The following is a 42,616-nucleotide window of genomic DNA, read 5'->3' as shown; positions in this document are numbered from 1 at the left end:
GTTTCGACGATCAGGGTTTCGTAGGCCACGCGCGCGCTCCTTGAGGATGTGGCGCTTTTATAGAGGCCCGCGCGGGGAAGGGGAGGGGGCTGGGTGGATTGCTGCCGCCCACCTTTGTCATCCCGGAAGCCTCGCAGAGGCTATCCGGGACCCAGGGGCCGTCGCAGCGCCTTTGCCTCTGGGTCCCGGCGCTCCCGCCCTCGCGGGCGTCCGGCCGGGATGACAAGGGTTTGTACGCGTGGGGGCAAGCCCCGCCCCCTTCGCGCCGAAGGGGGCCACCCTTAAATCTCACGGCGAGACGATCGCCGGCGTGGACAGGTCTCTCAAGGACGACGCTCCGCGTCGCCGCGACGCGGCCGCCGAAGGCGGTCCTTGACAGACCTTTCCACTCCGGCACGCTGCAGCCTCCAAGAGATTTAAGGGCGAGCGCGACGCGGGGCGTCGGCTTGTGGGGCCTTGGGCGAACTGGTTCTGAAGCCGTTGCGGACTTCCCGAACCCATGGGATCAGGACTGATGCACGTCGTTATCGCCTTTACGCCGGACTACGGGGCAACTGACGACCTCGAACTTGGCGATGCCTTCTGGCTCGTCGACTCACCGGCCAATCGGGCTGCCGCTGAAGTGCAACGCCGCGAACGCGGTACAGACCCGAACAGTGCGATTTTCAGATCAACAGGCGCTCCGGTCACACCCGACGATGTGCTGGCGATGTTGGGCAATGTCGATCTGCATCACCCTGACTGGACGTCAATTACGGTGGTTGGAGTGCCACCAACGAGCGACCTCTTGGGCCATCTTCATAGCCAAAGGCTGGCTACGGAGGCCAAGGCTCCCGGGTTTGTGCTCCGTCGCAACATCGACTAGCCCCTCTAAACCTGACACACCGGACAAAAGAACGTCGACCGCCCCGCCTGGACCTCGCGGGCGATCACCCCCTTGCAGCCCCGGGTCGGACAAGGCTCGCCCTCGCGGTCGTAGACCCGGAAGCGGTGCTGGAAATAGCCCAGGGCCCCGTCGGCGGCGGCGAAGTCCTTCAGGGTCGAGCCGCCCACCGCGACGGCTTCGGCCAGGACCTCCTTGATGATCGTGGTCAGGGGCCCCAGCCGCTTGCCGGCGATCATCCCGGACGGCTTGAACGGCGAGATGCCGGCCCGGTGCAGGGCCTCGCAGACATAGATATTGCCCAGGCCCGCTACGGTGCGCTGGTCCAGCAGCAGGGTTTTGGGGCCCTGCTTGCGGCCGGCGAAGGCCTTGACCAGGGTCTGGGGCGTGAAGGCCTCGCCGAGGGGCTCGGGGCCCATGGTGGCAAACCACGGGTGCTGTTCGACCTGGTCGGTGGCGATCAGGTCCATGAAGCCAAAGCGCCGGGGGTCATGATAGGTGACCAACGCCCCGTCCTCGGTCTCAAACACGACGTGGGCGTGCTTGTCGTCGGGCTTGACCTCGCGGGCGAAGTCGCCGGGCCTGATCGAACCCACCGGCGACGCAATCTCAAAACGCCCGGTCATGCCCAGATGCATCACCAGGGTGTCGCCGCGATCCAGCGGGGCCAGCAGGTACTTGGCCCGGCGCTCCAGCCGCAGGATGGTGGCGCCGGTCAGGCGCTGGACGAAGCCGTCGGGCAGGGGAAAGCGCAGGTCGGGCCGGTTGGCGCGCACGCGGCTGAGGCGCGCGCCGCTGAGGGTGGGCTCCAGGCCGCGCCGGACGGTCTCGACTTCGGGCAATTCGGGCAACGGACGACCTCAAGAGGATGACGCGACGCAGTCAGCGGTCTAATAGCGGACGACCCTATATAGAGCCTCGCCGAAAGACGTCATGAGCAAGCCCGCAGCCACATTCGGTTTCAAGGACGTCGATCCGTCGGTGAAGGCCGGCCTGGTGCGGGGCGTGTTCGACCGCGTGGCCAAGAACTACGACCTGATGAACGACCTGATGAGCGGCGGCGTCCACCGTCTGTGGAAGGACGCGGTGGCCGCGCGCCTCAACCCGCAGCCGGGCGAGGTGATCATCGACTGCGCCGGCGGCACGGGCGACATGGCCCGGCGGTTTGCGAAAATGGCCCGCAAGGCCCAGGAGCGTCGCGGCGGTCCGGACGCCCGGGTCAATATCATCGACTACAATGCCGAGATGATCGCCGCCGGCATCGAGAAGGGCGGCGAGCCGGAGATCACCTGGACCGTCGGTGACGCCCAGCGCCTGCCGCTGCCCGACGCCTATGCCGACGCCTATGTGATCTCGTTCGGCATCCGCAATGTCACCGACATCGATGCCGCCCTGCGCGAGGCCCGCCGGGTGCTGAAACCCGGTGGCCGCTTCATCTGCCTGGAGTTTTCGCGGCCGGTGACCGAGGCGCTGGCGAAAGCCTATGACGCCTACAGCTTCAGCGTCATCCCGCAGGTCGGCGAATGGGTGGCCAAGGATCGCGAGGCCTATCAGTACCTGGTCGAGAGCATCCGCCGCTTCCCCGACCAGAAGACCTTCGCCGGGATGATGGAGAAGGCCGGCTTCAGCCGGGTGACCATCACCAACTTCACCGGCGGCGTGGCGGCCATGCACCAGGGCTGGGCGATCTAGCCCATGAGCCGCCTCTCCGCGTTCCGGCGCCTGATCGGCGCGGGCTGGGTGCTGGTCCGGGCCGATGCGCTGATCCCGCGTGAACTGGACCCTGTCCTGCCGGCATCGATCCGGCTGGTGGCGCGGCTCCTGCGCCTGCTGGCCGGACCTCGCGCCCGGCTGGGCCGGCCGGGCCAGCGTCTGGCCGGCGCCCTCGAGGGCCTCGGCCCTGCGGCGATCAAGATGGGCCAGTTCCTGTCGACCCGGGCCGACATCTTCGGCACGCCGTTCGCCGAGGATCTGTCGCGCCTGAAGGACCGGCTGCCGCCGTTCCCGCTCGCAGAGGCCCGGGCCGAGATCGAGCGCAATCTGGGCCGGCCGGTCGAGACCCTGTTTTCCGAGCTGGGCGAGCCCGTCGCCGCCGCCTCCCTGGCCCAGGCCCATCCGGCCCGGCTGCTGGACGGCACCCGCGTCGCGGTCAAGGTGCTGCGCCCCGGGATCGAGCAGCAGGTGGCTCAGGACAGCGCCGTCCTGCGCCTGGCCGCTGCCCTGGCCGACCGGCTGGTGCCCGAAGCCCGCCGGCTGAAGCCGCGCGACCTCGTCGAGGTGGTGATCCGCTCCCTCGATCTGGAAATGGACCTGCGCTTCGAGGCCGCCGGCTGCGCCGAACTGGGCGAGGCCATGGCGCTGGACCCCTATATGTCGGCCCCGGCGGTGATCTGGGACGGGGTGGGCAAGCGGGTTCTGACCCTGGCCTGGGCCGAGGGCGAGCCGCTGTCTAACTCCGACGCGCTGGAGTTGCCGGGTCTGGACCGCAAGGCCCTGGCCGAGAACATCACCCGCGGCTTCCTGGCCCAGGCCCTCGACCACGGCCTGTTCCACGCCGACCTGCACGAGGGCAACCTGTTCGTCGCCGCCCCGGCCCGGGTGGTTGCCGTGGACTACGGCATCATCGGCCGCCTGGGTCCGGGCGAGCGCAAGTACCTGGCCGAGATCCTCTACGGCTTCCTCAATCGTGACTATCCGCGCGTCGCGAAGATCCACTTCGACGCCGGCTATGTGCCGGCCCACCAGGACGTCGACGCCTTCGCCCAGGCCCTGCGGGCGGTGGGGGAGCCGGTCTTCGGCCGCGACGCCCGCGACATCTCGATGGGCAGGCTGCTGGCCCAGCTGTTCGAGATCACCGCCCTGTTCGAGATGGCCCTGCGGCCGGAACTGGTGCTGCTGCAGAAGACCATGGTCACGGTCGAAGGCGTGGCCCGCCGCATCGACCCGGCCCACGACATCTGGGCCGCCGCCGATCCGGTCGTGCGCCGCTGGATCACCCGCGAACTGTCGCCCGCCGCCAAGGTGCGCGACTTCGCCGACGAGGCCCTGAAAGCCCTGCGGGCCATGGTCCGTCTGGCCGAAGCGCCCCTGGCCGAGGCCGCCCCGCCGCCTGTGCCGACGTCGCGGGCCCTGTGGTGGTTCGTGGCCGGGGCCCTGCTGTCAGCCCTGACCTTCACCGCCGGAGCCCTGGTGTTCCGCGGCGGCCTCTGACCACGCTCTCCACGCCTCAGGTGTCTGAAGTCAGGCTCCGCTGGTCGCCGCCTCACGCTCGCGGGCGGCCGTCGTCCGCCGGGCCTCGCGGGCCTTCTGCACGTCCCAATAGGCCAGGCCGTCATCGGGCTTGAACAGGGCCCGGGGCGCGCCGGCCTTCGAGACCACGGCAAAAACATTGGCTGCCGGGTCATAGATCAGGGTGTCGCCATTGGCGCGCTGCAGGGTTTCGGCCCCCTTCGGCGGGTTGTTGACGAAGCGATGGGCGGTGGCGACATAAGCGTCGAGACTGGCGGCCCCGAAGGCCTCGCCATTGCGTTCAAAGGCCCGCTGGGCGTTCTCCTCCGCCGTGCGCGTGCGGTTGGCGGCCCAGAAGGGCTTGCCCGCCACCAGCCGCACCGGGGCCTCGCGGGGGTCGTCGCGGCGGCTCTCCGACACAGGAGCCGGTGAGGCGGCCTCAACGGTGGCCGTCCGCCCGTCGGCCTTCGGCGCGCGAACCGCCGAAGCGCCCCCGTCACAGGCGGCCAGGGCGGTCGCCGTCAGAAGGACAAATGACGCCGTCGTGGCGTGAAACGTTTTCAACCCCATGATCATCTCGCCTCAATCGATCAACCTTTGCGATTAATGAACGAAAACGGAACATGAGTCGAGTCCCCGCCTGCAGGTTCGCTTTGGCGGATCGCTGCGGATGGGTCATAAGGGCTTCAGGCAAGGGGAGGCCACCCAGGTGAGCGACAAGCGGGTTCTTCTGATCGTCGGCGGCGGGATCGCGGCCTACAAGGCGCTGGAACTGACGCGCCTGCTGCGCAAGGCCGGGGTCGCCGTCCGGCCGGTCCTGACCCGGGCCGGGGCCGAGTTCGTCACCCCGCTGTCGCTGGGCGGCCTGGCCGGCGACAAGGTCTATCAGGACCTTTTCGACCTGACCGACGAGGCCGAGATGGGTCACATCCAGCTGTCACGGTCAGCCGACCTCGTGGCGGTGGTGCCGGCGACCGCCGACCTGATCGCCAAGGCGGCCAACGGCCTGGCCGGCGACCTGGCCTCGACGATCCTGCTGGCCACCGACAAACCCGTGCTGATGGCCCCGGCCATGAACGTGCGGATGTGGCAGCATCCCGCCGTGCAGCGCAATGTCGCGCAGCTGAAGGCAGACGGTCTGCAGATGGTCGGTCCCGATGAGGGGTCCATGGCCTGCGGCGAGTTCGGGCCGGGCCGGCTGGCCGAGCCCGAGGTCATCTTTGCCGCGATCATGACCGCCCTGGCCGGCCCTGCCGCACGCCCCCTGGCCGGCAAGCGGGCCCTGGTCACCGCCGGGCCGACCTTTGAGCCCATCGATCCCGTCCGGGGCATCACCAACCGCTCCAGCGGCCGTCAGGGCTTCGCCATCGCCGAGGCGCTGGCCGGGCTCGGGGCCGAGGTCACCCTGGTGGCCGGGCCGGTGTTCCTGCCGACGCCGCCGGGCGTGACCCGCATCGACGTCGAGACGGCCCGCCAGATGCTGGCCGCCAGCCAGGCGGCCCTGCCGGCCGATGTCGGCGTGTTTGTCGCCGCCGTCGCCGACTGGCGCGTCGATGAAGCCTTCGGAACCAAGCTGAAGAAGGAAAAGGGCGGCCCGCCGGCCCTGACCTTCGTCGAGAACCCCGACATCCTGGCGGCGGTCTCGGCGACCGGCCCGGCCCGGCCCCGGCTCGTGGTCGGCTTTGCGGCTGAAACCAATGATGTCGAGGCCCATGCGCGGGCCAAGCTGTCCCGCAAGGGCTGTGACTGGATCATTGCCAATGATGTCACCGAACCCGGCGTGATGGGCGGCGATGAAAATTCGGTCCTGCTGGTGACCCGTCAGGGCACCGAACGCTGGGACCGCGCACCGAAGGACGAGGTCGCCCGGGCCATCGCCCTGCGGATCGCCGAGGCCCTGGCCTGAGTCTGGCTGCCGCTTCCGCCGAGCCTTCGAACAGGTTAAACGGCCCGCCAGTCGCTCGACCAGGACCCTGATCCATGACCTCCGCCGCCGAAGCCCGCGTGATCCTGTTCAAGCGCTGGGAGGGTAATGCCGACCTGCCGGTTCCCGGCTATGCCACGGCCGGCGCGGCCGGCTTTGACCTGCGGGCCCATGTTCCGGAGGATCAGCCGATGGTGCTGGCCCCGGGCGGGCGCGGCATGGTTCCAACCGGCTTTTCCGTCGCCATTCCGGACGGCTACGAGATGCAGGTCCGGCCGCGCTCGGGTCTGGCGGCCAAGAACGGGGTCACCGTCACCAATGCGCCCGGGACCGTGGACAGCGATTATCGCGGCCAGGTCTGCGTGCTGCTGGTCAATCTGGGCGATGAGGACTTCACGATCCGCCGGGGCGACCGCATCGCCCAGGGCGTCATCGCGGCTGCCCCGCAATGGACCCTCGTCGAGACCGATGACCTGTCGTCGACGGCCCGGGGCACGGGCGGCTTCGGCTCGACCGGGGTTTAGTCCAGAGCCGTGTGCAGGCCGAGCAGCAGGTAGCCGCCGAAGCCCAGGGCGAAGGCCACGGCAGCCAGCCACAGGACGGGCCGGAACATGGCGAGCGGGGACTGGCCGAGCGGGTGCTGGTGGGACATGAGCAGGGTCTCCAGGCCGGCGTGACAGGCGCGATGGACGCTCGCGTTCAGGGATATTCACCATCCCAGAGTTTGGCGGATGATGGGCGGTGGCTTTTAGTCGCAATCCCCCCCGACACAAACAAAATTCGTTAACCCTGTTTCGGGGTGCTCGGGCGGGCATGGTTCCGGTACCTCAGCCGACGGGCTCTTTCGATCGCGCGGAACGATCCGGGTCGCCGGATCGCTTTGAGTCCCGGGTTCAGGCGTGACCGTCCGGCCGAAGGGCCTGGTTGCGGCCCGTTGCGTGTTTACCTTACGGCGTTGATTTTTGGACGAGTGCGTCCATTTAACACTTGCGGCGTCGCCCGGAGCCTTCTATCGGGCGCGTCGATACCGTTCGTTCAGTCAGGGTTGGGTCATGGCCGCGCCAGAAAACAAGAAGCTTGTTCCGATGATCGTCGGCGGCGTCGCCACGGTGGCCATCCTCGTCGGCGGGACCCTGTGGTTCATCGACAAGCAGCGCTACGAGAGCACCGACAACGCCTTCGTCCAGGCCGACACGGTGCAGATCAGCCCGCAGGTATCGGGCAGCATCATCGAGGTTCTGGTCGCCGACAACCAGCGGGTCGAGCCCGGTCAGGTGCTGGCCCGTATCGATCCGGCCACCTTTCAGGCGCGGCTGGACCAGGCCGTGGCCAATGCCCAGGGGCTGGATGCCGCCATCCGGGCCGTAGACGACAAGGTCAGTCTGGAAGAGGCCCTGATCGCCCAGAAGGCGGCCGGCGTATCCAGCGCCCAGGCGGATGCAGGTCGGGCCCGGGCCGATCTCGAACGCTATGATAGTCTGGCCCATCAGGGCTGGGTTTCGCAGCAGAAGGTGCAGACCACCCGGGCCGGCGCGACGCAGTCGGCCGCTGCCGTAGAGAGCGCCCAGGCCGCTCTCGAGGCCGAGCGCCGCGCCGCCCAGTCCCTGGGTTCTGCCAAGGCCCAGACCATCGCCCAGGCCGCGGCCGCCCGCGCGGCGGTCGCCCAGGCCCGGCTTGATCTCGACCGTACCGTCATCCGCGCTCCGGTGGGCGGCGTCGTCGGGGCCCGCGCCGTGCGGCCGGGTCAGCTGGTTCAGCCCGGTGTCTCGCTGATGTCGGTCGTGCCGCTGGGCCAGAGCTATGTGATCGCCAATTTCAAGGAAACCCAGGTGGCCCGTCTGCGCGTGGGCCAGCCGGTCGAGATCAAGGCCGATGCCTTCGGCAAGAAGGCCATTGTCGGCAAGATCGACAGCTTTGCGCCGGCCACCGGTCAGGAGTTCGCCCTGATCCCGGTCGAGAACGCCGTGGGCAACTTCACCAAGATCACCCAGCGCCTCCCGGTGAAGATCGCCGTTGAACGCTCTCCGCTCGGGTCCGCCCTGCGGCCGGGCCTGTCGGTCGAGGTCAAGGTTGATGTCCGCGACCGCTCGGGCCCCTCGTTTGCCGAGGCCGGCCAGGCCGAGCCGCAGGTCGCCCGCCAGGGCGCGGCCCGCTAGGGGGCGCGCCGACCATGGCCGCCGACACCGCTTCCGCCACCGGGCCTGCCGCGCCTCCGCCGGCCAGGGTGATGACCCAATCTGACTGGACCAAGCTCTTCCTGGGCTTCGGGGCCATGGTCATCGGCCAGTTCATGGCCATTCTCGACATCCAGATCGTCGCGGCGTCCCTGCCCCAGATCCAGGCCGGGGTCGGGGCCAGCGCCGACCAGGTCAGCTGGATCCAGACGGCCTATCTGATCCCTGAAGTCGTGATGATCCCGCTGTCGGGCTATCTGTCGCGCCTGTGGGGCACCCAGAGACTCTACCTCGCCTCCTGTACCGGCTTCATCGTCATGAGCGTGCTGACGGGCCTGTCCTCGTCGATCGACATGATGATCCTGACCCGCGCCCTGCAGGGCTTTATCGGCGGGGCGATGATCCCGACCGTGTTTGCGGTGGCCTTCACCGCCTTCCCGCCCGAGCGGCGCGTGACCGCCAGCGTGATCATGGGCCTGATCGTCACCCTGGCCCCGACCGTCGGGCCGACCCTGGGGGGGCACCTGACCGAGTGGCTGTCCTGGCGCTGGCTGTTCTTTATCAATGTGCCCACCGGCCTGATCGTCCTGTTCGGCGTGGCCCGCTGGGGCCAGTTCGACAAGGGTGACCCCAGCCTGGCCAAGGGCTTTGACTGGTTCGGCCTGGCCGTCATGGCGACCTTCCTGATGAGCCTGCAGTTCGTGCTGGAGGAGGGGGCCAAGAACAGCTGGTTCGAGGATGACGTCATCCTGGGTCTGGCGGTGCTGGCGGCGGTCACCGGCGTCGTCTTCGTGTGGCGGTCCCTGAGCTACAGCAATCCGATCGTCGAGCTGCGGGCCTTCACCAACCGCAATTTCTCGATCGGGGTGCTGATGACGGCGGTGTCCGGGGCCAGCCTGTTCGGCGGGACCTTCCTGCTGCCCCAGTTCCTGGGTCGCGTGCGCCACTATTCGGCCTCGGAAGTCGGGACGACCATGGTCATTTCCGGCCTGTCGATGTTCGCCACGGGGCCGATCGCCGGACGCCTGGTGCGCAAGACCGATCCGCGCCTGCCGATGTTCATCGGCTTCCTTCTGGCCGGCTGGGGCATGTACATGGCCCACGGCGTGACCAAGGACTGGGGTTTCTGGGAATTTGCCGGCGTCCAGGCTTGCCGCGGCGTCGGGGTCATGATCGCGATGATCGCCACCCAGCAGATCACGATGAGCACCCTGCCTCCGCACATGGTCAAGAACGCTTCCGGCCTGGTGAACCTTTCACGCAATACCGGCGGTGCCATGGGCCTGGCCCTGCTGGCGACCAGCATCAGCCAGCAGACCGCGCTCTACTACAACGACCTGTCCTCGCGCATCGCCAGCAGCGATGTGGCGGCCCAGGGCATGATGGCCGGCCTGTCCCAGCGCATGACCATGCTGGGCCTGTCCGATCCGGAAGGGGCGAGCCTCAAGGCCTTCTCCGGCATGCTGCAGCAGCAGGCGACGGTGCTGGCGTTCGGCGACAGCTTCACCGTCCTCGCTTTCGGCTGCTTCGCGGCGGCCGGCATCTCGCTGCTGGCCAAGCCCATGAAGAACGCACCGCCCCCCCCGTCGGACGCTCACTGATGCCCAGGGTCCCCGGACAGATCGACGTCGCCAAGACCGAGGCCATCCTCGACGCCGCCATCGAGGTGATCGGCGAGCGGGGCCTGGCCGCGCCGATGGAGGCCATCGCCCGCCGGGCCGGCGTCTCCAAGCAGACGGTCTATAATCACTATGGCTCGAAGGCCGAGCTGGTCAGCGCCCTGATCGAGCGCCGGGTCGACCGCATCACCGCGCCGCTGCGCGATCCCGGGGCCGCCGATAATCCGCAGGAAACCCTTGAGGCATTCGCCCGCTCGATGCTGGAGACGGTCCTCTCGTCGAACGGCTATTCGATCATGCGCGTGATCATTCAGGGGGCCGGCGAGATGCCCGACGTCGCCCATGAGGTCTTTGAGGCCGGCCCGCGCCAGACCCGCGCCCAGCTGGCGGCCTTTCTCGAGACGGAAACCCGGCTCGGGCGGGTCAGGGTCGAAGACTTCGACCAGGCGGCCGAGATCTTTTCCGGCATGGTCATGGGCCAGAGCCAGCTGCGGGCCCTGCTGCGCCTGCCGTCGGACAAGACCCAGGCCCAGTTCGACGCGATGGCTCGCGAGATCGCCTGCCGCTTCCTGCGCGCCTACGCGCCCTGAAGCCAGGGCGCGTAGGCGCGCAGGGTCGTTTTCGCAAACTAGGCCTCGGCCTCGTCGGGCATGCCCATCATGTGGAAGCCGGCGTCGACATGGACGACCTCGCCGGTCGTCGAGCGGCCGAGGTCGGAGACCAGCCACAGGGCGCAGCCGGCCACGCCTTCCATCGAGGTGTCTTCCTTCATGGCGCTGAACGCGCGGCCCTGGGCGATCATGCCCCGGCCACCGGCGATGCCGGCCAGGGCCAGGGTGCGCATGGCTCCGGCCGAGATTGCGTTGCAGCGGATGCCCTTGGGGCCCAGGTCGCGGGCGATATAGCGGGTCGAGGCTTCCAGGGCGGCCTTGGCCACACCCATGGTGTTGTAGTTCGGGATGGTCCGCTCAGAGCCCAGATAGGTCATGGTGACCAGCGAACCGCCGTTGGGCATGAGCTTCGCGGCGCGCTTGGCCACGTCGACGAAGCTGAAGGCCGAGATGTTCATGGCCGTCAGGAAACCCTCGCGGGTCGTGTTGTCGACAAACGAGCCTTTCAGCTCTTCCTTGTTGGCGAAGGCCACCGAGTGGATGACGAAGTCCAGGGTGCCGAACTTGGCCTCGATCGCGGCGAAGGCGGCGTCCATCGAGGCGTCGTCGGTGACGTCGGCGGGGATCAGGGTGTCGACCCCGATGCTCTCGGCCAGCGGCCGCACGCGGCGCTCAAGGGCCTCGCCCTGATAGGTGAAGATCATCTCGGCGCCCTGGGCGGCCAGCTGGCTGGCGATGCCCCAGGCGATGGAGTTGTGATTGGCCACGCCCATGACGAGGCCCTTCTTGCCCCGCATCAGCTCGCCCTTGGGGAATGCGTAATCGTCAGCCATGGGTCGGCGCTCCTGAATCTGTCGGCGCTGGTTAGCAGGCGAGGCGCTTTTGCGAAACCCTCCGGCCACGCCCGTGCTGCTCAGTAGGTCGGGGTATGACGGCTGAGGCGATAGTAGAGGGCCGCCGCAAGCTGCTTGAGGGGCACGGCCACGCGTCGCCCCGCCCGGCGTGGCCAGGTCCAGCCGCCGGTGGCGATATTGGCCGGCAGGCGTCGGGCCTGGCGGTCCGGACGCGACAGCATCGGGGTGAAATAGACGCAGTCGTCGAAATAGTAGTGCAGCACCAGCGAGCGCCGGGTCGACTCCGGATCCAGGATCGGCGAGCCGCCGTGGGCCAGATTGGCGGCCCAGACGGCCACCTGGCCCTTGCGCAGCGTGGCGTGGACCGGGGTGAGGCCTGCTGCGTCCAGCTGGCGCAGGACCGCCGGGCCATAGAGGGTGTTGTAGTTGCCGGGGGTCGTGGTTCCCGGTGCCGCGCCAGCGGCCGCCATGGTCATTTCGGGCAGACGATGGCTGCCGGGATAGTAGGCCAGGGGCCCGGACCCGGGGGTCACGTCTTCAAGGGCCAGCCAGACGCCGCACATGAAGCCCGCCGGCTCGGCGTGAAAATGCAGGGTGTCGGAATGGATGTCCTGCTGGCTGCCGCGCAGGAAGTTCAGGCTCTGAAAGGGGAACGGCTTGCGCCCATAGGCCAGCTCAAGGCGGGACAGGATCTCCGGATGGGTGGCGATCATGCGGATCGCATCGGATCGCCGCCAGGCATCGTGCACCCGGGTCACGCCGTTGCGGAAATAGTGCTCGGTCTGCCGGCTGATTTCGTCGCACAGCTCTGTCAGCGTACTGCCGAGATCCATGATGGCCAGGCCATCGCGGGCCAGATCGCGCGCAAAGGTCTTGTGGGCCTCGTCCGCAGAACTGGCGGCCAGGCGTTCCTCGAGAGCTTCCGACTCGATCCACGGCCTGTCCGGCTGTGCGGAGAAGGCCGGGTCGGCCGACGAAACGCTCACGGGCATAAAATCTTTCGAATTCCGTCTGGACGACGGCGGGATCATTCGAGGATCGGCCAAAGCCAGTCAAGCGCGCGCCACCGCGCCGCAGGCAAATCCAGGTGGTGGTCGCGACCGGCAGCCGGGCCCAACCAGGCGGGATCCAGCAGGCCGTCCCCGCCGAGCCAGGGGCTGAAGTCGTCGCCCCAGCGAAAGCCCTCCACCTCGACTGCGGCCTGCAGTCTTTCATTGAAGGCGGCATGGAGTGCCGTGCGCTGCGCCAGGTTGGGAATGTCGAGACGTCCAAGGCGCGCGGTCAGGTCGCCGGTGTCAGGCGGCCCGTGGACGGCCACCATGTGGGCGTTCAGATAGCCTTCGCGCCACGAGTCATCAGACAGGGCCGGCGGGAACAGCGACAGCACCCGCACCCGCGACCGCTGCGCTGCCGGGACGACCCCGGCCAGGAAGGCGACATAGAGCGCGATGGTTTCGTCGGCGAAGGCGTCGAAAGCCTCCGGCGAGAAACGGTCCTCACCGGCGGCCAATCGTTTGAAAACCTGAACGAATTCGATGTCGACCTGGCCGAATTTCATCAGGATCGGCAGGTCGTCGATGGCGAGGAGTCGCTCAAGTGCGGCGGCGACCTTCGGTCCGGTGCCGGATCGGCCGTCAGCGCGTCCCAGGCCCCGCGCCGAGGCGCTGCTGGCGAGGTGTGCGAGCGGTGCCAGCCAGGTTCCGTGCCGCTGACCACGGCGAATCAGGTGCCGGCCGTGGCTGTCGCCCAATATGCCGTAGGGGCGCGCGCCGAGGCGGCGAAGCCCGGGCAGCCGCCGCTCGAGGGCCGAGTCCGGCTCAAGCCCGGCACGGGCGACGAAGGTCCAGAAGCCGTCCAGGGGCCGGTAGCCCGCCGACAGGGGCGCGCCACCGAGTCCCGCCAGCATCGCCAGTCCGGCTGCGTTCGGGGTTCGCTCCGCCCACGGAAGGCGCGCGCAGGCCTCTGCCAGGGCGAGGCTTCGAGCCGACGGAGGCCGGGGCAGCCTAGTCCGCCTTGCTGAAGATCAGTGTGCCATTGGTGCCGCCGAAGCCGAAGCTGTTCGACATCACCGTGGTCAGGGGCTTGTCCGAGCGCTGCAGCAGGATCGGCAGGTCGGCGAACTCCGGATCGAGGTTCTCGATATTGGCGCTCTGGGCGGCAAAGCCGTTGTCGAGCATCAGGATCGAATAGATGGCCTCCTGGGCACCGGCCGCGCCCAGGCTATGACCGGTAAGCGACTTGGTCGACGAGATCAGCGGAGCCTTGTCGCCGAACACCTCGCGCACCGCGCCCATTTCCTTGCTGTCGCCGACCGGCGTCGAGGTGCCGTGCGGGTTCAGATAGTCGATGGTGCGGTCGCCGGCCTGGGCCATGGCCAGGCGCATGCAGCGGGCCGCGCCCTCGCCTGACGGGGCCACCATGTCGAAGCCGTCGGAATTGGCGGCGTAGCCGACCAGCTCGCCGTAGATCTTCGCGCCGCGGGCCTTGGCGTGTTCGTATTCTTCCAGCACCACGATGCCGGCCCCGCCGGCGATCACGAAGCCGTCGCGATCCTTGTCATAGGCGCGGCTGGCCACGGTGGGGCGGTCGTTGAAGTTGCTGCTCATGGCCCCCATGGCGTCGAACAGGTTTGACAGGGTCCAGTCCAGTTCCTCGCAGCCGCCGGCGAAGACGATGTCCTGCTTGCCCATCTGGATCTGTTCGGCGCCCGCGCCGATGCAGTGGGCGCTGGTCGCGCAGGCCGAGCTGATCGAATAGTTGACGCCGCGGATCTTGAACCAGGTCGACAGCACCGCCGAGGGGCCCGAGCTCATCGCCTTGGGCACCGCGAACGGACCGATACGCTTGGGGCCCTTTTCGCGGGTCGTGGCGGCGGCCTCGACGATCACCCGGGTTGAGGGGCCACCCGACCCGACGATCAAGCCGGTGCGTTCGTTGGAAATCTCAGCCTCGGCCAGACCGGAGTCGGCGATCGCCTGTTCCATGGCGATGTGGGCATAGGCCGTGCCGGGGGCGAGGAAGCGGGCCGCGCGGCGGTCGACCAGGGCCTCCCAGGAGTCAAGCTTGACCGTGGCATGGACCTGGCACCGGAAACCGAGCTCGGCATAGTCCGGCGCGGCCACCACGCCCGACCGGGCGTTCTGCAGCGAATCCAGCACTTCGCTGGCGGTGTTGCCGATGGACGAGACAATGCCCAGTCCGGTTACGACGACGCGACGCATGAAACTTCCTCTTCTCTCCCCCGGATCCGGCGGGATCGACTCTGACCGGTCGATCCTACAGCCGGATCACGACGCCATCTGCTCGGCGGTAAACAGGCCGACCTTGAGATCCTTGGCCTCGTAGATGACCTTGCCGTCGGCCTCCAGCACGCCGTCGGCGATGCCCATGACCAGCTTGCGCATGATCACGCGCTTCAGGTCGATCTTGTAAACGACCTTCTTGACGTCCTGGGTGACCTGGCCGGTGAACTTGACCTCGCCAACGCCCAGGGCGCGGCCGCGACCGGGGGCCCCCGACCAGCCGAGGAAGAAGCCGACCAGCTGCCACATGGCGTCGAGGCCCAGGCAGCCGGGCATGACCGGGTCGCCGATGAAGTGGCAGCCGAAGAACCAGAGGTCGGGATTGATGTCGAATTCGGCCTCGACATAGCCCTTGCCGTACTTGCCGCCTTCGGCCTCGATCCGGACGATGCGATCAAACATCAGCATCGGCGGAACGGGCAGCTGGGCGTTGCCGGGACCGAACATCTCGCCCCGCCCGCAGGCCAGGAGCTCATCGAAGGTGTAGGAGCTTTGTTGCATGCGCACGCCCTAGCACGACGGAGGGGCGGGCCTCAATGTTACTTTCGGTAACAGTTGTGACCGGCGACCCGTTCCGTCCCGGTCGTCCGCCGTCTCACGACTTGCATTGCAGGGCCGGTGCGGCCCCCCAGATCTCGCTTTCCCGGGCCCAGCCCCGGGATCCTTCGGCCTTCAGGCGGCACCAGCCCTTTTCACACTTGTCGAGATTGGCCGTCGAGCGGCCCCGCAGCCAGGCGCTGATCCGGGCTCCGTCGCGCGGGCTGGCCAGCAGGGCGAGCGGGGCGGGCTGTATGCGCATGACGGTGCGCCGCCCGTCGGTGACGCGCTTGTGCACCCAGGACAGACCGCCCTCCGGATCACAGATCCGCCGCCATTCGCGGGTTTCGGCGACGACCTGCACGGGCAGGCCCTTGGCGCGATACACCCAGAGCAGGCGGTGGGCCTCGTCCGGACCGTTTCGGGCATTGATCCTGTCGTACTTCAGCGAGACATAGCGCGGCACCTCGAGGCCCGACGGCGTGACACGCGGCGCATCCGCCGCCCGGGCCGTCGTCGGCAGGGCCACTGTGGCAAGAGTGCCGACCGTCAGCGCGATCACGAGTTCAAGCGAACGATGTTTGCAATTCGACGGCATCTTGCTTGGCCCCAACGGGCCCCTTTGCTACAGCTTTTCAAACGCCCGTCAGAGAGAGCTTTTCAAACCGCCCATGGCAGCCCGCAAGCTCAAAGTCGTCGTCACCCGCAAACTCCCCGATCCGGTGGAGACGCGAATGTGCGAACTGTTCGATACCGAACTCAACCTCACCGACAAACCGTTGACGGCGGATGAACTGGTGGACGCCATGAGCCGGGCCGATGTGCTCGTGCCGACGATCACCGACCGGATCGACTCGCGTCTTCTGTCGCGATCCGGCGACCGGCTCAAGCTCATCGCCAATTTCGGGGCCGGCGTCGACAATATCGACGTGGCGACGGCCAATGCCCGGGGCATTATCGTCACCAATACGCCGGGCGTGCTCACCGAGGACACCGCCGACCTGACCATGACCCTGATCATGGCCACCTCGCGCCGCGTGGTCGAAGGCGCAGAAGTGGTCAAGTCCGGCGGCTTCCACGGCTGGTCGCCGACCTGGATGCTGGGTCGCCGTCTGTGGGGCAAGCGGCTGGGCATCATCGGCATGGGCCGCATCGGCCAGGCCGTGGCCCGCCGCGCCAAGGCCTTCGGCATGCAGGTGCACTATCACAACCGCAAGCCGGTCAGCCCGCGCATCGCCGAGGAACTGGGCTGCACCTACTGGGAAAGCCTCGACCAGATGCTGGCCCGGATGGACTTTGTCTCGGTCAACTGCCCGCACACCCCGGCCACCTATCACCTGCTGTCGGCCCGCCGGCTGAAGCTGCTGCGGCCGCAGTCGATCATCGTCAACACCGCCCGCGGCGAGGTGATCGACGAGGGGGCCCTGGCCAACATGCTGGCCCGTGGCGACCTGGCCGGCGCCGGCCTGGACGTTTACGAGCACGAACCGGCGATCAATCCCAAGCTCCTGAAGCTGCCCAATGTCGTGCTGCTGCCCCATATGGGCTCGGCCACGGTCGAGGGCCGCATCGACATGGGCGAGAAGGTCATCGTCAATGTGAAGACCTTCATGGACGGCCACCGACCGCCGGACCGCGTCATCCCTTCAATGCTCTAAACCCCGACCTTGACCGACGCGCGGCGAGACGATCTTGTCGCGTGAGTTGTGTTTCGGGGGCTGCTCATGATTTCGCGTCGTCAGGCCATCGCGGGGGCGGTGGTCGCCCCTGCCATGTTCGGGGGCATCGCGGTCGCTCAGCCGGTTCCTCAGGGCCCCGTTCCGCCGACCATTGAGGAATTCCTCAAGCCTGAAATGGATCGTGACGCGGCCCTGTCGCCCGACGGCAAGCGGATAGCGATTCTCACCTCGAAGACGGTTGGCGAGAAAACCACGGCCACCGTGACCCTGCTGAATGCAGATGCTCCCGACACCGGGCGGTTGACCCTGCCGCTCGGCGAGATGGAGGTGCTCGGCGTCTACTGGGCCAATGAGACGCGACTTCTGATCAAGTTTCGGATGTACGCACAGGTAGAGCAGGCCCAGACCGGGGCCAGGGTGAAGCGGCAAAGCCTGGCACAAAAGGGTCTGCCGGTTCATCGTCTTGTGGCTATTGATGCCGACGGCCAGAACAGCAAGATCCTGTTTGACGATGGCACCGCCAAGCTTCGCGAACTGTTCGACCTGGCCAATGTGGTCGATATGCTGAGGGACGATCCTCGCAGCATTCTTATGCAGGCCTGGAATGCCGATTTTGGAGCCTGGTGGCTTTACAAGGTCGATGTCTATTCGGGCAAACCGCAGGTCGTAGAGCGCGGAGAACTCAAAACCTGGACGTGGCAGACCCAGAATGGCGTTCCCGTCCTGCGCTATGACGGGAACGAACGCGGCACGGTGATGTCGATTTTTGTCCGCCCTCCGGGAGCCAAGAACTGGACCTTTTATCGGACGGTGCGACGGGGCGACTGGGCCAAGCTGGACTTCAATGTGGTGGGCCCGACCAAGGAGCCAGGCGTGATGCTGGCCGCCTCGCGCGCCGACGAAAAGGACACCCTCGTCCTGCGCAAATTCGACCTGGCCACCATGGCCCTGGGGGAGATTGTCTCTGCGCCCGCCGGAAAGGATGTCGATGTCGCGTTGTTTACGCCGGGTGGCGATCTTCTAGCCGCAGGCTATGTCGATGACCGGCGAGCCTACCAGTTCATCGACCCGGCTTTTGGGGCCCACTTCAGGGCGCTCAACAAGTATCTTGGAAATGAAAACAACATCTTCTTCTTTGATGTCAGCGGGGACGGGACCCGGTTCCTGGCAAGGGTAACGGGCCCTCGGGAACCTGGTTCTCACTACTTCTATGACCGCACGGCCAAGCGCTTCGACGCCCTCGGGCAGAGCAAACCCTGGTTGACCCAGGAGCGTCTGGCCAGGATCGAGACCCTGCCTGTGAAAACCCGCGACGGCGCGGCAATCACCGCCTACCTCACCGTGCCCCTTGCGACGGGGCCCCGCCCTCTGGTCGTCATGCCGCATGGCGGGCCTGAGGTCCGCGACAGCGTCGACTACGACGCCTTCGCCCAGGTCCTTGCCGCCCAGGGCTGGTTGGTGTTGCAGCCCAATTTCCGGGGCTCTGGCGGATACGGGAAGGCGTTTGCCGACGCCGGTCGCAAGCATTGGGGGGATCGCATGCAGGAGGACGTCGAGGACGCTGTCGCCCAGGTCGTTGCGACGGGTCGTGTCGAGTCCGGCAAGATTGCCATCTGCGGCTACAGTTACGGTGCCTATGCAGCCCTGATGGGCGCTGTGCGCAAACCCGATCTCTACAAGGCTGTCGTCGCCATCGCCGGCGACAGCGACCTGCACGAGACTATAGCGTTCGCCAAGGCGGAGGAAGGGGTCGATTCCCCGGCCTATCTGTACTGGCTGGACACTATCGGCGACCCGGCGACGGACGGTGAAATGATGCGCGCCGCTTCGCCCGCCCTGCATGCTGACAGAGTCAAAGCCCCGGTTCTACTCATGCACGGGACTGACGACCAGATCGTCTCGCCCAAGCAGTCGCGCATCATGGCCCAGGCCCTGAAAGCCGCAGGCAAACCCGTCGAACACATTGAAATCAAGGGCCGTGGACACCGTGATCTGGAAGAAGACGACTGGAAGCTCGTCTACACCAAGACCGTCGCCCACATCGCCAGGGCCTTCAGCGCATAGCCGCGGCGGGCGCGGCCGTCGCCGTCGTCGCCGGGAGCGGATAGACCTTGCTGTCCAGCCAGGCCTTGAGGTCTGCGGCCGAGCGCTGGGGGATCTGCTCCATCGGGGCGTGGCCGACCTTCGGATAGAGGATCAGGGTCGCGCCCGGAATGGCGGCGGCGAACTTCTTGCCGTCGCCGGCCGGGATCACGCGGTCTTCCTCACCGAACATCACCAGGGTCGGGATGCGGATCGCTGCCAGGCGTGCGGCGGAGGCGGGGTCTCCGGGGCCGGTCTGCAGGCCCAGCAGGATGTCGCGATGGCCTGGAGCCCGGGCCAGTTCGGTATAGCGGTCGATCAGGGCCGGAGTGACCAGGGCCGGATCCAGATAGCCGTCCTCGAGGCCCTGTTTGACCAGCGGCCGGGTCTCGATGTTCTTCAGCAGGGCCCGGCCGACGGGGTTCTTCAGGATCCTGAAGATCAGCAGCCCGCCCTTGCCGGTCCGGGGCCAGCCGGCGGCATCGACCAGGACAAGCCCGTCGAGACGGTCGGGATGTTTCAGGGCGTAGCGCCAGGCCACGCCGCCGCCCATCGAATTACCGCCCAGCGTAAAGCGCGTAACGCCCAGCCGGCGGGTGACGGTATCGACCACGGTCTCGAAGCCGCCGGGTGCCACGAGGTAGCCGGGCGGTGCGCGGGTCAGGCCGTGGCCAGGCAGGTCGAGGGTAATGATCCGGTAGTGGGGCTCCAGGGCCTTCACCCAGGGCTCCCAGGCGTGGAGCGAGGCCGAGAAGCCGTGGACCAGCACGAGGGTCGGTCCGCTGCGCAGGCCCTGGTCGCGATAGTGCACCCGCACGCCGTCGGGCAGGTCCATGTACTTCGAAGCCGGGCTGGCATAGCGCGGCTGGAGTTCCTCGTAGGGAATGTCGGGCCGCTGCAGCAGGATCCAGACGATCCCCAGGATGGCCGCGACTACGGCCAGACCCGTCAACGGGTGGCTCTTCCTGCGCCGCATGTACGCTCCCTCACCGGTATGTCTTGTTGACGGTGAGATGACGGGTCCGGACCCCCGAGGTCAAGCCACTGCAAGGCTTTGCGACCGTCATTCCGGGTCCTGTCAGGCCCGCATGTCGCCGGTGTCCATGAAGCGCTGGTGCCAGGACAGGGCCTCGCCGGGCAGGCTGGGGGCGTGCTGGCCATAGGCCCCCTCCCGGGCCCGCCGGTAATAGTCGCGCAGGGCCGGGCGATAGTCCGGGTGCGAACAGTTTTCGATGATCAGGGCGGCCCGCTGCTTGGGCGACAGGCCGCGCAGGTCGGCCAGGCCCTGTTCGGTGACCAGTACCTGCACGTCCTGGCTGATGTGATCCACATGCGAGACCTGCGGCACGATCGTCGAGATCCTGCCGCTCCGGGCCGTCGACGGACACATGAACACCGAGATGTAGGCATTGCGGGCAAAGTCGCCGGAGCCGCCGATGCCGTTCTGGATCCGCGAGCCCATCACATGGGTCGAGTTGACGGCGCCATAGATGTCGGCCTCGATCAGGCCGTTCATGGCGATGCAGCCCAGCCGCCGGATCAGTTCGGGGTGATTGCTGATCTCCTGTGGCCGCAGGATCATCCGTCGGCGATAGCGCGCCATGTCGGCTTCGAGACGCGCCGCCCCTTCGGGGCTCAGGGAGAAGGCCGTGGCCGAGGCCATGCGCATCTTGCCGGACTCCAGCAGGTCCAGCATGCCGTCCTGGATGACCTCGGTGAAGCCGGTCAGGTTCTCGAACGGGCTGTCCAGCAGCCCGCCCAGCACCGCATTGGCGATATTGCCGACTCCGGACTGCAGGGGCAGCAGTTCAGGGGTCAGGCGGCCCTTGCGGACCTCATGGCCCAGGAAGTCGATCAGGTGCCCGGCGATGGCGCGGTGCACATCGGCGGGCGGGTCGAACGGCAGGTTGCGGTCCGGGGCGGTGGTCTCGACCACGGCCACCACCTTGGCCGGATCGCAGCGGAAACTGTCCTGGCCGATGCGGTCGTCGGGCCGGAGCAGAGGGATCGGCACCCGGTGCGGCGGCAGGGCGGTGCCGTAATAGATGTCGTGCATGCCCTCCAGCAGCGGATTCTGGGCGCTGTTGACCTCGAGGATCACCTGGCTGGCCCGGTCCAGCCAGGTCTTGTTGTTGCCGACCGATGAGGACGGGATAAGGCTGCCGTCGGCCCGGATGCCCGAGACCTCGATCACGGCCGTATCGAGCGGGCCCAGAAAGCCTTCCCAGACCATCGGGGCCACCTGGCTCAGATGCAGGTCGGCATAGTCCATCTTGCCGCGGTTGATGCGGTCGCGGGCCTCGGGATCGGAATTGTAGGGCAGGCGCATCTCCACCCCGTCACTGCGGGCCAGGGCCCCGTCCAGTTCCGGCCCGGTCGAGGCCCCGGTCCAGACCCGCAGCCGGAAGGGGTTGCCGGCGGCGTGCTCGGCCTCGATCCGCGCGGCCAGGGCCAGCGGCACCGCCTTGGGATAGCCCGAGCCGGTAAAGCCGCTCATGCCCACCGTCGTGCCGGCATGGATCAGAGCCGCTGCGGCGTCGGCGCTCATGAGCTTGCGGCGCAGGGTCTCGCAGGCGATCCGCGTGGTCATGGCTGTCTCCGGGTGTGTGCGCCAGCCATAGCCCGGACCGACCCGGAATTCGCCTCCGTAGTCGCCGCAATCAGGACGTCCGTTGACAGGCCGGGCACGCGGGATCGGACCCGATCCGCACCGTGCGGGTCTCGGCCGCGAGGGCGTCATAGATCAGCAGCCGGCCGCTCAGGGCCTGTCCGGCCCCGGTCAGGAGCTTGACCGCCTCCAGGGCCATCATCGACCCGATGGTCCCGGCCAGGGCCCCGACCACCCCGACCAGGGCGCAGGTCTCGGCGTCCGGCGGCACCTCGGGCACCAGGCAGCGATAACAGGGCCGGCCCTGGAACACCCCGACCTGCCCGGTCCAGCGGCCGAGGGCCCCGCTGACCAGGGTTTTGCCGTGCCGGACGCAGGCGTCGCTGACGGCAAAGCGGGTGGCAAAGTCGTCGGTGCCGTCGAGGATCAGGTCATACTGGCCGACCAGGGCGTCGGCATTGTCGCCGTTCAGCCAGACCGGATGGGGCTCCACCGCGACGTGGGGATTGAGGGCCGTCAGCCGCTCGGCGGCGACCTCGACCTTCAGACGTCCGACATCGCCGGTCTGGTACAGGACCTGGCGCTGCAGGTTGGACAGCGAGACGGTGTCGGCATCGGCCAGGCCCAGGGTTCCGATCCCGGCGGCGGCCAGATAGAGGGCGGCCGGCGCGCCCAGGCCGCCCATGCCGACCAGCAGCACGCGGGCCGCCTTCAGCCTCTGCTGGCCCGGTCCGCCGACCTCGCGCAGCACCAGATGGCGGGCATAGCGTTCAACCTCGCCGTCTGAAAAACTCATCGCGCTTGATCTCCGGGCCCGGCCTCGCCACATGCGAGGTCATGCAAAACTCCAATTCCTTCCCCGACTGGCACGGCACGACCATTCTGGCGGTGCGCAAGAACGGACAGACCGTGATCGCCGGTGACGGACAGGTCTCCATGGGCCCAACCGTCGTCAAGGGCAACGCCCGCAAGGTGCGCCGGCTGGCCGGCGGCAAGGTGGTGGCCGGCTTCGCCGGGGCCACGGCCGACGCCTTCACCCTGATCGAGCGGCTCGAGGCCAAGCTGGAACAGTATCCAGACCAGTTGGCGAGGGCCTGCGTGGACCTGGCCAAGGACTGGCGTACCGACCGCTATCTGCGCCGGCTGGAGGCCATGCTGCTCGTGGCCGATGCCACGGCCGTCTACACGGTCACCGGCGTGGGCGATGTGCTGGAGCCCGGCGAAAGCGCCGGCGGCGGCTCGGTCGCCGCCATCGGATCGGGCGGCAACTATGCGCTCGCCGCCGCCAAGGCCCTGATCGACCTTGATCTCTCGGCCGAGGAGATCGCTCGCAAGGCCATGGCCATCGCCGCCGAGATCTGCGTCTACACCAACGGCAACCTGACGGTTGAAAGCCTGTAAATGACCGAGTTTTCCCCCCGCGAGATCGTTTCCGAGCTCGACCGCTTCATCGTCGGTCACAACGAGGCCAAGAAGGCCGTCGCCGTGGCCCTGCGCAACCGATGGCGCCGGCGCCGCGCGCCGGCCGACCTGCAGGACGAGCTGACGCCGAAGAACATCCTGCTGATCGGCCCGACCGGGGTCGGCAAGACCGAGATCGCCCGCCGCCTTGCCCGCCTGGCCCAGGCCCCGTTCCTGAAGGTCGAGGCCACCAAGTTCACCGAGGTCGGCTATGTCGGCCGCGACGTCGACCAGATCGTCCGGGATCTGATGGAAAACGCCCTAGCCATGGTCCGTGACCGGCGCCGGGCCGGCGTCAAGGCGCGGGCCGAGGGCGCGGCCGAGGAGCGGATCCTCGACGCCCTGACCGGACCCGGCTCGACCGCCGCCCGCGAGAGCTTCCGCAAGAAGCTGCGGGCCGGCGAGCTGGACGACAAGGAGGTCGAGCTGCAGCTGGCCGAGACGGGTGGCGGCGGCATGTTCGAGATCCCCGGCCAGCCGGGGGCCTCCGTCCTCAACCTGTCGGAGATGATGAAGTCGTTCGGCGGCGGTCGCACCAAGACCCACAAGACCACTGTGGCCGGGGCCTGGGCCCCGCTGATCGCCGAAGAGAGCGACAAGCTGCTCGACCAGGAGGCCCTGACCCAGGAGGCCCTGGAACTGGCCGAGAACCACGGCATCGTCTTCCTGGACGAGATCGACAAGGTCGCCTCGTCCAGCCAGCGCAGCGGCGCCGACGTTTCGCGCGAGGGCGTCCAGCGCGACCTGCTGCCGCTGATCGAGGGCACGACCGTCTCGACCAAGTACGGCCCGGTCAAGACCGACCACATCCTGTTCATCGCCTCGGGAGCCTTCCACGTCGCCAAGCCCTCGGACCTGTTGCCCGAACTGCAGGGGCGGCTGCCGATCCGGGTCGAGCTGAAAGGCCTGACCCGCGACGACCTGCGGCGGATCCTCACCGAGCCGGAGGCCAACCTGATCCGCCAGCATCAGGCGCTGCTGGCCACCGAGGGCCTGACGGTGATCTTCACGGAAGACGCCGTCGACGCCCTTGCTGACGCGGCCGTGGCCGTGAACGCCTCAGTCGAGAACATCGGGGCCCGCCGGCTGCAGACCATCCTGGAAAAGGTGGTCGAGGAGATCAGCTTCACGGCCGCCGACCGCTCCGGCGAGACGGTGACGATCGACGCCGCCTATGTCGCCGACAAGGTCGGGGCCCTGGCGGCCAATGCCGATCTGAGCCGGTTTATTCTGTAGAGTCTGACACTTGCCCCCTACGGGCTGCTGCGCAGCCGTCTTCCCCCGGAGGGGGAAGAGGAGGTTCGCGCGCCTGTCTTCCCCCTTCGGGGGAAGACGATCGCGAAGCGATCAGTAGGGGGCAAGTTCCCTTATCCCGCCGCCGCAACCGCCTCTATGCCCAGCATGGCCGCCTTGCGGGCCAGGCCCCAGTGATAGCCGGTCAGCCGGCCGTCCTTGGCGATGGCCCGGTGGCAGGGGATGAGCAGCGAGATCGGATTGGCCCCGATCGCGCCGCCGGTGGCCTGGTAGGCGCGGGGCTTGCCCGCCCAGGCGGCGATCTGGCCGTAGGTCGAGGTCGCTCCGGCGGGGATGCGCAGCAGGGCCTTCCAGACCTGGATGTGAAACGGCGAGCCGATCAGGACCAGCGGCATGGGCCCATGGCCGCCGGCAAAGGCCTGGACGGCGGCGGCCGCTGCGACGGCGTCGTCGCGGACCCAGTCGGCCGCGGGAAAGCGCCGGTGCATGTCGGCATGGGTGGCCTCATCATCGCCGTCCGAAAAGGCCAGACCGGCCAGGCCGCGCTCGGCCATCACGAACAGGCCCCGGCCGAACGGGGTGGGGGCCCAGCCATGGCGGAGGGTCATGCCCTCGCCGCGACGGCGGACCTCGCCCGGGGTGACCGCTTCCTGGGCGATGAACAGGTCATGCAGGCGCGAGGGGCCCGACAGGCCGGCGTCATAGGCCGCGTCGAGCACGCTGGCCCCGGCCTCCAGCGAGCGCCGCGCCTCGGCATGGGCGATGGCCGAGACAAAGGTCTTGGGGCTGACCCCGGCCCAGCGGGTGAAGATCCGCTGGAAATGGAACGGCGACAGGCCGACCGCCTCGGCGGCCTCGTCCAGCGAGGGCCGCTCCTGCCAGCGCTCCGCCAGCCAGTCGAGGGCCACCGCCATGCGGTGATAGTCGGCCGAGCGTTCGGTCAGCCGGGCGAAGTCCTGGGAGGGGTGAAGGTCGAGGGCCATGCGCAAACCCTAGCGCCGGGGCTGAAGGCTGTCCGCCCGGTTCTTGCTCAGGCGCTGACGCCGGCGTGCGGATAGCGCTCGGACCGGGCATCGCGGATCGCCTGGCGCAGGGCATCTCCGAATTCGACCCGCTCGGGCGGGCTGAGCGCTCGGCCCAGGGTCAGGCGGCGGCGATAGATGCGGATCCGCACCCGCGCTTCGTGCTCGCCGGGCTGGTCGACATCGACGCCTGTAAAGGCGGTGGGCGAGGTCCAGATCACCCGCGCGCCCCGCTCGTCCTCGCGACTGACCGTCACGGCCTCGGCGGTGACCCGCACCCGCTCCCGGCGCTCGGCGGCGCGGAAGCTGGTCCGCAGGGCCCACCAGATGGCCAGGACGTCGAGACCCAGGAACGGCAGGACCGGCGGCGCGCCCAGCACCAGCAGGAAGACGGCGATCAGCAGGTTGAAGGCGATCACCACGCCCAGAACGATGCGCAGGCCCTGCCGGCTCAGCGAGCGGTTGGGGGTGATCACGGCATCCATGTAAAGGGGCGCGGCCATGGCGATCATTTAGGCACGCCTGCACGGCTTGGCGAGGGGGGCGCATCACGCCATGGTCGCGGCCCATGGCTCCGCTGAAGAAACCCGTCCGCAAACGCCCTGCCGTCAAACGGATCTCGCCCGCCGAACGCACGCGCGTGGCCGTGCTGTTTGACCGCTTCGAGAGCCTCGACCTGCATCCCAAGACCGAGCTGCACTATTCCAACCCCTATACCCTGGTGACCGCCGTGGCCCTGTCGGCCCAGGCCACCGACGTGCAGGTCAACAAGGCCACCGGGCCGCTGTTCGCCGTGGCTGACAGTGCGGAGAAGATGCTCGAGCTGGGCGAGGCGGAACTGACCCGCTACATCGCCTCGATCGGCCTGTTCCGCAGCAAGGCCAGGAACGTGATGGCGGCGGCCAGGATCCTGGTCGAGCAGCATGGCGGCGAGGTGCCGCTGAACCGCGCCGATCTGGAAAACCTGCCGGGGGTGGGCCGCAAGACTGCCAGCGTGGTGCTCAATGAGCTGGACATCGAACCGGCGATCGCCGTCGACACCCATGTGTTCCGGGTCGCCCACCGCCTGAAACTGTCAGCCGGCAAGGTGCCCGATCGGGTCGAGGAGGACCTGATGCGGATCGTCCCTGGCCCCTACCAGACCCGGGCCCATCACTGGATGATCCTGCACGGCCGTTATGTCTGCCTGGCCCGCCGGCCCAAATGCGAGATCTGCAAGATCGCCGATCTCTGCCCCTCGCGGGAGCTGTTTGTCGGGGGCTAGGCGACCTGCTCGGCGAGCACCCGCGACCCGTCATGGCCGGTGACGCGGAAGGCGACGATCTGGCCCTGCGGGGCCTCGCCCGCAAAGGCGATCTCGGTGAAGTCCTCGCCCCGGGCGATGCCGTCGCGCTCGACCAGGCCTGACAGCACGCGGCCGACCTGGCGCTGCAGGTGACGTTCAAGACCGGCCTGACCGGCTTCGCGCAGACGGCGGGCGCGGTCCTTGATCACCGGGCCCTTGACCGGCGGCATCCGCGCGGCCGGCGTGCCGGGGCGGGCGCTGTAGGGGAAGACGTGCAGGAAGGCGAGCCCCGCCTCCTCGACCAGCTTCAGGGTGTTTTCGAACGCCTCTTCGGTCTCGGTCGGGAAGCCGGCGATCAGGTCGGCGCCGAAGGCGGTGTCGGGGCGCACCCGGCGCACCTCGGCCACCAGCTTCAGGGCGTCCTCGCGGCTGTGGCGGCGCTTCATCCGCTTGAGGATCATGTTGTCGCCGGCCTGCAGCGACAGGTGCAGATAGGGCATCAGCCGCGGCTCGGTCTCGAGCAGCCTGAACAGGTCGGGATCGATCTCGGCCGCGTCGATCGACGACAGGCGCAGGCGCGGCAGGTCGGGGACCAGCTTGAGGATCCGGCCGACCAGCTGGCCAAGGGTCGGCTGGCCCGGCAGGTCGGTGCCCCACGAGGTGACATCGACCCCGGTCAGCACCACCTCGTTATAGCCCTCGGTCGCCAGCCGGCGGATCTGTTCGACCACCTCACCGGCCGGAGCCGAGCGGGAATTGCCGCGTCCGAACGGGATGATGCAGAAGGTGCAGCGGTGGTCGCAGCCGTTCTGGACCTCGACATAGGCCCGGGCGCGGTCCTTGAGGCCGGCGATCAGGTGACCGGCGGTCTCCCTGATCGACATGATGTCATTGACCCGTACGCGGGTGGAGGTGTCGAGCAACGCGCCGGGCGCGGCCTTCTCGGCATTGCCCAAAACGAGGTCGACTTCGGGCATGGCGGCGAAGGCAGCCGGATCGATCTGGGCGGCGCAGCCGGTGACGATCAGCCGGGCGTCGGGCCGCTCGCGACGGGCCTTGCGGATCGCCTGCCGGGCCTGACGCACGGCCTCGTTGGTGACGGCGCAGGTGTTGAAGACCACCGCGTCCGACAGGCCATCGGCCGAGGCGCGGGCGCGGATGGCCTCGGACTCATAGGCGTTCAGCCGGCAGCCGAAGGTGACGACGTCAACGCCGTCGGGGCCGGACATCGTGGTCGCCGGTCCACCTTCCTCACCGACGGCGGGAGCCTTGGGCCTGGAGGCGATGACGGTATAGGTCGTCACGGCCTGTCCACGAACGCCGCGAAGGCGTCCTTCCAGTCGGGGTGCCAGCGCGACAGGGCCGGGCGGTTTTCGATGATGTCGCCCATGGCCCAGGCCATGCGCTTCTCGTCGACGGCGCGGGTAACGTCGTTGTCGGGGCACAGGATGTAGAAGTCGCCGGCCTCGATGCGGGCCAGCATGAAGTGCACGACCTGCTCGGGCGTCCAGGCCGCGTCGGGCTTGCCGCCCGGACCGCGCTTGGTCATGCCGGTGAAGGTGTAGCCCGGGATCAGCAGGTGGGCGGTGACCTGGCAGTCTTCGGTCTGGCGCAGGGTGTGGGCCAGGCCTTCGGTCAGGGCCTTCACCGCCGACTTTGACACGTTGTAGGCCGTGTCGCCGGGCGGCTGGGTGATGCCCTGCTTGGAGCCGGTATTGATGATCAGGCCGGGACGACCCGACAGGGCCATCTCTTCGCCGAACACCTGCACGCCGTTGATCACGCCCCACAGATTGACGTCGAGGATGCGGCTCCAGGCGTCGTCGCCGGCAAAGGCGTCGCCGCCACCGCCGACCCCGGCATTGTTCATCAGCACGTCGACCGCGCCGAACTTTTCGATCGCGACAGCCTTCAGGGCCTCGACGGCCGCACGGTCGGCGACGTCGGTGGGCACGGCGAGGGCGCCGATGGCCTCGGCCTCCTGCTTCAGCTTGCGGCCGGTGACGTCGGCCATCACCACGTTCAGGCCCAGCGCGCGGAAGATCTTGGCGGCGGCCAGGCCGATGCCGTCGGCGGCACCGGTGATGACGGCGGTCTTGCCGGCTTCAAGCGCGGGGTGAAGGCTCATGCTGCGGTCCTTTCCGGCAGCTTGCCGGCATAGTCCATGGTGATGGGGCCGGTCATGATCACGTGGCCGTCGGCCTCGCGCCATTCGATGACCAGCGACCCGCTCTCGAATTCGACGGTGGCGACACGATCAGTCAGGCCCCGGCGCACGGCGGCCACCTGGGCGGCGCAGGCCCCGGTACCGCAGGCGAGCGTCAGGCCCGCGCCGCGTTCCCAGACCTTCAGCTGGATGTGATCGCGGGCGGCGATGTGCGCAAACCCGACATTGACGCCTTCCGGAAACAGCGGGTGATGCTCGACCAGCGAGCCGGTGCCGGTGGCGAAGGCGTCGGTGACCGGCGCCTCGACGAAGAACACCACATGCGGATTGCCCATCGAGACGCAGACCGGCGTATGGACCAGCGGCGCGTCGATCGGACCGACCTGCAACTCGACCCGCTCGGTGTTCATCTCTTCGGACAGGGGGATCTGGGTCCAGTCGAGGCCCGGCGGGCCCATGTCGACCGTCACCCGCCTGTCGCCGGCCATCTGGCCCGACAGACGGCCGCCGTCGGTGTCGAAGGCCACGCTGTCCTTGCCGGCGGACTGCATCAGCAGCCAGGCCACGCAGCGCGTGCCGTTGCCGCAGGCCCCGACGGCGTCGCCATCGGAATTCCAGAACCGCACATAGGCCGACGCGCCTTCGCTGCGCGGCGGATCGATGGCGATCACCTGGTCGCAGCCGATGCCACCGTCACCGCGTTTGGCGATGGCGCGGATTTCCTCCGGCGTGGGCTCGAAGGACTGGCTGGCGGTCTCGATCACGACGAAGTCGTTGCCGAGGCCGTTCATCTTGAGAAAGGTGCGGCTCATGGTGGGGGCTATATAGGGGAAAAGTCGCGGCGGCGTCAGGGGATGCTGCGCTTGGCTCTGTCCTCGGGCGGGTAAATCCCGCTAGGGTTGATCGATTACGGGGTCGGCAGGCCAGGCGAGCGTCGGTGGAGGTCCAGGTGGAAGTTTCCCATTTCTCGAGCATTGGGTTCGAGATCGATTTCCAGAACCCTGCCTGGATGAGCACCCTGACGCGTGAGTACCTGCCAAAATGCACCGCCTCTGCGCTGTCACCCCGGGATATGGTCTGCCTCGTCAAGGACCCTTCCGGCAGCGAACTCAGGCTGGCGCTTCGCAAGGGTACCAAAAACGCAGCGGAACTCGTCACGCTGAACCCCGGGTTTGACGGCGAGAGCCGCGTCGAGGTGGACATCGCAGCGGACGTCTCCGATCCGGACTGGAAGCCGTTCGAGGTGGCCATGACGGCGCGGTTCAGGGGCGAGGAAACGCCGCTGGTTTTTGATCTCGCCGATCCGGCCGAAGCGGCCAGCCTCGTGCCTGGGGCCAAGGTGACCCTCGAGATTGCGGCCTTCAGCTACGCGCCGTCGCTGTTTGCGAATGAGGCCGCCTACATAAAGTCGCAGGACGGAAGTCAGCTCTACTACGCTGCGGACTTCTTCATCCCGAGCGGGATGTACAAGGCCAGCGTCGGCGGCCTTATCCCGGAGGGCTCCAAACTGCCGAAAGCCTATGCCGATTTCGCAGGGACAGTGTTGAAGGCAGAGTTCAGAACCAATGCCGCAGGTGGGGGCAAGTTCTGGTGGACGCTGGTTCGAACCTACGGCGGGTCCACACTGGATGTCGTGATCGATCCCACCACGATTCCCGGTGCTCCGGAGGTCGGGTCTATCCTGTCAGGGCGTTTCTGGCTCAGCGCCCGTTTGGCCCGCTAACCCCGGCTGAGGACTGAGGGCCAAGAATGTCGGCTCAGGGCCTGGACAGTTTTCCGGCGTCGTTGACCTCGATCCAGTAGCCATCGGGATCCTTGAAAAAGATCTGCCGGACGCCGTCGGTGCGGGTCTGGCTGATCTGTCCGACATGGCCTGCGAAATCCTCCCAGGTCATGCCTCGCGCCTTCAGGGCGCTCATGACGGGCTCAAGACTCAGGGTGGTCAGGGCAATGTGCCGTGACTTCTGATCCGGAACCGGTTCGGCGCGGCCTCCGAGCAGGTGCAGTTGCGCTGATCCCAGGGCCATCCAGCGCCGGCCCTTGGCGGCGGACGGGATTTCTTCAAGGCCCAGAACCTGGCTGTAGAATGCCGCACTGACGTCCAGATCGGCGACGTACAGCGCCACGTGGTCGACCATGACGCCGGCTTCGGGTGGTGCAGCAGGTGTTTCAGCCAGAGCTTCGAACGGACAGGCTACCAACAGCGCCAGTGTCACTGCGGTCGCCAGATGGCGCCCAAGCCCCGTCGTCCAGACTGGATCGGCCATGTTTCATCCCCCCGCGTGGCCCGGAGACCGCCCGACCCGGTTGGCGATTTCAAGACCAAACGCGGAACGTGGTCAATTGCACCGGCCGGAGGCTCTGGCGCGGGTCAGATTTTCCGATACCGTCCCGCCCCATGACCCTGCTTCGCACCTGTTCCGCCGGGGCCCTGGCCCTGACCCTGCTCTCCCACGGTGCCGCCCTGGCGCAGGACAGCGACCCGCATCTGGCGCTGGAGGCGGTGGAAAGCCCTGACAGCCTGGCCTGGGTTAAGGCGGAGAACGCCAAGACCCTGCCGCTGCTGTCGGGCGATCCGCGTTTCGCCGGGCTGCAGGCGCAGGCCCTGACCATCCTGTCGGCGAAAGACCGCATCGCCGCGCCCAACTTCATCGGCACCAGCGTCTTCAACTTCTGGCAGGATGCGACCCATGTGCGCGGGATCTGGCGGCGCACGACGCTCGCCTCCTACAAGACCGCCGCACCGGTCTGGGAGACGGTGCTGGATCTGGACGCCCTGGCCAAGGCCGAGGGCAAGAACTGGATCTGGAAGGGGGCCGACTGCCGTCCGAAAACCCATGACCGCTGCCTGGTCAACCTCTCCAATGGCGGCAAGGACGCCGTCGAGGTCCGCGAATTCGACCTGACCAGCAAGAGCTTCGTCGCGGGCGGCTTCCTGTTGCCCGAAGGCAAGCAGACCGTCGAATGGCTGGATCCCGACACCCTGATCCTGACCCGCGACTGGGGCCCCGGCACCACCACCGACAGCGGCTACGGCATGGTCATCAAGACCCTGAAGCGCGGTCAGCCGCTGGATCAGGCCGACGAGGTGTTCCGGGGTCAGAAGAGCGACGTCTCGGCCCGGCCCAATGTGCTGCGCGACGCGGCCGGCAACCGGGTGGTGCTGATCGAGCGGGCGACGGATTTCTTCCACACCGAGCGTCAGGTCTGGGCGGACGGCAAGGTGGTGCCGCTGACCCTGCCGCAAAAGGCCAATATCGCCGGCCTGCTGAACGGCCGGCTGATCGTCGAGCTGAACGAGGACGGCCTGGGGGCCAAGGCCGGTTCGATCATCGCCGTGACGCCGGACCCCGGGCTCGCGACCAGCGTGATCTTTGCGCCCACTGCCGTGCAGGCCGTCGACCAGCTGACCGTCACCGACCATACGGTGGTCGCGGCGATCTATGACAATGTGCGCGGCGGGGTCTTTACCTTCAAACCTGCGGGCGCGACCTGGACCAAGGCCACCTTGCCCGGCCTGCCCAACGCTTCGGTCTCCCTGGGCTCGACCGCCGACGAGGGCGACCAGATCTTCTATAGCGTCGAGGGGTTCACCACCCCGACCCAGCTGAAACTGGCCGATGCGGCCGGCGGCAGGGCCGAGACCGTCAAGGCCCTGCCGGCCCAGTTCGAGGGCGGCAATCTTGAGGTCGAGCAGAAGGTCGCCACCAGCAAGGACGGCACCAAGGTTCCCTACTTCCTGATCCATCCCAAGGGTCACAAACACGACGGCTCAAACCCGACCCTGCTGCACGCCTATGGTGGCTTCAACCTGTCGAAACTGCCGGTCTATGACCCGCTGATCGGCAAGCTGTGGCTGGAGAAGGGCGGCAGCTATGCCGTGGCCAACATCCGGGGCGGCGGCGAGTTCGGTCCGGCCTGGCACGAGGCGGCCCTGAAGGCCAACCGCCAGCGCGCCTATGACGACTATTTCGCCGTGGCCGAGGACATGATCAGCAAGAAGATCACCTCGCCGCGACACCTGGGGGCCTATGGCCGCAGCAATGGCGGCCTGCTGATGGGCGTGGCCCTGACCCAGCGGCCCGACCTGTGGAATGCGGTGGTGGTCGAAAGCCCGCTGCTGGACATGATCCGCTACACCAAGCTGCCGGCCGGCGCCTCGTGGATCGGCGAATATGGCGACCCCGACATTCCCGCTGAACGGGCCTTCATCGAGGCCTATTCGCCCTATCAGAACCTGAAGGCCGGGATGAAATACCCGCTGGCCTATATCACCACCTCGACCAAGGACGACCGGGTCCATCCCGGCCATGCCCGCAAGTTCGCCGCCCGGCTGGATGATCTGAAGGTCGACCATCTCTATTTCGAAAATACCGACGGCGGCCACGCCAATGGTGCGGATCCGAAGTCCAATGCCCGCCGCTGGGCCCTGCACTACACCTACCTGTCGCGCCAGCTCATGGATCACTAACTGATGCGTAGCCTTGTCCTCGCCCTTCTCGCCTCCACGAGCCTCATGACCGCTTCCCACGCTGCCGAACCCGCCGCTCCGGCCACCGAGGTGCGCACGCCCCTGTCGGAGCTGGGCAAGTCCGATCCCTATCTCTGGATGGAGGAGATCGAGGGCACCCGGGCCATGGACTGGGCCAAGGCCCGCAACGCCAAGACCATGCCGGTCCTGCAGGGAGACGCCCGCTATGCCGGTCTGGAAAGCCAGGCCCTGGCCATCCTCAATGCCAAGGACCGGGTGCCGGGCGTGTCGTTCGCCGGCGACGGCAGCTTGCGCAACTTCTGGCAGGACGCCACCCACGTGCGCGGCCTGTGGCGCAAGACCACGCTGGAGAGCTACCGCACGGCCGAGCCGGTCTGGGAGACCATTCTCGACATCGACGCCCTGACCAAGGCCGAGAACGCCAACTGGGTGTTCAAGGGAGCCGGCTGCCTGCCGCCGGAAGACACCCGCTGCCTGCTCAGCCTGTCGAACGGCGGCAAGGATGCCGTCACGGTTCGCGAGTTCGACACCACGACCAAGAGCTTCGTGCCCGGTGGCTTTGAACTGCCCGAGGGCAAGCAGAACTATACCTGGCTGGACAGGGACACCCTGCTGGTGGCCCGCGAGTGGGAACCGGGCCAGGTGACCAAGTCGGGCTATGCCTATGTGCTGAAGACCATCAAACGCGGCCAGCCGCTGAGCGCCGCGACCGAGCTCTATCGCGGCACCGAGACCGACGTGTCGGTCAGTCCCTTCGTGCTGCGCGACGCCGACGGCAAGACCGTGGCGGTCATGGCCGCGCGGGGCGTGACCTTCTTCGAGAGCGAATACTATCTGCTGTCCGACAAGGGGCCGGTGAAGCTCGATTTGCCGCTGAAGGCCTCGATCCAGGGCTATGTCGCCGGCCAGATGGTCGTGCTGATGGAGCAGGACTGGGCGGAAAAGGGCTTCAAGACCGGTGATTTGATCAGCTTTGACCTCGCCGCCCTGAAGGCCGCACCGACGGCGGCAAAGGCGACCCTGGTGCTGCGCCCCACCGCCCGCCAGTCGGTCGAGAGCGTCACCACCACCCGCACCAAACTGGTCGTGGCCCTGCTTGACAACGTCAAGGGCGCGGCCCGGGTGCTGACCCACGGCGCCCAGGGCTGGACGTCGCAGGACCTGGCCCTGCCGGCCAATTCCAGCATCGGCCTCGGCTCGACCTCGGAGAAGGACGAGCGCCTGTTCGTCACCGTCACCGGCTATCTGACGCCTTCGACCTTCTGGCTGGCCGATGCCGGCACGCTGAAGCTGGAGCAGGTCAAGGCCTCGCCCGCCCGCTTCGACGCCTCGACCCATGTGGTCGAGCAGTTCGAGGCGACCAGCAGCGACGGGGTGAAGATCCCCTATTTCGTCGTGCGGCCCAAGGCCGTGAAGTATGACGGCTCCAACCCGACCCTGCTCTATGCCTATGGCGGCTTCCAGGTGCCGATGACCCCGGGCTATTCGGGCGTGATGGGCAAGCTGTGGCTGGAGCGCGGCGGCACCTATGTGGTGGCCAATATCCGCGGCGGCGGCGAGTTCGGCCCCGCCTGGCACGAGGCCGGCCTGAAAGAGAACCGCCAGAAGGTCTATGATGACTTCTTCGCCGTCAGCCAGGACCTGATCACCCGCAAGATCACCTCGCCCCGGCGGCTGGGGATTATGGGCGGGTCGAACGGCGGCCTGCTGATGGGCGTGGCCCTGACCCAGCGCCCCGAGCTCTACAACGCCATCGTCGTGCAGGTGCCGCTGTTCGACATGATCCGCTACAGCCAGATCGGGGCCGGGGCCTCGTGGGTCGGCGAGTATGGCGACCCGGCCATTCCGTCCGAGCGGGCCGTGATCGAGAAGTACGACCCCTATTCCAACCTCAAGGCCGGCAAGCCCTATCCCGAGGTGTTCATCGAGACCTCGACCAAGGACGACCGCGTCCATCCGGCCCATGCCCGCAAGGCCGCCGCGCGGCTGGAAGAGCTGGGCTATCCGGTGCTCTATTACGAGAACATCGACGGCGGCCATGCCGGGGCGGCCAATCTGGCCGAGACCGCCCGGCGGCAGGCGATGGAATACATCTACCTGTCGCGCAAGCTGATGGATTGATCCGTTCGCTCCGGATTACGCGCGGTTGAGCGTCGTCAACACTGGGGAAATCTATCTGGGCGAGGATCGGGTCTGACAAAGCCGACCCGGATTTCGCCCAGAGCCCCGCCTTGAAGATCGACGTCGTTGCCGCCCCGGACCTGTCTCCTGCTGACGCTGACCACTGGTCGCGCCTGCAGGCGGGGGTCCCGCGCCTCGACTCGCCCTTCCTGTCGCCGCTGTGGACCACGGCCGTCGCCCGGGCCCGGGCCGCGACCGGCGAGAAGGCCTGTGATATCAAGGTCGCGATCCTGCGCACCGACGACGGTTGCCCGGTCGGTTTTCTGCCGGTGCGGATCCGTCACGGCGTCGCCATGCCGGTCGGCGCGCCGATGTGCGACTATCAGGCCCTGGTCGGGAGCCCGGGTGTCGCGGTCGATCCGCGCGGCCTGCTCTCGGCACTCGGCGTCTCCCGCCTCGATTTTTGCCATATGCAGGCCGATGACGAGACCCTGGCCCGCCACGGCCGCGGCCAAACCGATTCCTGGATTGTCGAGGTGCCGGACGGCTATGCGGCCTATGAGGCCCAGCGCAAGGCGGCGGGGTCGGGTGTCCTAAAGGACATCGACAAGAAGCGCCGCAAGGCCGAGCGCGAGGTCGGTCCGGCGGTCTTCACCGCCCTGTCGGATGACCGGTCCGCCTTCGATCAGCTGATCGCCTGGAAGCGCGGCCAGCTGGTTGCGACCGGCCAGACCGACTATTTCAGGACGCCCTGGGTGATGAAGCTGGTCGAGGACCTGTTTGCCATCCGCGAGGCCGGCTTCGGCGGCGGGCTCTATACCCTGCACCTCGGCGGCGAGCTGGCGGCGGTGCATCTGCATCTGCGCGGCGTCCACACCATCCATGGCTGGCTGATCGCCCACAATCCCGCCTTCGAGCGCTATTCCCCCGGCCTGATGCTGTTCCAGGACATCCTGAAGACCATGCACGGCGGGGGTTTTACCCATCTCGACCTCGGGGCCGGTGACTACCGGTTCAAGCGCGAGCTCTCCAATGCCCGCCAGACCGTGGTCTTCGGCTTCTTCGGCGCGCTCTCACCGGCCACCTTCGTGCGCAGCGCCGCCTATGGCGTACGGCAGATGGCCGAGGCCCTGCCGCTGGGCCGGGTCTCGGAGCTGCCCGGCAAGGCCATGCGCCGGATCGACCTGCTGCGCGGCCTGCACTGAGACCGCCTCAGGCGGCCTGCAGGGTCTCGGCCAGCAGGCGGCCCTCGGCGGCGCGGCTGGAGCCTGCTCGCCAGGCCACCACGATCTCGCGGCTGGAATGATCCGAATCCAGCGGGCGGACCGTGACGGCGGTCTTGTCGGTCAGACCGGCGTGGACCGCCATGGCCGGCAGGAAGGAGACGCCCAGGCCCGAGCCGATCATCTGCACCAGGGTCGGCAGGGAGGTGGCGGCGAAGCTTTCTTCGTCCCCGACCCCGCGCGGCGGCTCCAGACCGCAGGCCGCCAGGGCGTGGTCGCGCAGGCAGTGGCCGTCCTCGAGCAGGATCAGGTCGTCGTTCTTCAGGCTGTCGGGGTCGACCCGCACCGAGGCCGACATCGGGTGATTGGCCGGCGCCGCCGCCAGAAGTTCATCGTCCTCGACATGGGCCCAGTCCAGACCGGTCATGTCATAGGGCAGGGCGATCAGGGCGGCGTCGAGGGCCCCGGCCTTCAGGGCGGCGATCAGGCGCTGGGTCAGGTCCTCGCGCAGGAACAGGCGCAGCTTGGGGAAGCGGTCCCGCAGCACCGGCAGGGCCCTCGGCAGCAGATAGGGAGCCACGGTCGGAATGACGCCTAGCCGGAAGCGCCCGGCCAGGGGCAGCCCCGCGCCACGGGCCGCCTGTACCAGGTCCTCGGTCCGGGCGAGAATATCCTCGGCCCGGCGCACGGCCTCCTGGCCGGCGGCGGTCAGGATCACCCCCGACCGGGCCCGGTCGACGACCGCCGCGCCCAGGATCTTTTCCAGCTCCTGGATTCCGGCCGACAGGGTCGGCTGGGTGACATGGGCGCTTTCGGCGGCCCGGCTGAACGAGCCGTGCTCGGACAGAAGCTTGAGATATTGCAGCTGGCGCAGGGTGGGGAGCATGGCCGCAGCCTAGGCCTGCCGGCCCTCTCTGCATAGATCAGATCTATCCTGATGAATGATTTAATCGATTGGACCTATTCATCTCGGGGGCGTAGAGGTGCGCTCACCTTTTACGGGAGCTCTCCATGGCCTTGATCAACACCACCATCAAACCCTTCACCGCGACGGCCTTCAAGGCCGGCAAGTTCATCGAGGTCAGCGACGCCGACCTGAAGGGCAAGTGGTCCGTCGTGTTCTTCTACCCCGCCGACTTCACCTTCGTCTGCCCGACCGAGCTTGAAGACCTGGCTGACAACTATCCCGAGCTGCAGAAGATGGGCGTTGAGGTCTATTCGGTCTCGACCGACACCCACTTCTCGCACAAGGCCTGGCACGACAGCTCGCCGGCCATCGGCAAGATCCAGTACACCATGATCGGCGACCCGTCGGGCCTGGTGACCAACAACTTCGAGGTCATGCGCGAAGGCGTCGGCCTGGCCGACCGCGGCACCTTCCTGGTCGATCCCGAAGGCGTGATCCAGTTCATGGAAATCACCGCTGAAGGCATCGGTCGTAACGCTGCCGAGCTGATCCGCAAGATCAAGGCCGCCCAGTACGTCGCCTCGCACCCGGGCGAAGTCTGCCCGGCCAAGTGGGAAGAGGGCGAGAAGACCCTGGCCCCCTCGCTCGACCTCGTCGGCAAGATCTAAGTCTGTAGACCGACCGCGGCCCCTGGCGGGTCGCGGTCCGGCGTCGCCGCCCGCTGGCCGTCTCCCCACGGAGCCCGCGGCGACGCCCTATTTTCTCATTCGAAAAACTGGCTCATGTCTCCCGACGGGAGAGGTGCGCCTCGCCTCCGGAGCCTCCGATGTTGGACGCCAGCCTGAAGACCCAGCTGACCGCCTATCTGCAGAACCTGCGTCAGCCGATCACGCTCGTCGCCTCGCTCGACGACAGCAGCGGCGCGCGCGACATGCGGGCCCTGCTCGAGGACGTGGCCAGCACCTCCGACAAGGTCAGCCTCCGCTTTGACGGCGACGACGCGCGCAAGCCGTCCTTTGCCATCACCCGGGCGTCAGGCGATGCCGATGTGCGCTTCGCCGGCCTGCCGCTGGGCCACGAGTTCACCTCGCTGGTCCTGGCCCTGCTGCATGTGGGCGGCCACCCGCCGCGCTTCGAGGCCGAGGTCCTGGACCGGGTCCGCGACCTCGACGGCGACTATCATTTCGAGACCTATTTCTCGCAGTCCTGCCAGAACTGCCCGGACGTGGTGCAGGCCCTTAACACGATGAGCGCCCTGAACCCGCGAATCCGCCACGTCGCCATCGATGGGGCCCTGTTCAAGGCCGAGGTCGAGGCGCGCCAGGTGATGGCCGTGCCGACCATCCTGCTGAACGGCCAGCCGTTCGGCCAGGGGCGCATGGACCTGGAACAGATCCTGGCCAAGCTCGACACCGGCGCGGCCGACCGCATGGCCGACAAGATCCGCGCCAAGGCCGCCTTCGACGTTCTGGTGATCGGCGGGGGGCCGGCCGGTGCGGCCGCAGCCATCTATGCGGCCCGCAAGGGTATTCGCACGGGCATTGCAGCCGAGCGCTTCGGCGGCCAGGTGCTGGACACCATGGCCATCGAGAACTTCATCTCGGTCTCGCACACCGAAGGGCCCAAGCTGGTCTCGGGCCTGGAACAGCACGTCAGGGACTACGATGTCGACATCATGAACCTGCAGAAGGCCGTGGGGCTCGTCCCGGCCGCGTCTCCGGGCGGCCTGATCGAGGTCGAGCTCGAGAACGGGGCCAGCCTGTCGGCCCGCAGCGTCATCCTGTCCACCGGAGCCCGCTGGCGGAACGTCAATGTGCCCGGTGAGGCCGAGTACAAGAACCGTGGTGTGGCCTATTGCCCGCACTGCGACGGCCCACTTTTCAAGGGCAAGCGCGTCTCGGTGATCGGCGGCGGCAACAGCGGCGTCGAGGCCGCGATCGATCTGGCCGGCATCGTCGCCCATGTCACCCTGATCGAGTTCGACGGCCAGCTGCGGGCCGATGCTGTCCTGCAGCGCAAGCTGGCCAGCCTGCCGAACGTGACGATCGTCACCTCGGCCATGACCACCGAGATCCATGGCGACGGCAGCCGCGTGACGGGCCTGAGCTACAAGGACCGGGGCAGCGACAGCCTGCACCGGGTCGACCTGGACGGTGTCTTCGTGCAGATCGGCCTGGTGCCCAATACCGAATGGCTGAAGGACAGCGGTATTGCCCTGAGCCCGCGCGGCGAAATCGAGGTGGATCAGCGCGGCGAGACCTCGCTCCCCGGGGTCTTCGCGGCCGGGGACGCGACGACCACGCCCTACAAGCAGATCATCATCGCCATGGGCGAGGGCTCCAAGGCGGCGCTTTCGGCCTTTGACTACCTGATCCGGCTGGAGCCGGTTGCGGCCGCCGAGCAGGCCGCAGCCTGAGTCAGGCCTTAGCGTCCGGGTGCCGTTGCATGGCTTTCCTCTGGAGAGCCTGCGACGGCGCCCAAAAACGCGCTCTGCGGCAATGCGTCCCCAAGCTTCACACGATCTTCGCCTCGACAGCATTCGGGCGCGCAAGCTAATCTGTTAACGATTGTTAAAATGATTCTGCGCGGTCGCGAGGCCGTTACGGCACGCCGGGTGTCGTCGCGCGGTTCGTGAGAAGGTGGGCGAGATGAGGCTGCTGTCCAAGAACGTCCGTGACACCAAGACGGTGAAGCCGGCCATGCTGGTCGAAGGCGTCGGCCGCCCCGAGGGTGCCGACCGTCTGATCGAGTCCACCCAGGCCATCGGCGTCCGCTACGAAACCATTCACGGCGGGCTCGACAGCATCGCCCGCGTCGTCGAGCACCTGCGCGCCATCGAGCCGCTGCTCAGCGAGATCCGCCAGCCGGTCGCCGAGGAATTCGAGGCCCGCCGGGCCGAACATGCCGAGCTGATCGCCCTGCGGGCCAATTACGAAATGGCCCTGCGGCAGGCTGCGGTTGCCAAGGCCGAAGAGCGTGAAACCGCTGCGCGCCTGCAGCAGACTGAAACGGCGCTCGGCGAATCCGACGCCCGCCGGCAGGCCCAGGACACGGCCCTCGAAGACAGCGCCCTAGAAATTGATCGCCTGCGCAATGGCCTGCTGCAGTCGGACCTGAAGGCCGGCAGCCTGGACGCCTCGCTGCGGGACGCCAATGCCCGGATCGAGCATCTCGTGCAGGACGTTGATACCCTGCGCGTCCAGAGCCAGGACATCGACGCTCGCCGTGGCGAAGCCGAGGCCTCGCTGGCCCGCGTCCAGCAGCAGAATGCCCTGCTGACCGAAGAGGTCGCCACCCTGAAGAAGCGCCTCGATCAGGCCGGCTTCGATGTTGCGCGTCTGTCGCGGGTCGAGACCGATCTGGAAGCTCAGATTGCCGCCGAGCGGGCTCGCCTGCAGGCCGCCGAGAACGCCCTTTCGGTGCATCAGACCGACAGCAGCCGCACGATCCGTGGCCTTGAGAGCCAGGTCGAGACCGGCCGTGCCGAGATCTCGGCCCTGCAGACCCGCCTGGAGACCGCCACCGGTCGGGCCGACAAGCTGGAAGAGATGAACGGCCAGATGGCCACGCGCCTCGCCGAGTCCAGCGCCCAGCAGCAGGCTGTCGAGCGCCGGGCCGGCGACCTCAACGTCGCCCTCGAGCGGGCACTTGAGCGCATTCGCAGCCTGGAAGAGGAAAGCGATGGTCTGCGCCAGCGTCATGCCGGTGTCGACACCGCCCGTGCTGCGGCCATCGAGCGCGCGGACCAGCTGGCCAAGAGCGCGGTCGCCCACGAAAAGACCCTCAAGCGGTCGGAAGAGCGCGAGAACCAGCTGCGCATCCGTCTCGAGACGCTGCAGCAGTCGCAGGACGAGGCTCGCCGCCAGCACGAGGACAAGATCGCCGAACTTCAGACCCAGATCGATCGCCTGACCTCGGAAGCCGCCCTGGCCGAAGGCGCCCTGGAAGCGGCCCGCCGCGACCGGGCCCGCCTGCAGATGGCGCTGCTGGGGGCCAGCGACGACGACCTGGCCGCCGCCAGCTAGGCTTCGCTGCCGGCAAGATAGAAAGAGGCGGTCTCTCGGGGCCGCCTTTTTTGTGCCGACGGGCCGGACCGGGTCCTCAGGGCCTAGCCGGCCTTCCCCGTTTCAACCTGACCTTTGAGCCGCTGGATCTGCTGGCCCAGCACGCCGTCGACGGGCGCGGCCAGGGTGGCGAGCCCGCCCTTCATATAGCCGCCGACATCATAGGTGAGGGTGACGGTGGTCCTGCCGTCCTTCTCGGAGAGCAGGATGTTCAGGTGACCGGCCGCGCCGGTGTTCTGCAGGGGGCCGAGCGCGCCGAACAGGGTCAGCCTCGCATTGGGCGCGGCATGGACCGTGCTCATGTGCATCACCGAGCCGCCCCCGGGCAGACGCTCGCAGAAACAGCCCCCTGAGGCCGCCGCCAGCGAGAGATTGGCGGCCGAGCCGGACCAGGTGTGGCGCGGGTCCCACCACAGGGCCGGTTGCACCAGGCTGGCCCAGACCCGGGCGGCCGGGGCGGCGATCTCGACCGACTGACGAACCTGGAAGCCGCCCGGCGTCGCATCAACGACCTCGGCCCGGGCGGCGGTGGTCAGGGTCAGGGTGAGGGCGGCAACCGCCAGCCAGATGCGCATGGGGTATTTCCTCTAGTCAGGCGGCGAGGTGATGGTGGCCCCGCTCGCCCTTAGGCGATCGAGAACCCCGTTGGCCGGCAGCAGGAAGGCCAGATCGACGACCGCGACCGTCACGCCGCCGTGGTCGAGGGCCTCGGACAGGGTCCTGGCAGACTGGGCGATCTGGTCGGCCAGCAGGGTGTTGCCGCCCGGCGCGCGCATCAGGCACCTCTGGGCGGCGCTGGCCGAGTAGCGGGCCCTGACCGAGGCGAGGTCGCCCTCGGCCCAGTCCCGGCCGATCGTCGTGGGGCGCTCGCCGTCGTATTCCAGCTCGTCGAGGGTATCGCGCAGGCAGGCCAGTTGCCCCTCGGGCGACAGCTTGCCGACGCTGCCGAGCACCGGGCCCAGGCGGTACTGCCCCATGGCCTTGATCTTGACCTTGCGGGTCTTGGCCATGCGTTCGATCGTGCTGACCGGCTTGGCTTCCGACAGGCCCGCCGCCTGACGGAAGTCCGACAACAGGATGAAACCCGCTACCGCCGGCTGCCAGTTCTTGTAGGGCACG

The 42,616-nt window shown here is 67.8% G+C and carries 41 protein-coding genes; 20 read left to right on the top strand and 21 right to left on the bottom strand.

Annotated elements, in window-relative coordinates; genetic code table 11:
• Positions 1-514 precede the first annotated feature (514 nt).
• The gene (locus DBR10_RS11335; RefSeq protein WP_108489926.1) at positions 515-865 is read left to right on the top strand and encodes a hypothetical protein; all 351 of its coding nucleotides are present in this window, start codon (positions 515-517) and stop codon (positions 863-865) included.
• Between the two features lie 5 nt (positions 866-870).
• Here the strand turns inward: DBR10_RS11335 and mutM are convergent, their stop codons facing one another.
• Entirely contained in the window at positions 871-1,734 is an 864-nt protein-coding gene (gene mutM / locus DBR10_RS11330) for a bifunctional DNA-formamidopyrimidine glycosylase/DNA-(apurinic or apyrimidinic site) lyase (protein ID WP_108489925.1), read from the bottom strand.
• An 82-nt stretch (positions 1,735-1,816) separates the two neighbouring features.
• On the opposite strand from mutM, the gene DBR10_RS11325 reads away from it, so the two are divergent.
• Both DBR10_RS11325 and ubiB read left to right on the top strand, forming a co-directional pair.
• Positions 1,817-2,575: a class I SAM-dependent methyltransferase gene (locus DBR10_RS11325; RefSeq protein ID WP_108506212.1), complete on the top strand. Its 759-nt coding sequence runs from the start codon at positions 1,817-1,819 to the stop codon at positions 2,573-2,575.
• A 3-nt stretch (positions 2,576-2,578) separates the two neighbouring features.
• Positions 2,579-4,093 carry a 2-polyprenylphenol 6-hydroxylase gene (gene ubiB / locus DBR10_RS11320; RefSeq protein WP_108506211.1) on the top strand — a complete coding sequence of 505 codons (1,515 nt, stop codon included), beginning with the start codon at positions 2,579-2,581 and terminating at the stop codon, positions 4,091-4,093.
• A gap of 30 nt (positions 4,094-4,123) precedes the next feature.
• On the opposite strand, the gene DBR10_RS11315 is transcribed toward ubiB, so the two are convergent.
• A complete protein-coding gene (locus tag DBR10_RS11315) occupies positions 4,124-4,681 on the bottom strand; it encodes a hypothetical protein (protein WP_108506210.1) in 558 nt (185 codons plus the stop codon).
• A 139-nt stretch (positions 4,682-4,820) separates the two neighbouring features.
• Here DBR10_RS11315 and coaBC point away from each other — a divergent pair, with 139 nt between their 5' ends.
• Both coaBC and dut read left to right on the top strand, forming a co-directional pair.
• Positions 4,821-6,017: a bifunctional phosphopantothenoylcysteine decarboxylase/phosphopantothenate--cysteine ligase CoaBC gene (coaBC, locus tag DBR10_RS11310; protein WP_108506228.1), complete on the top strand. Its 1,197-nt coding sequence runs from the start codon at positions 4,821-4,823 to the stop codon at positions 6,015-6,017.
• Between the two features lie 74 nt (positions 6,018-6,091).
• A complete protein-coding gene (gene dut / locus DBR10_RS11305) occupies positions 6,092-6,559 on the top strand; it encodes a dUTP diphosphatase (RefSeq protein ID WP_108506209.1) in 468 nt (155 codons plus the stop codon).
• Here the strand turns inward: dut and DBR10_RS20015 are convergent.
• Positions 6,556-6,687 carry a hypothetical protein gene (locus DBR10_RS20015; protein ID WP_233243382.1) on the bottom strand — a complete coding sequence of 44 codons (132 nt, stop codon included), beginning with the start codon at positions 6,685-6,687 and terminating at the stop codon, positions 6,556-6,558. The two genes, dut and DBR10_RS20015, sit on opposite strands and share 4 nt — an antisense overlap.
• Before the next feature lie 400 nt (positions 6,688-7,087).
• Here DBR10_RS20015 and DBR10_RS11300 point away from each other — a divergent pair, with 400 nt between their 5' ends.
• From DBR10_RS11300 to DBR10_RS11290, 3 genes are all read left to right on the top strand, one after another.
• Positions 7,088-8,191, top strand: a complete 1,104-nt coding sequence (locus DBR10_RS11300; protein WP_199223660.1) for an HlyD family secretion protein — start codon at positions 7,088-7,090, stop codon at positions 8,189-8,191.
• A gap of 71 nt (positions 8,192-8,262) precedes the next feature.
• The gene (locus tag DBR10_RS11295) at positions 8,263-9,810 is read left to right on the top strand and encodes a DHA2 family efflux MFS transporter permease subunit (protein WP_233243381.1); all 1,548 of its coding nucleotides are present in this window, start codon (positions 8,263-8,265) and stop codon (positions 9,808-9,810) included.
• Positions 9,810-10,418 (top strand): TetR/AcrR family transcriptional regulator, encoded by a 609-nt coding sequence (locus DBR10_RS11290; RefSeq protein WP_108489522.1) that lies wholly within the window; start codon positions 9,810-9,812, stop codon positions 10,416-10,418. Before DBR10_RS11295 ends, DBR10_RS11290 begins: the two co-directional genes overlap by 1 nt.
• Before the next feature lie 38 nt (positions 10,419-10,456).
• Here DBR10_RS11290 and DBR10_RS11285 read toward each other — a convergent pair whose 3' ends face one another.
• The 6 genes from DBR10_RS11285 to DBR10_RS11260 form a co-directional block, all read right to left on the bottom strand.
• Positions 10,457-11,272: an enoyl-ACP reductase FabI gene (locus tag DBR10_RS11285; protein WP_108489521.1), complete on the bottom strand. Its 816-nt coding sequence runs from the start codon at positions 11,270-11,272 to the stop codon at positions 10,457-10,459.
• Between the two features lie 80 nt (positions 11,273-11,352).
• Positions 11,353-12,279 (bottom strand): phytanoyl-CoA dioxygenase family protein, encoded by a 927-nt coding sequence (locus DBR10_RS11280; protein ID WP_233243380.1) that lies wholly within the window; start codon positions 12,277-12,279, stop codon positions 11,353-11,355.
• Positions 12,280-12,320: 41 nt separating this feature from the next.
• The gene (locus DBR10_RS11275; protein ID WP_233243379.1) at positions 12,321-13,199 is read right to left on the bottom strand and encodes a hypothetical protein; all 879 of its coding nucleotides are present in this window, start codon (positions 13,197-13,199) and stop codon (positions 12,321-12,323) included.
• Between the two features lie 97 nt (positions 13,200-13,296).
• Positions 13,297-14,514, bottom strand: coding sequence for a beta-ketoacyl-ACP synthase I (fabB, locus tag DBR10_RS11270; protein WP_108506205.1), 1,218 nt, complete (start codon positions 14,512-14,514; stop codon positions 13,297-13,299).
• 66 nt (positions 14,515-14,580) lie between these two features.
• Positions 14,581-15,096: a 3-hydroxyacyl-[acyl-carrier-protein] dehydratase FabA gene (gene fabA, locus DBR10_RS11265; protein WP_108489767.1), complete on the bottom strand. Its 516-nt coding sequence runs from the start codon at positions 15,094-15,096 to the stop codon at positions 14,581-14,583.
• Between the two features lie 94 nt (positions 15,097-15,190).
• A complete protein-coding gene (locus DBR10_RS11260) occupies positions 15,191-15,730 on the bottom strand; it encodes an SH3 domain-containing protein (protein ID WP_108489768.1) in 540 nt (179 codons plus the stop codon).
• Between the two features lie 73 nt (positions 15,731-15,803).
• On the opposite strand from DBR10_RS11260, the gene DBR10_RS11255 reads away from it, so the two are divergent.
• Together DBR10_RS11255 and DBR10_RS11250 are read left to right on the top strand one after the other, a co-directional pair.
• Complete coding sequence (locus DBR10_RS11255) at positions 15,804-16,790, top strand: 2-hydroxyacid dehydrogenase (RefSeq protein WP_108506204.1); 987 nt, start codon at positions 15,804-15,806, stop codon at positions 16,788-16,790.
• 66 nt (positions 16,791-16,856) lie between these two features.
• Positions 16,857-18,875 carry an alpha/beta hydrolase family protein gene (locus DBR10_RS11250; protein WP_108506227.1) on the top strand — a complete coding sequence of 673 codons (2,019 nt, stop codon included), beginning with the start codon at positions 16,857-16,859 and terminating at the stop codon, positions 18,873-18,875.
• Here the strand turns inward: DBR10_RS11250 and DBR10_RS11245 are convergent.
• The 3 genes from DBR10_RS11245 to DBR10_RS11235 form a co-directional block, all read right to left on the bottom strand.
• Positions 18,865-19,869: an alpha/beta fold hydrolase gene (locus tag DBR10_RS11245; protein WP_108506203.1), complete on the bottom strand. Its 1,005-nt coding sequence runs from the start codon at positions 19,867-19,869 to the stop codon at positions 18,865-18,867. The two genes, DBR10_RS11250 and DBR10_RS11245, sit on opposite strands and share 11 nt — an antisense overlap.
• 102 nt (positions 19,870-19,971) lie before the next feature.
• Positions 19,972-21,483 (bottom strand): acetyl-CoA hydrolase/transferase family protein, encoded by a 1,512-nt coding sequence (locus DBR10_RS11240; protein WP_108506202.1) that lies wholly within the window; start codon positions 21,481-21,483, stop codon positions 19,972-19,974.
• Positions 21,484-21,553: 70 nt separating this feature from the next.
• Positions 21,554-22,297 (bottom strand): HesA/MoeB/ThiF family protein, encoded by a 744-nt coding sequence (locus DBR10_RS11235; protein ID WP_108489685.1) that lies wholly within the window; start codon positions 22,295-22,297, stop codon positions 21,554-21,556.
• A 41-nt stretch (positions 22,298-22,338) separates the two neighbouring features.
• Here DBR10_RS11235 and hslV point away from each other — a divergent pair, with 41 nt between their 5' ends.
• Both hslV and hslU read left to right on the top strand, forming a co-directional pair.
• A complete protein-coding gene (gene hslV, locus DBR10_RS11230) occupies positions 22,339-22,902 on the top strand; it encodes an ATP-dependent protease subunit HslV (protein ID WP_369831763.1) in 564 nt (187 codons plus the stop codon).
• Positions 22,903-24,198, top strand: coding sequence for an ATP-dependent protease ATPase subunit HslU (gene hslU / locus DBR10_RS11225; protein ID WP_108506200.1), 1,296 nt, complete (start codon positions 22,903-22,905; stop codon positions 24,196-24,198).
• 131 nt (positions 24,199-24,329) lie between these two features.
• Here hslU and DBR10_RS11220 read toward each other — a convergent pair whose 3' ends face one another.
• Positions 24,330-25,199: a methylated-DNA--[protein]-cysteine S-methyltransferase gene (locus tag DBR10_RS11220; RefSeq protein ID WP_108506226.1), complete on the bottom strand. Its 870-nt coding sequence runs from the start codon at positions 25,197-25,199 to the stop codon at positions 24,330-24,332.
• A gap of 47 nt (positions 25,200-25,246) precedes the next feature.
• A complete protein-coding gene (locus DBR10_RS11215; protein ID WP_108490357.1) occupies positions 25,247-25,741 on the bottom strand; it encodes a DUF2244 domain-containing protein in 495 nt (164 codons plus the stop codon).
• Positions 25,742-25,806: 65 nt separating this feature from the next.
• Between DBR10_RS11215 and nth the strand changes: the two genes are divergently transcribed.
• A complete protein-coding gene (nth, locus tag DBR10_RS11210) occupies positions 25,807-26,502 on the top strand; it encodes an endonuclease III (RefSeq protein ID WP_108490356.1) in 696 nt (231 codons plus the stop codon).
• On the opposite strand, the gene mtaB is transcribed toward nth, so the two are convergent.
• The 3 genes from mtaB to dapF are packed head-to-tail and all read right to left on the bottom strand — an operon-like array spanning position 26,499 to position 29,502.
• Complete coding sequence (mtaB, locus tag DBR10_RS11205; RefSeq protein ID WP_108506199.1) at positions 26,499-27,827, bottom strand: tRNA (N(6)-L-threonylcarbamoyladenosine(37)-C(2))-methylthiotransferase MtaB; 1,329 nt, start codon at positions 27,825-27,827, stop codon at positions 26,499-26,501. The genes nth and mtaB overlap by 4 nt on opposite strands.
• Positions 27,824-28,735, bottom strand: coding sequence for an SDR family NAD(P)-dependent oxidoreductase (locus DBR10_RS11200; RefSeq protein WP_199223658.1), 912 nt, complete (start codon positions 28,733-28,735; stop codon positions 27,824-27,826). The genes mtaB and DBR10_RS11200 overlap by 4 nt, the downstream gene beginning before the upstream one ends.
• Entirely contained in the window at positions 28,648-29,502 is an 855-nt protein-coding gene (dapF, locus tag DBR10_RS11195) for a diaminopimelate epimerase (protein ID WP_108506197.1), read from the bottom strand. Before dapF ends, DBR10_RS11200 begins: the two co-directional genes overlap by 88 nt.
• 137 nt (positions 29,503-29,639) lie before the next feature.
• Between dapF and DBR10_RS11190 the strand changes: the two genes are divergently transcribed.
• A complete protein-coding gene (locus DBR10_RS11190; RefSeq protein WP_146184217.1) occupies positions 29,640-30,413 on the top strand; it encodes a hypothetical protein in 774 nt (257 codons plus the stop codon).
• Positions 30,414-30,447: 34 nt separating this feature from the next.
• On the opposite strand, the gene DBR10_RS11185 is transcribed toward DBR10_RS11190, so the two are convergent.
• Entirely contained in the window at positions 30,448-30,957 is a 510-nt protein-coding gene (locus tag DBR10_RS11185) for a VOC family protein (protein ID WP_108490612.1), read from the bottom strand.
• A gap of 131 nt (positions 30,958-31,088) precedes the next feature.
• Here DBR10_RS11185 and DBR10_RS11180 point away from each other — a divergent pair, with 131 nt between their 5' ends.
• From DBR10_RS11180 to DBR10_RS11170, 3 genes are all read left to right on the top strand, one after another.
• A complete protein-coding gene (locus DBR10_RS11180) occupies positions 31,089-33,161 on the top strand; it encodes a prolyl oligopeptidase family serine peptidase (RefSeq protein ID WP_108506195.1) in 2,073 nt (690 codons plus the stop codon).
• 3 nt (positions 33,162-33,164) lie between these two features.
• Positions 33,165-35,303 (top strand): prolyl oligopeptidase family serine peptidase, encoded by a 2,139-nt coding sequence (locus DBR10_RS11175; RefSeq protein ID WP_108506194.1) that lies wholly within the window; start codon positions 33,165-33,167, stop codon positions 35,301-35,303.
• Positions 35,304-35,413: 110 nt separating this feature from the next.
• On the top strand, positions 35,414-36,508 hold the full coding sequence (locus DBR10_RS11170; protein WP_108506193.1) for a GNAT family N-acetyltransferase: 1,095 nt from the start codon (positions 35,414-35,416) through the stop codon (positions 36,506-36,508).
• A 7-nt stretch (positions 36,509-36,515) separates the two neighbouring features.
• On the opposite strand, the gene DBR10_RS11165 is transcribed toward DBR10_RS11170, so the two are convergent.
• Positions 36,516-37,412, bottom strand: a complete 897-nt coding sequence (locus DBR10_RS11165; RefSeq protein WP_108506192.1) for a hydrogen peroxide-inducible genes activator — start codon at positions 37,410-37,412, stop codon at positions 36,516-36,518.
• A gap of 125 nt (positions 37,413-37,537) precedes the next feature.
• On the opposite strand from DBR10_RS11165, the gene ahpC reads away from it, so the two are divergent.
• From ahpC to DBR10_RS11150, 3 genes are all read left to right on the top strand, one after another.
• Positions 37,538-38,101, top strand: a complete 564-nt coding sequence (gene ahpC / locus DBR10_RS11160) for an alkyl hydroperoxide reductase subunit C (protein ID WP_108506191.1) — start codon at positions 37,538-37,540, stop codon at positions 38,099-38,101.
• 158 nt (positions 38,102-38,259) lie between these two features.
• On the top strand, positions 38,260-39,849 hold the full coding sequence (ahpF, locus tag DBR10_RS11155; protein WP_108506190.1) for an alkyl hydroperoxide reductase subunit F: 1,590 nt from the start codon (positions 38,260-38,262) through the stop codon (positions 39,847-39,849).
• Positions 39,850-40,081: 232 nt separating this feature from the next.
• On the top strand, positions 40,082-41,458 hold the full coding sequence (locus DBR10_RS11150; RefSeq protein ID WP_108556344.1) for an intermediate filament-like cell shape determinant CreS: 1,377 nt from the start codon (positions 40,082-40,084) through the stop codon (positions 41,456-41,458).
• Between the two features lie 83 nt (positions 41,459-41,541).
• Here the strand turns inward: DBR10_RS11150 and DBR10_RS11145 are convergent, their stop codons facing one another.
• The gene (locus DBR10_RS11145; protein WP_108506189.1) at positions 41,542-42,072 is read right to left on the bottom strand and encodes an SRPBCC family protein; all 531 of its coding nucleotides are present in this window, start codon (positions 42,070-42,072) and stop codon (positions 41,542-41,544) included.
• A gap of 12 nt (positions 42,073-42,084) precedes the next feature.
• Positions 42,085-42,616: TraB/GumN family protein (locus DBR10_RS20010; protein ID WP_233243378.1), on the bottom strand; the 532-nt coding region annotated here is incomplete at its 5' end.

It is taken from the genome of Caulobacter sp. HMWF025 (genome assembly GCF_003060965.1).
GTDB lineage: Bacteria > Pseudomonadota > Alphaproteobacteria > Caulobacterales > Caulobacteraceae > Caulobacter.
Note: the sequence above shows the minus strand (reverse complement) of the source record. Positions and strands in the feature narration are given on the sequence as shown.

Excerpts from the sequence above, each read along its gene's own strand:
- DBR10_RS11335 (WP_108489926.1), top strand. The coding sequence starts at position 515 with ATGCACGTCGTTATCGCCTTTACGCCGGACTACGGGGCAACTGACGAC.
- DBR10_RS11325 (WP_108506212.1), top strand. The coding sequence starts at position 1,817 with ATGAGCAAGCCCGCAGCCACATTCGGTTTCAAGGACGTCGATCCGTCG.
- ubiB (WP_108506211.1), top strand. The coding sequence starts at position 2,579 with ATGAGCCGCCTCTCCGCGTTCCGGCGCCTGATCGGCGCGGGCTGGGTG.
- DBR10_RS11315 (WP_108506210.1), bottom strand. The coding sequence starts at position 4,681 with ATGGGGTTGAAAACGTTTCACGCCACGACGGCGTCATTTGTCCTTCTG.
- dut (WP_108506209.1), top strand. The coding sequence starts at position 6,092 with ATGACCTCCGCCGCCGAAGCCCGCGTGATCCTGTTCAAGCGCTGGGAG.
- DBR10_RS20015 (WP_233243382.1), bottom strand. The coding sequence starts at position 6,687 with ATGTCCCACCAGCACCCGCTCGGCCAGTCCCCGCTCGCCATGTTCCGG.
- DBR10_RS11300 (WP_199223660.1), top strand. The coding sequence starts at position 7,088 with ATGGCCGCGCCAGAAAACAAGAAGCTTGTTCCGATGATCGTCGGCGGC.
- DBR10_RS11295 (WP_233243381.1), top strand. The coding sequence starts at position 8,263 with ATGACCCAATCTGACTGGACCAAGCTCTTCCTGGGCTTCGGGGCCATG.
- DBR10_RS11290 (WP_108489522.1), top strand. The coding sequence starts at position 9,810 with ATGCCCAGGGTCCCCGGACAGATCGACGTCGCCAAGACCGAGGCCATC.
- DBR10_RS11285 (WP_108489521.1), bottom strand. The coding sequence starts at position 11,272 with ATGGCTGACGATTACGCATTCCCCAAGGGCGAGCTGATGCGGGGCAAG.
- DBR10_RS11275 (WP_233243379.1), bottom strand. The coding sequence starts at position 13,199 with ATGCTGGCGGGACTCGGTGGCGCGCCCCTGTCGGCGGGCTACCGGCCC.
- fabB (WP_108506205.1), bottom strand. The coding sequence starts at position 14,514 with ATGCGTCGCGTCGTCGTAACCGGACTGGGCATTGTCTCGTCCATCGGC.
- fabA (WP_108489767.1), bottom strand. The coding sequence starts at position 15,096 with ATGCAACAAAGCTCCTACACCTTCGATGAGCTCCTGGCCTGCGGGCGG.
- DBR10_RS11260 (WP_108489768.1), bottom strand. The coding sequence starts at position 15,730 with ATGCCGTCGAATTGCAAACATCGTTCGCTTGAACTCGTGATCGCGCTG.
- DBR10_RS11255 (WP_108506204.1), top strand. The coding sequence starts at position 15,804 with ATGGCAGCCCGCAAGCTCAAAGTCGTCGTCACCCGCAAACTCCCCGAT.
- DBR10_RS11250 (WP_108506227.1), top strand. The coding sequence starts at position 16,857 with ATGATTTCGCGTCGTCAGGCCATCGCGGGGGCGGTGGTCGCCCCTGCC.
- DBR10_RS11245 (WP_108506203.1), bottom strand. The coding sequence starts at position 19,869 with ATGCGGCGCAGGAAGAGCCACCCGTTGACGGGTCTGGCCGTAGTCGCG.
- DBR10_RS11240 (WP_108506202.1), bottom strand. The coding sequence starts at position 21,483 with ATGACCACGCGGATCGCCTGCGAGACCCTGCGCCGCAAGCTCATGAGC.
- DBR10_RS11235 (WP_108489685.1), bottom strand. The coding sequence starts at position 22,297 with ATGAGTTTTTCAGACGGCGAGGTTGAACGCTATGCCCGCCATCTGGTG.
- hslV (WP_369831763.1), top strand. The coding sequence starts at position 22,339 with ATGCAAAACTCCAATTCCTTCCCCGACTGGCACGGCACGACCATTCTG.
- hslU (WP_108506200.1), top strand. The coding sequence starts at position 22,903 with ATGACCGAGTTTTCCCCCCGCGAGATCGTTTCCGAGCTCGACCGCTTC.
- DBR10_RS11220 (WP_108506226.1), bottom strand. The coding sequence starts at position 25,199 with ATGGCCCTCGACCTTCACCCCTCCCAGGACTTCGCCCGGCTGACCGAA.
- DBR10_RS11215 (WP_108490357.1), bottom strand. The coding sequence starts at position 25,741 with ATGGCCGCGCCCCTTTACATGGATGCCGTGATCACCCCCAACCGCTCG.
- nth (WP_108490356.1), top strand. The coding sequence starts at position 25,807 with ATGGCTCCGCTGAAGAAACCCGTCCGCAAACGCCCTGCCGTCAAACGG.
- DBR10_RS11200 (WP_199223658.1), bottom strand. The coding sequence starts at position 28,735 with ATGGCGCGAGGCCGACGGCCACGTGATCATGACCGGCCCCATCACCAT.
- dapF (WP_108506197.1), bottom strand. The coding sequence starts at position 29,502 with ATGAGCCGCACCTTTCTCAAGATGAACGGCCTCGGCAACGACTTCGTC.
- DBR10_RS11185 (WP_108490612.1), bottom strand. The coding sequence starts at position 30,957 with ATGGCCGATCCAGTCTGGACGACGGGGCTTGGGCGCCATCTGGCGACC.
- DBR10_RS11180 (WP_108506195.1), top strand. The coding sequence starts at position 31,089 with ATGACCCTGCTTCGCACCTGTTCCGCCGGGGCCCTGGCCCTGACCCTG.
- DBR10_RS11175 (WP_108506194.1), top strand. The coding sequence starts at position 33,165 with ATGCGTAGCCTTGTCCTCGCCCTTCTCGCCTCCACGAGCCTCATGACC.
- DBR10_RS11165 (WP_108506192.1), bottom strand. The coding sequence starts at position 37,412 with ATGCTCCCCACCCTGCGCCAGCTGCAATATCTCAAGCTTCTGTCCGAG.
- ahpC (WP_108506191.1), top strand. The coding sequence starts at position 37,538 with ATGGCCTTGATCAACACCACCATCAAACCCTTCACCGCGACGGCCTTC.
- ahpF (WP_108506190.1), top strand. The coding sequence starts at position 38,260 with ATGTTGGACGCCAGCCTGAAGACCCAGCTGACCGCCTATCTGCAGAAC.
- DBR10_RS11150 (WP_108556344.1), top strand. The coding sequence starts at position 40,082 with ATGAGGCTGCTGTCCAAGAACGTCCGTGACACCAAGACGGTGAAGCCG.
- DBR10_RS11145 (WP_108506189.1), bottom strand. The coding sequence starts at position 42,072 with ATGCGCATCTGGCTGGCGGTTGCCGCCCTCACCCTGACCCTGACCACC.